Genomic DNA, 55,991 nt, shown 5'->3' with positions numbered 1-55,991 from the left:
GTCGACGATCTCGTCGCTGACCGGCTCGCCGGTCTGCATCGCCCGGCGCAGGTCAGCGCGGGCCTGCTCGACGGCGGGCCAACGGGGCCGGTCGCCGCTTCCGGGGAGCTCGATGGTGGCCGTGGCGAAGCCCTCCGCCGCGGAGTAACGGGCCCGGGCCGCCAGTCGGGGGTACATCTCGCGCAGCCCGAGGGGAGGGTGGCCGAGCAGGATCAGCGGCGCCGGTGCGGATGTGGATGCGGGTGTCCACAGGATGCCGGGGATCTCGCCGAGGGTGAATTCGCGTTCGAGGACGCCGTCGTCGAGGCGTTGTTCGGAAGTGAATTGCATGGTCGTGCCTTTCGGGAGTGCACTGGAACGGCGCTCCCGGACGACCTGCCTATCGCCCGACCGTGACCCCGGAGGGGAGCACCCATGTCGATACTGCGTTCACGGGTACCACCTCCTCGATCTCTCGCACGGCCTCCGAAAACGTAGCAGTGGTCGCCCTCGTCCGCCAAACGGGTTTTTGCCGAGTCTCTACGACGGCAGGGTGCACTACCGCTGTCGTCTCTCATGAACATCGAACACGACGCACCACCGACGCCCCCCCAAACTCGCGTACAGGTGCTGTCGGTTCTCGGATCAGACACAAATTCCGTGAGGACGATCAACGGGGTTCGACTTCGTCACCAGACGTGAGCGACGGCGTTCAACCGGCCCAGCACGCGGAGTTCGAGTACGACTCATGGCTTTCAAGGTCGACTCCGGGCAGTACACCCGCTACCTCGCACGTGAGTTCACAGCCCAGCAGGCCAGCACCGGGCCGGTGCTGCCCGAGGGCTTGGATGGCGCTCTGGTCCTCCAGGCCGTTGAACTGCTCGTGTCCACCCAGTTCGGGTCGGCGTCGATGCCCCACCGCAAGCTGCGCATCGGCTTCGCCCTCACGGAGAAGCTGCTGGACTTTCTCCACCAGCTGGACATCGTCGGCCCCTCCGACGGCTCCAAGGCACGCGAGACCAAGAAGAGATGAACCGGCCCACCAACCGAATCCAGGAGCTCCAGCAGCACCAGCCACTAGGCTTCTTCGCCCGCTGGGGCTTGCGCGCCGCCGCCCTCAGCCCGCTCGGGGGCGCATGGGAGGTCGGCCCGTGGCGGGCACAACTCGGCTGCGGGCACTGTCACGTTGGCTGCCCGGGTGGGATGATCTTTGTGTTGATCATGCTGGGAGGGAATCGCTGGTGTCGTCTGTACCGCCGTCGTACAGGGGTCACCGGTACCCGGTCGAGGTGATCTCCCACTGCGTGTGGCTGTACTTCCGCTTCCCTCTGTCCTACCGCGAGGTCGAGGAGCTGATGCTCCAGCGCGGCGTGATCGTCTCCTACGAAACGGTCCGCCGCTGGTGCGCCAAGTTCGGCCAGGCCTACGCGAACGGACTGCGCCGCCGCCGGCCCCGGCCCGGAGACAAGTGGCACCTGGACGAGGTATTCATCAAAGTCAACGGGGTGCAGAAGTACCTGTGGCGGGCCGTCGACCAGGACGGCAACGTGCTCGACATCCTCGTCCAGAACCGGCGGGACAAGGCCGCCGCCCGACGCTTCTTCCGCAGGCTGATGAAGAAGACCCGGTCGGTGCCGAGGGTGATCGTCACCGACAAGCTCCGCTCCTACGGCGCGGCCCACCGCGAAGTCATGCGCTCGGTGGAACACCGCTCCCACAAGGGACTGAACAACCGGGCCGAGAACTCCCACCAGCCGATGAGGCAACGCGAACGCGCGATGAAGGGCTTCCGCACCGTCGGCGCGGCCCAGCGGTTCCTGTCCACATTCAGCGGCATCTCACCCCACTTCCGACCCCACCGCCACCTGATGACCGCATCCCAACACCGAGCCGAAATGACCATCCGCCTCGCCATCTGGGACCAGATCACCGGCGCTGCCAGCCAGCCCACCACGGCCTGAACACAGGCCCGGACCACTGGCCCACCACGCCCCGACGCACCATCAGACAGTCACGCACCCAACAACGTGACAACGCCTTCACGCTCTTTGGAGCGTGCGGGGAAATCCGAAGCGGGCGAGTAGCCCTAGGTTGCTGAAGCGGGTGAGTGCGCTGATCTGGTTGCCTCGCAGGGTGAGTACAACCAGGCCGTTAGCCCGCCAGAGGGGTGCGGCGGGGTCTGGGAGGTAAAGGACGAGGGCGGGTTGGCCGTTGGCGCGGGTGGGCACCAGTTTGAGGTCGTGGCCCAGGTGGGCTTGCAGGAGGAATCCGCCGACGGCCTGGGGTCCGCGGAGTTCGAGAGGTTCGGGTGGCATGGTGAGCCTGACGTCGCTGGTGATAAGTGCTACAAGTTCGTCCAGGTCGAGGCGCTCGAACGCGGTGACGAACCGGTCGACGATGGCGGCCTCGGTGGGGGAATGCGGCAACGGCACCTCGTCCGGGTCAGGGGTGGGCGGGAGGTTGCCCCGGGCTCGGATGAGCGCGCTGTTGACGGCTGTCGGGGTGGTGCCGAGAATGCCGGCGGTCTCGGTGGCTGAAAAACTGAGCACGTCCCGAAGCACCAGGACGGTTCGTTGCTGGGGTGGCAGGTGCTGCAGGCCCGCCACGAACGACAGAGCGATCGACTCACGTGTCGCGTATCGCGCTTCGGGGCCCGGGGCCAGGCCGCTCAGGTCGTCCGGGTAGGGCTGCAGCCACCACGGCTCGTCGGACCGCAGCGGCCCGCTCCAGCGCGTGTCCTGATCAAGCGGGTCGGCCGGTTGCGGGCGGCGGGATTCGCCGCGCAGGTAGTTCAGGCAGCGGGTCGTGGCGATCCGGTACAGCCACGCCCGAAGTGATCGGCCGTCGAACCGGCCGATAGAGCGCCATGCGGCCAACAGAGCCTCCTGAAGCACGTCCTCGGCGTCCTGGACCGATCCGAGAATCCGGTAGCAGTGCGCCTGCAACTCACGGTGATAGGGCTCGATGAGCTCGCGGAATGCCTCGCCGTCGCCGGCCTGGGCACGGGCGAGGGTTACCTCGGTCATGGCGGAATCGTCCTTTCACCTGTCCAAAGGCCATCTGACTACCCACCTGGGCTGGCGGATTACGCCTCCTGACAGTGCAACACCGCCTGCGGCGAGAATTCATCGGCGAATCGCCACGACGGCCGGTGTTTCAACGTACGGACCTGATCAGCAACGAACGGAGGCAGACGTGACCGCGGTAGACCCCAGCAACGACATCGGCGGCGGCCTGGGCGCCGCATTCGGCCAGGTGCGCCGGTGGCGGGCGTTCTCGCTGCTCGCCGTGGCGTACTTCATGACGGCGGTCGACATGTTGATCGTCAACGTCGCGTTGCCGACGATCGGCCGTAACCTGCACTTCGCGCAGGCGGACCTGCAGTGGGTGGTGACTGCGTACGCGCTCACCTTCGGCGGGTTCCTGCTGCTCGGCGGCCGAGCCGCTGACCTGCTCGGGCGCAGGCGCGTGTTTACAGCCGGGCTGGCTCTGTTCACCGCGGCCTCGCTGGCCTGCGCGCTGGCCGCCAGCGGCACGTTTCTGATCAGCATGCGCGGCGTTCAGGGCTTGGGAGCCGCCATGGTGCTGCCCGCCGCGCTGTCGATCGTGATGAACATGTTTCCCGAGGGCGCCGAGCGTAACAAGGCACTCGGCCTGTGGGGCGCCATCGGCGCCAGCGGCGCGACCGTCGGCGTGCTGGCTGGCGGCGCGCTCACCCGGTACGCGGGCTGGCCGTACATCTTCTACCTGAACGTGATCGTCGGCGGGGCCGCGCTGCTCCTGACCCGGCGAGTGGTGCCGGAAAGCAGGCTGCAAGGAGCACGCCGCCGCTACGACCCGCTGGGCGCCATCACCGTGACAGGTGCCCTGGTGATCGTGGTCTACGCGGTCTCACAGGCACCAACCGTCGGGTGGACAGCCACCCGGACCCTGGCCCTGCTCACGTCGTCGGCGGTCCTACTGGCCGCTTTCGTGGCCATCGAGGCCAGGGCACAAGCGCCGCTGCTGCCGCTGCGGCTGTTCCGGCTGAAGACCCTCGCCGGGGCCAACGCCGTCGGGCTCCTGCTCGGCGCCAGCTTCTACGGGTACATCTTCATCGGCACCCTCTACATGCAGCAAGTACTCGGATACTCCGCGATGAACACCGGCCTCGCCTGGCTCACCGTCGGCCTAACCGGAGTAGTCCTCGCAGGGCCGGCGCAGGTGCTCGTCACCCGCACCTCCATCAGCCTGGTGATGGCAGCCGGACTGACCCTGACCGGCGCCGGGATCCTATGGGCGACCCAAGCCCCCGCCCACGGCAGCTTCTGGGCGAACCTGGCCGGGCCCTTCTTCCTCACCGGCACCGTCACCTGGATCTTCATCCCGGTATCCATCGGAGCCCTGATCGGCGTCACCGAACGGGACGCAGGAGTCGCCTCCGGCCTCATCGACTCATCCCAACAACTCGGCGGCGCGATCGGGATCGCCATCGCCTCCACCGTGGCAGCCACACGAACCCACGAGCTCCACGCCCAAGGCCGCGCCATCACCAACGCACTCACCGGCGGATTCCACACCGCCCTGTGGGTCTGCGGACTCATCACCCTGTCCGCCATCCCCATCGCCTTCCTCCTCATCCGGCGCACCGACATCGCCCAGACCACAACCACCCGGCAGCGCCAAGTCCCGCAACCCGCCCGCGTTGACTAACCGTTGATCGGCGCCAGGCCAGCGCCGACCGGCAGCCCTGGCCTGGCACGTTCGTCGGTTTGCCGGCGGCCCAGCAGATCACCATCGCAGCGGTGACTTCACCGCTTAACCACTCAAAGAAGGAGAACTACTGTGCGCAAACTCATCGAGTCGACGCTCGTCACGCTGGACGGCGTCATCGAAGCCCCTCAGCGCTGGGCCAGTTTCGACGCCGAGGCTTCGGCGTTGTCGCTTGAACAGTTGGACAACTATGAGGCATTCGTCATGGGCCGGATGACCTACGAGACCTTCTACGCGAACTGGGGTCATGTCACCGGCAACCCCTACATCGACCGCATCAACGCCATGCCCAAGTACGTCGCGTCTCGATCGCTGACCGAGACGAAATGGAACGCCACCCTGCTGGGTCCCGACCCGTCCAGCGCGATCGCGGAACTGAAGAGGCAGCCAGGGAAGGACCTCATCAAGTACGGCACCACTCGTTTCGATGCCACACTCATCCAAGACCACCTGATCGACGAGTTCCGCTTCTGGTTCATGCCCGTCGTGGCCGGCTCAGGGCAACGGCTCTTCGAACACGTGGACGCCACGAGGCTGGATCTCAGGCTTACCGACGAGAAGCGACTGCGGAACGGGTCGGTCATCCTCACCTATGTGCCGCGCTGACCTCACGCGGCAGCCCGGATCAGACGGCATATCGCCCTTTGAGCACTGTGTATTGTGAAGATGCAGGTCATGGGTCTGGCGTGTGCTGTCTTCGGCGTACTTGTGCTGGTCGTGAGCGGCAGTCTGGCGCGTAGATCGTCTGGCAGGGTGGGTTTGCGGTTTCCCGCCCGCCGTCGCGGGTTGCGTCCCTACGCTCCGCCGTATGACGGACCCCGAGGTGCTGGAGCGGATCACCACGCGACGCGCGGAGCTGGACGGACTCGAAGAACAGCTGATCAAGCAGCTGTCTGAGGTACGGGCGGAGCAGGACGAGCTCGCTGTGGCCGTGCGGGTGTGGCAGCGGATGAGCGAACAGCTCGCCGACGAGCGCACGGAGGCCGGGTCGCCGGTCGTGCAGGTCGCGGGCCGGGCGGTGCGGCTGGTCCCGGACCGTGCGCCGGGGGCTTTCAACTGTTGCATGGTCCATCAGTAAATCTCAGCTTTTCTCATCTGTTATCTTGATCGCGTGAAGCTTTCCGAATGGGCGGCGCGCAACGGTGTGCACTACCAGACCGCGTGGACGTGGGCGAAAGAGGGCCGCATGCCGGTCCCGGTGCGCCAGACGCCGTCTGGTACGTGGTTGGTCGACGAGCCCGCCCCGGAGACGTCCGGCCGTGTCGTGGCGTACTGCCGGGTTTCGTCGGCGGACCAGAAGCCGGATCTTGACCGGCAGGTGGCCCGCGTGGTCCAGGGGGCTACCGGGCTCGGCCTGCCGGTTGCGGAGGTCGTGACCGAGGTCGGCTCGGGGCTGAACGGGCGTCGGCGCAAGTTGCACCGCCTGCTGTCCGACCCGCGGGCCGCGGTGATCGTGGTCGAGCACCGGGACCGGCTAGCCCGGTTCGGCGTCGAGCATCTCGAAGCCGTCCTGTCCGCCTCCGGGCGGCGCCTGGTTGTCCTCGACCCCACCGAGACCGCCGATGACCTGGTGCGCGACATCACCGAGGTGCTGACCTCGATGTGTGCCCGCCTGTACGGGCGGCGGGCGGCGAAGAACCGGGCCGCCCGCGCGGTGGCCGTGGCGACCGGCGAGGCTGCCGAGTGAAGAAATTCCAGCCACAGCCCGGGTTCCAGGTTCAGGCGTTCCGGTTCGCCCTGGACCCGAACACGACTCAGGAGCACGCGCTGCGCTCGCACTGCGGCGCGGCGCGTGCCGCATACAACTGGGCTGTCGGTTGGGTGACCGCGTCGTGGTGGCAGCGCCGCGCGGAGGAGTCCTACGGCATCGCCGAGGCCGGGCTGACGCAGTGGCGGCCGTGGTCGCTGCCCGCACTGAGGAAGGCGTTCAACGAGACCAAGCACGCCGACCCCAGGTTCGCCGCCTGGTGGGAGGAGAACTCCAAAGAGGCGTACAACACCGGCCTCGCCAACGCTGCGGCGGCGTTCGACAACTACACCAAGTCCAAGCAGGGCAAGCGGCACGGCAAGCGGATGGGTACGCCCCGCTTCAAGTCGAAGCGGAAGGCCCGTCTTTCCTGCCGGTTCACGACCGGCGCGATCCGCGTGGACACGGGCGGCCGGCACGTGACGCTGCCGAGGCTGGGCACGATCCGTACCCACGAGCCCACGGTGAAGCTCCTCGCGCGCGTTGAGGCCGGGACGGCCCGGATCCTGTCCGCGACCGTGCGGCACGAGCGCGGACGCTGGTACGTCGCCTTCCAGGCCGAGGTCAAGCGCGACCTCGAACGTGTGGCGCGGCCGGACGTGGCGGTCGGCATCGACCTCGGCGTGAAGACCCTCGCGGTCATGGCCGACTCGACGGGTGAGATCCGCACCGTCGCGAACCCCGGACACTACGACCGGGCACGCAAGCAGCTGCGCCGCGCCTCTCGCATCGTCTCCCGCCGCCAGGGCCCCGACCGGCGCACCGGACAGAAGCCGTCGAAGCGGTGGGAGAAGGCCAACGCCGCCCGCAACCGCGTGCACCACCGGGTGGCGAACCTCCGCGCGGACGCCCTGCACAAGCTCACCACGAGCGTTGCGGCCGAGTACGGCACGGTCGTGATCGAGGACCTGAACGTCGCCGGGATGCTCCGCAACCGGCGCCTCGCGCGCAGGATCGCCGACGCCGGATTCGCAGAGATCCGACGCCAGCTCACCTACAAGACCCGCCAGCGCCACACCACCCACCTCGTGGCCGCGGACCGCTGGTACCCCTCCTCGAAGACCTGTTCCGGGTGCGGCGCGGTGAAAGCCAAGCTGCCGCTGCACGTCCGGACCTACGAATGCGACACCTGCGGCCTGGTCATCGACCGGGACGACAACGCCGCACTCAACCTCGCCGCTCTCGCGGCAGCCTGCCTGACTGGTACCGGAGTGGCTGGAGACCAGGACACCACCGAGGTGGTGTCGAAGCCTCGTGGAGCCGACCAGAAGACCCGCGCCACCCGCACCCGCCGCAAGGCGAGCGCGGGGCGGGCAGGTGGCGCAACCCTGCCGCACCAGCGGCAGGAGGAAGCGAGAGACCGTACTCACGCCGAAGCCCTCACGCTTTGGTGACGAGACGGACCTTCCGGGCCGAAATGCCCGGAATGCTGAGAGCCGCTGAGGCTCTTAGCAACGGTGAACGAGTCCGCGCTGCCGGTGGACTACCAGCGCATCCTGGCCGCGGTGCGGCGGGCCGCCGGTCCGATAGCGACCCGGGCCATCGGCGAGATGTTGGGCCTGGACACCCAGGTGCGGGGCAAGCTGGAACCGCTGCGCGGGAAGTTGACCAAGCTGGCCGATCGCGGCTGGCTGCACAAGCGGCCGGACGGGAAGTTCACCGTGCGCCCGTAGCCGCCGGGCGCGACGGGACGAGCGCGTAACCAGTGGGCCCCGGACGGCAGTTGAGTTTGGTGTGAAGAAAAACAACCATCCCGTCGAAGGCCCTAACGGCCTTGTCTACACCGCTCGCCTGCCCCTGTCGAGGGCCACCTTGAACTACCTCGCCGACCTGATACGCGGCCACCGCAAGAAGATCCGCTCACCGTGGCGAGCGCTGCCCGCCGGGAAGATCGCCGGAATCGTGCTGGCGGTATTGCGCTGTGACCAGCGACCCGGTGATCTGGCCGGCGGCAACGGGGTCCACCGCACCACCGTGGGCCGCTGGGTGCGCGAGGTTGTCGGCCTGCTGGCCGCCCGCGCCCCGCGCCTGGACCGCACACTGAAGAAGGTCGCCCGAACGGGCGGCGGAGTCGTGCTGCTGGACGGCTCCTGATACGCACCCGACGCCGCACCGGGCAGGAGAACCGGAAGAACTACTCGGGCAAGAGCAAATGCCACGGCCTGCTCGTGATCGCCCTCACCGACGATCGTGGCCGACTGCTCTGGGTCTCCGCCGCCCGGCCCGGACGCACCTCGGAGATCACCGCCTGCCGGCACGACAAACTCACCGCCCACCTCCGCGAGGCCGGCCTCGGCGCCATCGCCGACCTGGGCTTCGTCGGCCTCGACGACACAGGCGATCCCGACGCCGACCCGACAGTGATCACCGGCTACAAGGCCGCCCGCAACCGGCCTCTCACTCCCGGTCAGAAGCTGAGGACACGGTGCTGGCCGCCGTACGTGCCCCCGTCGAGCACGGCTTCGCGCACCTCAAGAACTGGCGCGTGCTGGGCAAGGTCCGCACCGACCGACCCGAAATGGGCGACCACTCTGGTCAGGGCCCTGCTGGTCCCGACGAACCGCGAAGTCGCCCGGTGACCGACGATCTTGTCGATGGACTACCGCTTCGGACCTGCCCGAGTGCCCCTCCTGCCCCTCACATCACACCCGTGACCTGCACCTTCACGATGCACACCGCTCACTGGGCGTAACGCCCGCCCAGGCGCCGCCTCCCGCCCCCACCGTCAAGGATGCGGCGAAGGGCCCGTGCAAGGCGCAGCAGGCGTTCCAACGCGGTCTGACGGCCCTCGCGCAGTGGGTAGAACGAGAAGGCGCGGACCGGCCGGTGCCACGCGGCCACAGCGAGCAGATCGCGGTCGACGGCGAGGCAGAGCCGGTGGCCGTGAAGCTGGGCGTATGGGTCTCGAACACCAAAACGAGGCGAAACAAACTCACCCACGAACAACGGGACGCACTCGCCGCCCTCGGAGTTGAGTGGGCATGAGGCCGTTCGGTCGTCGAGCGAGGTGGGTTTAGGGGCGTAGCGCTGCCGAGACTCGGGCCAGTCGGGCGGCCCTCCGTCTGCAGGCGTATGCCTGCGGGGGGACGTCCCGCAATGGGGTCGCTGGCTACGATCACCGCATGGAGCGAGACCTGCCGCCTGCGCCGTGGCTGAGGCGGTTACCGTCGGGTGTCTGGAGGGTACTGACTTGGTGCGCCGCCGGGCTCCTTGCGCTGTTGCTGTTCGCCTCGACGACGTATCGGATGGCATCGCCCTTCGGGCTCCAGCGCCCCGTCTTCGCGCCGGCACTCGGGCTGCGGGCGGCCCTGGCCGTGGTTCTGGCGCTGGCTGTCGGCTGGGCCGGGCGGCGGCCGGAGCAGGTGTTCGGCGTGCTGCTGGCCGAGTCGGTCGCGGTGGTGCTGCTCGGGGAGCGGGCGTGGCCGCTCTTCCTTGCGATGGGCGTCTTGGTCGGTTATCTCGCGGCCGTCCGTCCCCGCCGGATCTCCGTCCTCGCCGGCGTCACTGAACTTGCGGTCTGGTGGGGCGAAGCGATGGCGGTGAATCACGACTTGGTGGAGTTCAGCGACTTCGCCAGCAGCCTTCTGGGTGCCGCGGCGAGCATCGCGATTCCGTGGGCGATCGGTAACTCGATACGCCAGCAGCGCTGTTACAGCCAGGCCCTGCGCGCGTACGCCGCCGGCCAGGCGGTCACGGCCGAACGGCTTCGAATCGCCCGGGAGTTGCACGACGCGGTGGCCCACAGCATCGGCGTCATCGCTATCCAGGCCGGTGCGGCGAGCCTGGTGCTGGACGTGGAGCCGGCCGGGGCCCGCCGGGCACTGGACGCTATCGAGGCCACCAGCCGCGAGACGCTGGCGGGCCTGCGGCGGATGCTCGTCTCCCTTCGCCAGGCCGAGGCCGGCGAGGATCCACCGGCCACCGCGCCGCTCGCGGGCCTAGAGGCCGTCGACCGGCTGGCCGACACGATGGCGCAGGCCGGCGTCGAGGTGGACGTGCGATGGCGGGGGCGGCCGCGTCCACTGCCGTCCGAGGTCGACCTGGCCGCCTTCCGGATCGTCCAGGAGTCGGTCACGAACGTGGTGCGCCACGCGGGCGCCCACCGCTGCGAGGTGCACATCACGTATCAGGAGGAGGAGTTGGACATCGAGGTGCTCGACGACGGCCGCGGTCCCGTCCTCGGTCACCGTACCGGCACAACCGGCTACGGGATCTCCGGGATGCGCGAGCGGGTCGCCCTGCTGAACGGCCGGTTCAGCGCCGGGTCCCGGCCCGAGGGCGGCTTCCGGGTCGCCGCGAGGCTGCCCGCATGACGCCCTCCGACACCACCGGCCCGGCGATCCGCATCCTGCTGGCCGACGACCAGGAGCTGGTGCGCACCGGGCTGGGCATGGTCATCACCCACTCCCCGGACCTGGAGCTCGCGGGCGAGGCGGCCACCGGCGCCGAGGCTGTCCGGCTGGCCAAGGAGATTCGCCCGGACGTCGTGGTGATGGACATCCGGATGCCCGGCATGGACGGCATCGAAGCGACCCGGCTGCTCACCGCGGGCGCTGCCGACCCGGTGGCGCGCGTGCTGATCCTCACCACCTTCGACGACGACGACAACGTCTATGCCGCCCTGCGGGCCGGCGCGAGCGGCTTCCTGGTCAAGGACATGGCGCTGGTGGACATCCTCGCGGCGATCCGCGTGGTCGCCGCCGGCGACGCCCTGATCGCACCCGGCGTCACCCGCCGCCTGATCGCCGACCTCAGCGCGCGGCCCGGACCGGCCGCGCCGAAGCGCCGGCTTGCGGGCATCACCGAGCGCGAGCGCGAGGTCCTGACCCTGGTCGGCCGCGGCCTGTCCAACACCGAGATTGCCGAGCAGCTCTTCATCGGCCCCGCCACCGCCAAGACCCACGTCGCCCGGCTGCTGACCAAGCTCGACGCCCGCGACCGCGTCCAACTTGTCATCGCCGCCTACGACGCGGGGCTGGTGTCCCCGTCCGGCTGAGCCCACGCGAACGGGAGCGCCGGGACGGGGAACACCCCGAGGGGAACACCGGGCACGACGCTACGGGAGCTGTACGGCGACCTCCGGCTCGTTCGGGGAAGGCCCGTCCAGCAGCGGCTTGGGCACGCCCTTCAGCTGCAGGTCGAAGAAGTCCCCAAGGTACGTCCGGGTGATCGCCAGCCCGCGCACCGGTTCGATCGCTCCCGGCCGGCTGGGCAGGCCCGCCGCCTGGGCGAGCAGCGGCAGGTCGCTGAAGGTGCCGTGTTCGGCGCCGGCGACGGTGAGCCGGCGCTTCCAGCCGTCCAGGTTCTTCCAGGCGTCGTCCCAGCTGGAATCCATGCCCGGAGCCTCATCGGACCGGGCGCCGAACAGGAGGAAGGGCCGCCCGTCCAGTCCCGTGGCCGGGATGGGCGCGTAGAAGGTGCCGTCCATGTTCGCCCCGGCCCGCACCCGGCGGTCGGCGGCCATGGTCGAGGCGGTGGCGTCACCCCCGATGGAGTGCCCGGCCATGCCGATCCGCCTGCGGTCGATCAGGTGAGCGTAGTGCCAGGCCGGATGAGGGGACGTCACCTGGTCGATCACGAAGGAGGCGTCCTTCGCCCGGCTCTCGGCGATGGCCGCAGGCCCGCCCGCCGGCGGATGGTCGCAGATGACGCAGGCGAGCGTCCGCCCGTCCGGGAACGTGATGCCGGGAGACTCGTAGGTGTGGTCGATCAGCGCGACGACGTACCCGCGGCCGGCCAGGTCCTCGGCGACACTGCTGAACAACGCCCGCGGGAAGCCGAGGCCGGGTGAGAGCAGCACCAGCGGGAACCGGCCGTGCGCCGGGCGCGCGTCCACCCGCGCCCAGGTACGGACCGCGCTCAGCGCCTCGGGCGGAAGGCTGGAGCCCGGGGCCTTCTCCTGCAGGAACAGCCGAGCCTCCTCAGTGGTCATGTAGGGAGCGGGTACCCCGCTCCCGAGCCGGGCCGGGTAGTACATCGACACCATCAGCTGCCGCGGTCCCGCCGTCGGCACCCAGGGGTCCTGGCGGCTGTCGTCGACGAGGTGCAGCCTGTCGCGGCCAACTGCGTACGGGCCGGTCGGACGGGGCAGTGCTGCCGCGAACCCGCTGGGTGCCGGTTGGGCGGAGGACAAGGCGTCGGACGGCGTGGTGGCGAAGGCCGGTGCCGCGGCGGCGATCGGCAGCGGCAGGACGAGTGCGAGCACGGCGGTCAGCGCCGCGCGGCGGATACTGGTCATGCGCCAGAAACTAGACCGCGGGCACACCTCCTGACGTCAGCTCAGGAGTGGACAGGCGCCTCCGCTTCCGGGTGGATCCGCCGTCCCCCCGTAGGCGGACCAGAACGCGGTGAGCCTGATTGCGAAACCATTGAACGCTGCCGGTGAACCGGGATCTCGGGGGCGAGCACGCGCCAGGCGTTCATGCTGTAGCGCCACATACCAACGATCACTGAACACGAACCCTGCGCAACGCAGATGACAAGCCGTGATCAGACAACCCGCCAACTGACAAACCTGCAGATCAGCACGCAGCCCCAGGGCTCATCTACACAGCCCGCCGAGCCCACTGAAGGATCGGCACCGCCCGGCCAAAGCCGTACACCAAACAGATCAGCCCAAGCCAGACCACCAACCACTGATCACAAAAACCGCTCCGAGACCCCGAACTCGATGCTCTGGGGATGCGGTGGTCGTGATGGATGAAGGCATCAAGTCCCGACGCGGGTTGTCCTCGCCGGCGGCGTTGCCTTATTTCGCTGGCCCGCCACGGCGCAGCTGCTCGTCCAGCCACGCGAACCCCGCACGGCCGGCCGAAATGATGCAAGATCGGTCCGACGCGATCTCGGCGCTGGAGAATTGCATGCACGGTGTGAAGCGGCCGGGACTGGAAACGGAGGCCGTGTGTGAGCAGTGCGGGACTGGGCTGAGTGGGACGCAGCTGATGAGCCGTTCCTCGCCGAACAGCTCTCCTTTGGCATCCCGCTCCTCGATCACGCCGTCGGTGTAGCACAGCACCCGGTCGCCGCGCTGGAGCTGGTGCTCGCTGACCGCAGGGGGCTCACCGCCCAGGCCGATCGGAAGCGTGGTCGGGCCCTCCAGCGGCCCTGCGACCTAATGGCTACGGATCAGCAGCGGTGCGGGGTGGACGGCGTCGACCCATTGCAGGTGGCCGGTGGTGACGTCCAGGTCCATCATCTGCGCGGTGACGAAGTGATCGGGACCGAACTGCTCGGCGACGGCCCGGTCCATGAACGCGTACATTTCGGCCAGGCCGATGTCGGCGCGTCGGGCGTGCCGGTAGGCGCCGATCGCGACGGTTGCCATCGTGGCGGCGTCCAGACCGTGCCCCATGGCATCGATCACCACCGCATGCGAGATGTCGTCGTTGAGGGCGTAGTCGAAGCTGTCACCGGCGATCTTGTAGGCGGGCTCGACGGCCGGCAACCGCAAGCGGGTAGATGCCCTGTACTGCTCACCGAGGTGCCGCACCCGGGCCTACCGCCAGAGGCGATCGCCTTCAGAAGGCGTCACACCGTGACGCCATCATGTGACGCTATGTGGCTCAGAAACCGGCACCGACCGTGCTATACGGGCGGTGGCAGCGTTGGTGGCGGGCCGGGACCTTGAAGACGTCACGAACCTCTGCTCCTCAGCGGCGCGCAGGCACACGGCGAGTTCTCGGATGCGCTCGCGCATGGACAGGCAGGATCCGGCGAGGGAGGAGGGGGCCGAAGTGAGGTCGAAATCCGCAGCCAAGAGTTCGGCTGCGAAGTCCGTCATGTCGGGAGGCAGGGTCAGGTGAAAGGACATGCTGGGACCGTAGGAACGGGCACTGACAGGGCGTACTGCATCTGGAGCAACCTGGATCACCCGCGGGGTGTCCCCTCACCCGATCGGGCCCCTAAACGAATGACGCGGGGAAGTTGCGAGGGCGCTCCGGCAGCACGTGCCGGGCCTCCAGACCGGTGTGTCGACGCCAGTGGACATAATTCGGGCTGTGGACTTGAGACCGGAGCTGTTGCCCCCGCCTGTGAGCCCGAAGCGGCTGGAGGAGCTGGGCCTTGAGATCGATCGGATCGCGCATCTGATAGCCGTGTGTCCTGAGGACTCCGCCGAGGCGGTCCAGGCCTTCAATGAGGCGACCGGACACGATTACGAGGTCCTCGACTTCGCCGAGTACTGGGGGAGCCGAGACGTGGAGGAGTTCGCCATGGAGGCGGCCCGGCCGGCTCGCCCTCGGGGCGCGGACATCACCAGGGCAGAGCTCGTCGAGATCGTCCGCAGGGTTCTTGCGGCTGACCCGGAGTACGCCCACTACCTGCGGCTGCTCGAAGCGAACGTGGCTCATCCTGGAGTCGGTGGCCTGATCTTTCATCCATCGGACGACCTCCAGGGCGCGTCGGCGGAGGAGATCGTCGACGAGGCTTTGAGATACCAGCCGATCGCACTTTGAGCCGCGATGCCGAGCTGTCCGCCTACGCGCCCCCGGCGGCAGCCGACGCTGAAGAGCCGTTCGGAGTGTCCAGATTGAACACCGCATGACAGTGCGGCCCGCTGGATAGGCGGCCCCGCACAGAAGTCTCGACTTTCGACGTTTTCGTTGATCGTCGTTGGGGTCGCTCAGAGTGACTAGATCCTCTCCAACGGAACTGCGGGCCTCGCGACGCACGGCGCGGCCGTCCACTGCGGTACCGAATCATCCAGGCAGGCCCGAGGGCACCCCGGGGCCAGGGCCCCTGGCAGCCCTCGTACGCTTCTCCGATCACTCACAGCGGAGGAGACGACGGAAGCGATGATCGCCAGCTTTGTGGGGCTCGTGGTGATCCCCATGGTCATAGCCGGGCTGGCCCGGTGGGCGGCGGCTAGGAGGCGGCGCGGTCTTGCGGCGGGCCGGGCCGTGCACTTCCGCTGCCGACTCGACGGCCACAAGGGCCGACTGCTGGTCGACGCACGCCTCGACGGGCCAGTCTTTCTGGACCGTTCCGGGAACGTCACCGCCCTGCCACGCGGTGGCGAGGCCCTGGACGCGACAGTCTCCACCAACGGCCGGCCCCCTTTCGAGAAGGTCAACCTGCGCTACCGGACACCCGAAGGCCAGGTGCTGCGGCTGCGCTTGGCCACGCACGATGCGCGGACCCTCGGCGCCTGGCTGGGCGAACAGACCCGCCCGGTTTCCGCGCCCGCCCGACGGCTGCTTCTGCCGGCCGCACCGCCATGGGCGGTACTCGCCCTCGCGGCGTCCCTGTTCGTGGGCCTGGCCACCGCGGACGTCGCGCTGCTCGGGAAGCACACCGCCGCCGAGGTCGTCCGTGTGGACCGGGACGACGACAGCTGCACCGTCGGCTGGGACGGCGGCGCACAGCGGGCGACCGTGGACTGCGACACGACAGACGTCCGCTCCGGCGACCGAATCCCGATCATCGCCCTACCCTGGCCCTTCCTGGGTGAGGGCGTGGACACGCGGATCACGCTGAGCGTGGTCGCCGTGCTCGGAGGCGGCCTCGGCCTGCTCGGCCTCGGCGGTGCACTGGTGGTCAACCCGCTGGCCTGCGCCCGGCGCGTCCGGCTGGCGCGCCGGGCCCGGCCGGCGATCCCCCCTCGGGCGGCCGCGGGCGGCGAGGCGGGCGAGGACAGGTGGCCCGCCCTCGATGACAACCTGAGCTACGCGAGCCTCGCCGCCGCGGCCCGGCACGGCGATCGCCATCGCCCGGGCCCCCGGGTGACCCCGCCGCGCCGCGGCTTCGGCCGCACGTCCATATCGCCGCGCATCTGGGTGCTGACCACCGTCCTCGGCACCAACGCCTGGTACTCCCTGGGGTTCTCCTCCGCCGCCATCCTCGAGGACCACTTCCACCTGGGGCACTGGCGCTTCCTCGTGTTCGGCACGGTCGGCATCGCGTCCCTCGCCCGGATCGGCTGGGTCGCGACCGACCGCTCCGCCCTGTGCGGTCCGGTACTGCGTGCCGCGCGTTCGGACGCCGGGAAGGGCACATGGCAGCCCATGCGCTACGTCCGTCTGTGCCGGGATCCCGGCGAGATGGCGCTGGTCCTGTTCCGACCGGAGGGCGGCGAGGTGACAGCGCCGCTGTTCCTCCAGCCGATCTCGCGATCCCGCGGCAGTGAGCGCCGCACCGTCGGCGGTCCCGCTCCGGTCGGCGAGGCCCTGGTGCTCAACACCGGCGTGGGGCCGCTGATGTGCGAGATCGACGGCGTCCGCTACCTCCCCAGAGGCCGTGCCACCGAAGCCGCGACCGACCCCGCACGAACCCGCGACGAACTGCGCAGCTTCGCCGAGAGCCACCTCCGGCGGATCGGACGGAGCTAGTTCAGACGGGTGATGTGGCGTCATCCGGCCGCGCAGGCTGGAGACAGCAGAGAAGCATCGGCGGGTCTCCTCCGGCGCCGCCAAGGGTCCCAAGCCGGTCGGGCGCGGGACCTGCTTCGTCGTGATCGGCATCGTGGTCCAACTCCCCTTCCCCGCACGGCCGGTGTGCCTGCCGGTGATGGCCCGGCTGTGGCGCCCGAAGCAGGAGCAGTCCAAGGTCGACCTCGCCGCGTCCATGCTCCGCCTCCTCGCCGCCTGCCACCACGGCCGGCGCAGCAGCGTCTTGATCGCCCTGTGGTGGCGGCGGAGCCGAAGGTTTGCACCGCGCGATAGGGGCCCGCCTTGGCAGCGTGACCAACGGCGAGCGGGACGGCTACCAGGAGCGCGCCGCCTGCCAGCACGCGGACGGCGGGTGGCACGGCAATCTTACGCGGCCGCCGAGGCTCGATGCCCACCTTGTCGCCGACGGTTGGCATCTCGATCTGGCGGATGGCCGGGTCGTTGTTACCAGCGTTGTAGGTCCTTGCGTAGCTTTTCGTACCAGGCTCGTCGGCGCTGTGCGGTGTCCGACGGTCTCTCGCCGAGCGCGACGACTTGGTCGGTGATGTCGTAGGTGAGGCGATACAGCAGAACCTCGGTGGCGGTCTCCAGCCACTTCTGTGTGGACCTGGCTGGCGGTGCCGATCCCAGAACGGTGACGAACCAGGCCGGCAGCAGGGCCCGCTCGCGGACCGCGTCAGCAAGACGGCTACGCAGGCCCAGCGTGAGCCGCTGCTCGGCCTTCGCCCCCGCGGCGATCACCGACTGCTTCTCGGCCCGTGTCGTGGCATCAGCTGCCAGAGCGCTTTCGGCTTCCTCAGCAAGCCTCGACTCCCGGTCGAGGCCCTGGCATAGCCCCCGCTCCCCCGCTATCGTCTGCCCGAGCTGGGTTGCGGCCTCGGCGCGGGAACGGGAGCCGTACCGCGTGGCGAGCAGCGTGCCTACCGCGTCAACGACGGTGGTGCGGTGTGCTCGGAGCTCTCCGGCGGTGTCGCGGCGATGGCGCAGCCGGATCTGGTAAGTGGTGCGGTCGTGGTCGCTGAGGAGAAGGCTGCGGGCCTGCCGGCCGCGTTCCCTGCTGCGGGCGAGTGCGCGCTGGTCCTTGCTGAAGGTGTCCAGATCCGCGAGCTGGGCGCCGCCGGACGCCAGGAGCTGGCCCTCCAGGAGCCGCACTTGCTCCACGAGGCGGCTGATGGTCCGCTCGGTGTCGCCGACGCGATCGCTGAGTTCTCCGTCGAGTTCCTCGAGCTTGCCTTCGCAGCTCCTGACGTCACTGCGGATACTGCCCAGCTCGTGGTCCAGGTCCTCGGTGTAACCGAACTTGCGGCTCAGGCTCTCGTGTTCACTCTGTAGGTCATCGAGCCGACTGTCGAGGTCCCGGATCCGCCGGTCAACGTCCTCCATCACTTTGCCCCTTGCTGGCTGCTGCCTTCTGAGGCCGCACCGACGGCGACCCATCCGACCAGGACAGCGACGATCCACCAGGCGGAGACCACCTCGAGAGCGACCAGCACCACCAGCGAGCACAGCACGTGCAAGCCGATCGCGATCGCGCGTTGCTCCTTGTACCGCTCCGCGGTCACCGTGACCGACCAACCCATCAGCGTGGCAAGGAGATGGGGTATGAGCAGCACAAGCCACCAAGCGGTGTGCCCGAGGGCCAGCACCGCGGCGATCAGTGCGACCGCCACCACCGTCTGACCGCGCCAGGACCACTTCACGACCCGATCGGCACGATCCCGCTTCGGTTGCGCCAGCCGGGCCGGCAGCGTCCGCTCGAACTCCAGCAGACGCTCCGCACAAGCCACCAACTGGTCGTACTGCTCATCAAATACCGCGTCATCCGGGCCGCACTGCTTGATCCGCGTGTGCCGATCCCCCAGATCCCTAATCATGGCCTGATGCTGCTCGGCGCACGGTTGCGTCCAGGGAAGTGGTGTACGGGTTCGACCTGATCCGGGGGTTTGCTCCGGCATCGGGATGGTGCCCGCATAGATGAACGGCCACCGGCTGATCTTCGAAGTGTCGAAGCCTCGAAGGAGATCAGCACGATGACCGCACCTGACAGTGTGCCCCTGCATGCCCTCGCGGAGGACAACCTCGCTTCGGCGAGTCCCGATCTGCTGCGCGCGATGGTCAAGACGTTCGCCGACGCGCTCATGTCCGCGGAGGCCGACGCCCTCTGCAATGCCGAATACGGGCAGGTCAGCGACGAACGCGTCAACCACCGCAACGGCTACCGCCCACGCGAATGGGACACGAGGGCCGGCACCGTCGAACTCGCCATCCCCAAGCTCAGGTCCGGGAGTAACTTTCCGCACTGGCTCCTCGAACGGCGCCGGCGGGCCGAGCAGGCCCTGATTTCGGTGGTGGCCACCGCCTACCTGCTCGGTGTCAGCACGCGCCGGGTCGAGAAGCTCGCCGAGTCCCTCGGCGTCACTCAGTTGTCGAAGTCCCAGGTCAGCGCGATGGCCAAGCACCTGGACGAGCAGGTTGCCGCGTTCCGCAACCGGCCGCTGGACGCAGGCCCGTATGCGTTCGTCTGGGTGGATGCGCTGACCCAGAAGGTCCGCGAGGGCGGCCGGATCATCAACGTCCACGCACTGATCGCTGTCGGCGTCAACGCGGACGGGCACCGCGAGATCCTCGGCATCGACGTCGCCACCGCCGAGGACGGCGCCGGATGGCTCGCTTTCCTGCGCTCCCTGACCGCCCGTGGCCTGTCCGGCGTCCAGCTGGTCACCTCCGACGCTCACACCGGCCTCGTGAACGCGATCGGCGCGGTCCTGCCAGGCGCTTCGTGGCAGCGATGCCGCACCCATTACGCCCGAAATCTGCTGAGCCAGGTGCCGAAGTCTGCGCAGCCGTGGGTGGCTACGCTGCTGCGGACGGTCTTCGAACAGCCTGATGCCGACGCCGTCCAGGCCCAGATGCGACACGTGCTGGACGCGCTGGAGGCCAAGTTCCCCAAGGCCGCAGCCCTCTTGGATGCCGCTCAGCACGACCTGCTGGCGTTCACCGCGTTCCCGCGCGAGATCTGGCGGCAGATCTGGTCGAACAACCCGCAGGAGCGGCTGAACAAGGAGATCCGGCGTCGCACCGACGTGGTCGGCATCTTCCCCGACCGCACCGCTCTGATCCGCCTGGTCGGCGCGGTGCTGGCCGAGCAGAACGACGAGTGGATCGAAGCCCGCCGCTACATGGGCCTCGACCTACTTGCCAAGGCCCTCCTCCACCCGATCGAGTCAGAAACCGACGACGCCGTCCTCCCGACCGAACTCACCGCATAGCCTCAAAGAAGAGATCACCGAGTGGCCGTCAATACACCACTCCAGCGGACGTGACCGATGCGTGCCCTGAGCAGCACGGCCGTACATCCCTGTCACGCCCGCCTGTTCCGGGCAGGGCAACGTCATGCCTGGCCGTGTGCCATCAGGGCCGCATGCGGCAACACCAATACGCCGCCCGGACCGGTGAAATCGGCGCACAGCGACTCGAAGTGGTCTTTGATCTCGGCGATGACCATCGGATTCTGACTTGTCACGATCTGCCCGATCGTCGCCACTCCGGCGGCTGGTCCACTCCACCACTCCTCCAGAGTTGTCCGATGGTCCCAGACCAAGGTGTCGCAGACGACATCCAACAGGCCCGCGTCGCCCAGCAACGCGGCCATGCCCTGTTCAGTGCGCGGAAAGTCCTCTTCTGGAGCAAGAGCCGGCAGGTGAGCCGGACGACTGGCGCCAGCTGCCTGGACAGCCCTGCCCAGCAGGGCCTGTCCGGCGGCCGCGGGTACCGCCCAGATGGTGGCGGCTATCCGTCCGCCGGGACGCGTCACGCGGCGCAGTTCCCTCAGGGCTGCCCGGGGCCGTCCGACGTGGTTGAGAACGAAGTTGCCGACCACAGCATCGAACTCGTGGTCAGCGAAAGGCAGGCGGGGCAGAGCAGCAAGCCGCACGTCAGCTTCTGGGGCTGCCTGCGCGGCACAGGCGACCATGCCCGGTTCGGCATCCACCGCCGCCACTCTCGCACCCCGCTCACACGCAGCAGCGGCGATACTGCCCGTGCCTGTCCCCACATCGAGGACTCGTGCACCCTCCCGAACCTCGGCAGCATCTAGAAGCCGAGGCACTGGATACAAGCAGAGTTTGGCGAAACTCGCAGCATAGGCATCGGCCTGCCCCGCCCATGTCCGCCGCTCGGACTCATCAAACGCCGTCTGCACTACCCGTCCCCTCCCTTGAGTAACCACCACCGCGACAACAACACGGCAGGTCCTGACGCTAACCCATACCTGATCAACGGCGGCCAGGATCAGGTACAGGCTTCCGGCATCGATCATCGGACGTCCGAAACCCGGCTGTGCTCCGTCAGAGGTCGTAGTCATCACGGAAATGCGGTCACAACCCTTCAGTTGGCGAGTCTGAGCGTCGGAACCGGCCAGCCACCACTCCAGAGATGACTACACGGGCTGAGTGCGCGTACTCATGCGCACCTGCGACCGGCCCGGCAAGGTGTGGCCATGACGGACGCACTCCCCGAACCTCCACCTCGGCGCAGATGGCCCTGGTCAAGCAGGACATCTTTCGCCCCGGACGTTGCCGCTGGGCTTGCGTTGTTCATAGTCGAGGCTGCTGTATTTGGGTGGAAGAATTTCGGCTATGGCATGCAGATATGGGCTGCGCAGGGGGCACAAGCGGAGATCGACGCATCGCGACTCGCGAGTATCGCCTGGACGGAACACGTGCTCTTCGCCACGCTCCTCCTTGCCGGGCTTGCAACGCTGGCCCGCGCACCGTGGACAGTGCTATCGCAGCTCCTCGCTGCCGGAACGCTGGCTGTGCTGCTCGTGCTCTCGCAGCACGACTACGACCGCACCCACCCGGGTCCTGCGCCTACCCCGAGCGTCGGGTACTCGCCCTGCTATAGCGGCAGCGGGACCTGTCATTGAGTCGCACAGCCCCGCCAACTCGGATGCTCGCTCGCCAACTGAAGCACCACACGTGCACACCGCGCAGGCCGGTGGTCTTCCGTATGGGACGTCAAACTCGTAGTGGGGCAGGGCTATGACGTCCAATTCCTCTCGCTGCTCGTGGTTGAGGGGCCACCGCGACCGCCCCGGCCCGGCTGGGGCCTGGGCGGCACAGAGTGCGCTCAACGCGCGGTTCAGCGGGCTGTTTCGATGGCATCCCGTAAGCTTGATCTTTAACCTCGCCGGTCACCCGACCTGCTGATCTTGGTTTGTTCCCGGGACAGCAGGGCGGCCGTTCTTCACGCTTCGAGGTGTCGAGCAACGTCGCGTGAAGGAACGGCCGCTGGTGAAGAGTCTCGCCGCTGAACAGTCCGCTGACGCCGCGTTGGGCGTCCTGTCCCACTTTCGTGTCGAGTTCTACGACTGCCTCTACACCCGGGCGGATGCGCTCTTCGAGCTCACCGACGCGGTGCTGTGCTCGGACGGGCCAGTGACGTCGCTGGTCGAGCTGACGCTCACGGCCGAGCACCGGCGCGGGCACGGAGCGATGTACGACGCGGTCAACCATGGCTGGCTGGAGCCGCGCCGTCTGCGCAGGCTGCTGACCTCCACGCCGCTGCCGCGTGCCGCCGACGGGCGGATCGTACTCGCGGTGGACGTGAGCAACTGGCTGCGACCCGACGCCCCCACCAGCCCGGAGCTGCTGTTCTGCCACGTCTACGGACGGGGCCGCAGCGCGGATCAGTTCATCCCCGGCTGGCCTTACTCCTTCGTCGCCGCGCTGGAGACGGGACGCACGTCCTGGACGGCCGTGCTGGACGCGATCCGGCTGGGGCCGTCCGACGACACCACCGCGGTGACCGCCACCCAACTGCGCGAGGTGGTCACCCGGCTGGTGCACGCCGGGCAGTGGCGGCCGGGCGACGCGGACATCCTCGTCGTCATGGACACCGGCTACGACGTCACCCGCCTCGCCTACGTCCTGGCCGACCTGCCCGTCGAGCTGGTCGGCCGGCTCCGCTCGGACCGCGTCATGCTCCGGGACGTCGGCCCACGCCGCTCCACCCCGCGCGGCGGACAGCCCCGCAAGCACGGCGGCGTCCTCACCTTCTCCAAGCCGGAGTCCTGGCACACCCCCGACCAGGCCACGACGTGCGACACCACCCGCTACGGCACAGCCGAAGCCCTCGCCTGGGACCGCATGCACCCCCGATTGCAGGCCCGTGGCCCCTGGCTCGACCACTGCGGCGAACTCCCTTTGATCCACGGCACGTTGATCCGGCTGAAAGTTGCGCACCTGCCCGGTGACCGCGACCCGAAGCCGGTATGGCTGTGGTCCTCGCGCACCGGGATGACCGGCGAAGACGTCGACCTGCGCTGGCAGGCGTTCCTCCGCAGATTCGATCTTGAACATACCTTCCGGCTGTTCAAACAGACCCTGGGCTGGACCGTCCCCAAGGTCCGCGATCCGCACACGGCCGACCTGTGGACGTGGCTGATCATCGCCGCCCACACCCAACTCCGCCTTGCCCGGCCACTCGCCGAGGATCTTCGTCGGCCCTGGGAGCGGCCGGCGCAACCTCATCGGCTCACCCCTGCCCGAGTCCGCCGGGGGTTCCGCCACCTCCGCGTGAAGACCGCCCGTCCCGCCGACGTGCCCAGACCCTCCAAGCCCGGACCCGGACGCCCACCCGGCTCGAAGAACCGCAGGCCAGCCCCACGTCACGAGCCTGGAAAGACCGTGAAACGAATCGAAACCCTCACCGAACACGTCCGCCTGAAACAGCAGCGAGGTTAATGATCAAGGTAAGAAGCTGTTGTCTTTTCGATCTTGAGGGGTGCGCGTCGAACGGGAGTCCCGATCGGGTGGTCGTGGGGCGCTGGGCGCATACGGACAGGGCCTCCTGAACAGCTCGTTGGTGTCGAATCACCGAGCAGCAGCAGGAGGCCCTGGTGCAGCAGTCTTGCGTGCCGATGGCCGGGGAGTCCAGCGTGGTCACCTGGGAGTGTGACTGCCTGGCTCACCGGTTCGGAAACGCCGCCGACAACGGGACGCGGCAGCCTCGCTATCCGACGGACATGACGGACGGGGAGTGGGCCGTGGTCCGCCCGCTGCTGCCGGTGCCGGGCTGGATGCGCGGCCGGGGCGGCCGGCCGGAGGGGTACTGCCACCGGGCCATGCTCGATGCGATCCGGTATCTCGTGGACAACGGGATCAAGTGGCGGGCGATGCCCGTCGACTTCCCGCCGTGGGACCGCATCTACGCATTCTTCCGCCGCTGGCGCGACAACTGCCTGGTCAAGGAGTTCCACGACCGGTTGCGCGTGAGGGTCCGCGAGGAGCTGGGGCGGGACGCGCAGCCGACGGCCGCAGTGATCGACTCGCAGTCCGTCAAAGCGGACGCCGTGGTCGGTGCGGACAGCCGGGGCTTCGACGGCGGCAAGCTGATCAACGGCCGCAAGCGGCATGTCGTGGTCGACACGCTCGGCCTGCTGCTGGGCGTGATGGTCACCGCCGCGGACACCGGCGACCGCATCGCCGCCCAGGTGCTGCTCGGGCAGGTCGCCGATGTGCATCACCGGCTGGAACTGGTCTGGGCCGACGGCGGTTACACCGGCAGCCTCGTCGAGTACTGCCTGGCCAGGCTCGCGCTGGTCCTGGCGATCGTGAAACGCAGCGACGACATGCGCGGCTTCGTAGTACTGCCCAAGCGGTGGATCGTCGAGCGCCTCTTCGCCCACCTGATGCGAAGCCGCCGTCTGGTGCGTGACTTCGAGCGGCGCACCGCCAGCGCCGAGGCGATGGTCTACTGGTCGATGACCCTGCTCATGACACGCCGCCTTGCCCGGCCACACCCTGGGCAAGGGTGAACCGGCTCGGTTGCCGCTCGGCCAGCCAGCCCCTCGCGACCAGGCGTTTCGCCTTCGACCGCAGGGCCTCCACTCGTGCCGGCACCACGTCCATGCCGAACGCTTGGGCCATCTCCTGGCAGGTCAGCGGCCCTTGATGGAGCCGGTCCCGGTCCGCGAGCGCCGTGAGGATGCACTGGTAGTCCACCGACAGCACCGACCGGGCCAGCCCCTCACGCCACACCGGCACCTGCGACTTCGGCTTCGCCGCATCCCGGGGTTCCGGCGGCGCGTCCGCATCCCGCGGATCCTCAGTGGCCGCCGTGCCGGCGGTGTTGCCGCCGTCCGGAGCCAGCACCGTGTCGACCCGCCTGCGGGCAATCGCCCACTCCTGCCATTCCTGCTCGGCCGCGGCCAGTTCGGCCTGGATGCGGTCGGCCTCCTCCCGCAGCCCGTCGACTCGACGGCGAGCGGCGAGTTCGTGCTGTTCCAGCAGTCCGACGACTGACGGCATTCCTGACCTCCCGGGGAGCGACGACCCGACAGGCCACGACTCCCACGGAATCACCACTGCTATCCCCGACCAGCGGAAACGCACCGATCACGCCCGAAAAGACAACAGCTTCTAACCGGCTCAAGCCCGTGCAAGCGCCGGTATCAGGCGTAGCGCGTTGTCCCGGTTGATGCCGCGGAGCTGGTGGTCGGCGATGGCCGGGTCGCTGTCCAGGGCCGGTGCCGCGATGTCGGAGACGATGTGGGCGGGGGTGGGCGGCCAGTCGGTGCCGTAGAGGATCCGGGCGGGGTCGACCGTGGCCATGAGGGTGGGGGTCGAGGACGGGGATATGGGGCCCGCCGTGTCGTAGTAGAAGCGGTGCAGGTAGTCGCGTATCCGGGACGGTTCGATCTCAGGGGTGAGGTGGTTGCTGAAGAGCTCCAGGCGGGTGGCCATGTAGGGGAGGAAGCCGCCGCCGTGCGGGAGGACGAAGGTGAGGTTGGGGTAGCGGTCCAGGGTGCCGTCGAGGATGAGGTTGATCGCCGCGCGAGTCGTGTCCATGAGGAAGTCGCACATGAACGGCGGCAGGCCCGGGACACCCGCCCCGGCGGCGTTGCCACCGGGTACGTCCATCGGGTGCGTGCTGATGACCTCGGAGCGGTCGTTCAGCTCGGCGAGGAGGCGGTCGTGGGAGGGGTCGCCGAGATAGACACCGCCCGCGCTGGTGCGCGTGCTCACTCCGACGGCGCCGAGGTCGTCGAGGCCGTACTTCAGCGACCAGCTCGACAGGTCGAGGTCGTCGAGGAAGACCGGAGTGAAGAAGGCGAAGCGGGTGGGGTGGCTCGCGGCGACTTCCGCCGCCGCCTGCAGCGCGACCCGTGCGCTATCCTCGCGCTTGCTGCGCTCCTGGATGCGGCCGAGCATGGCCACGGTCATGACGGTGGTGCGGATCCCCGTGCGGTCCATGAGGGCGAGCGCGGAGTCGAGGTCCCAGCGAGTCCACCAGGGCAGCCGGTCGCGCCGGACCAGGCCCTGCGCCTCGGCCCAGTCGAGCCAGGCGGGCGCGGTGAAGTGGTGGTGGACGTCCACGCGGGAGGTTCGGGCGTCGTCGTCGGCCGGGGCAGACGCCGAGAGGTGAGCTGATATCATCGTGGGCTCTTTCTTCGTTCAGAAGCGGAGTGGAGGCACTCAGACGCGCCCATCGAATGCCGTCGCCAGCGGCTGCTCCGCCGCGGCTTCAGCCGCGGCGTTCGGTGGCGTCTCGCGGCGAAGCACCGTCATCAGCGTGTCCGTGAGGGCCCGTTCCGGGTCCGGTACGAGCTCGGGCGACCGCCATGCCACGAAACCGTCGGGGCGGACCAGGACGGCACCGGACTCCGCCGTGCCGTGCAGCGCCACCCAGTCGGTGCCGTCCTCGGGGACCAGGTCGTGGTCCGGGCCGACGACGTGGCTTTCCACCGGGATGCCCAGGCGTGCGGTGACACCGCGGGCCGCGGTGCGCCAGGCCTCGCCTCCGGGGCCGGTGAGGACGACGAAGGACCGTTCGTAGAGGTCCAGGGTGGAGATCCGCCGGCCCTCCCGGGTGGTCACCCACATGTGGGGGGCCCGACTTCCGGGGGCGCCGTCCACCTGGAACGCGTCGGGCACGATCGCGGCGTCCGGGTCGGCGCCGACGACGGCGCCCGACGGGTAGCGGTAGCACAGGGCCACCGTCAACGCGTCGGCCGGACCGTCCTTGCGCTTCTTCTCCGGGGTGTAGCCCGGGTGCTGTTCCTCGGTCGCCTGGAACAGGGCGCGGGCGGTCGTCGCGAGCGCCACCGGCCGGCGTTCCGTCCCGTAGGTGTCGAGCAGCCCGGGTCCGGCCCAGCCGCGCAGAGCGGCCGCGATCTTCCAGGCGAGGTTGTGGGCGTCCTGGATACCGGTGTTGGAGCCGAAAGCCCCGGTGGGGGGCATCTCGTGCGCCGAGTCACCGGCCAGGAAGACCCGGCCCTCGCCATAGCTGTCGGCCACACGGTCCGCCGCGTGCCAGGGGGCCTTGCCGGTGACCTCGATGTCGAGGTCGGGGACGCCCGCCGCGGCGCGGATGTGGGCGATGATGCGCGCGTCGGTGAAGTCGTCCAGCGTCTCGCCCCGGTCCGGGGCCCAGGGGGCGTGGAAGACCCAGCGCTCACGGTTGTCCACCGGCAGCAGGGCACCCTCTCCGTCGGGATCGGTGAGGTAGCAGACGACGAAGCGCCTGTCGCCGACGACGTCCTGCAGCTTCTTGCTGCGGAAGGTGATGCTCACGTTGTGGAACAGCGCGCCCGGTCCCGACTGGGTGATGCCCAGCCGCTCGCGCACCGGGCTGCGGGGCCCGTCGGCGGCGACGAGATACCGGGCGTGCACGATGCGGCTCTCGCCGCTGTCACGGTCCCGTACCTCCGCGTGCACCCCGTCGGCGTCCTGTGTGAAGGAGACCAGCTCGGTGCCGAAGCGGATGTCGCCGCCGAGGGAGCGGGCGTAGCGCAGGAGGACGGGTTCGAGGTCGTTCTGACTGCACAGACACCAGCCGGACGAGGTGATCCGCGACAGGGACGGACCCGTGTCGATGGCCTTGACGATCCACCGGCCGTCGCCGGCGGAGAGCGTGCTCACCTGGAGGACGCCGTCGTTCCCGGCCAGGGCGCCCGCCGCGGCGCGGATGTCCTGCTCGACGCCCGCGGTCCGGAACAGCTCCATGGTGCGCAGGTTGTTCCCACGGCCGCGGGGGTGGGTGGACGTCGCGTGGTGACGCTCCACGAGCAGGTGCTCGACGCCGAGGCGACCGAGAAAGACCGACGTGGACAGGCCCACCAGGGAGCCGCCTACCACCAGAACCGGTACGGATTCCACGGCTCGTCTGCTCATCGGGTGATCCCCTATCGTCTGTCGTCATCGTCGGTCGTCCGAAGCCGAACGTCCCAGCACGGGAAACGGCGACTCGGGGGCCTTTCCATTCGGCATCAACTCTTCGCGCGCTTCCCGGGCCCGGCATCTCCTGTTGCTCCGATCGCGACGCCGCGTCCCGACGTCGCCCCGGATGGGCTAAGGACGTTTGCTGGCGGCTGCCCGCCGGGAACCGTCGAGGCCATGACGCAAACACCCCTGCACGCCGAAGCCGGATCCGCGGACCCCGTGGCCGCCGCGTCCCGATGCACCCCCGACTTCCGCGCCAATCCGCACCCCGTGTACGCGGAGTTGAGAAAGACCGCCCCGGTGTGCCCGCTTCAGCCGCCGCACGGCGTGGAGACCTATCTGATCACCCGTTACGACGACGCGCGCGCCGCGCTGGCCGACCCCCGGCTGAGCAAGGACATGTACGGCGCCCTCGACGCGTACCACCGCATCTTCGGCGACTCCTCCATCGCGCTCGACGACAACATGCTGTTCTCCGACCCGCCCAAGCACACCCGGCTCCGGAGGATCGTGCAGAGCGCCTTCACCCCGCGTCGCGTGGAGTTGCTGCGTCCGCGTATCCAGCAGGTCACCGAGGAACTGCTGGAGCGCTGTCCGACCGACGCGCCCATGGACCTGCTCCGGAACTTCGCGTTCCCGCTGCCGCTCCAGGTCATCTGCGAACTCCTCGGTGTGCCGGAGGACGAGCGCGAGCGCGCCCACCAGTGGGCGGGGACCGTGGCGAAGACCGGGTTCGGCCCGGACGCCAAGAAGGCTCTGGAGGAGGCGGAGGGGAAGCTGCGCGACCTCTTGGTCCACCTCGTGGCGCACAAGCGCAGCACGCCCGGCGACGACCTGATGAGCGCGCTCATCGCGGCCCAGGACCAGGACGGCGCTCTGACGGACCATGAGCTGGTCTCCACGGCGTGGGTGCTGTTCTTCGCGGGTCACAAGACCAGCGCGTACCTCATCGGCAACGCCGTGTACCACCTGCTCTCGAAGCCGGACCAGCACAGCGCGGCCCTCGCGAACCCCGAGAGCCTGAAGCAGGCCGTCGAGGAACTGCTGCGGTACGAGGGGTCGGTGGAGAGCGGCACCTTCCGTCACGCCACCGAGGACATCCCGATGCGGGGTGTGGTGATCCCCAAGGGCTCCCTCGTGCAGATCGCCATCACCTCCGCGAACCGCGACCCGCAGGCGTACGCCGAACCCGACCGGCTCGACGTCACGCGCACCGGAGGCCAGCCCCACCTGGCCTTCGGCCACGGCCCCCACTACTGCATCGGGGCGCCGCTGGCCCGCCTGGAGATGCACATCGCGCTCACCACGCTGTTCCGCCGGTATCCCGAGATCACGCTGGCCCTGCCACCGCACGAGGTGCGCTGGCTGACCGTGCCCTTCCCGGCGTTCCGCGGACTCGCCGAGCTGCCCGTGGTGCTCGATCCGGAGCGGATCGCCGACTGAACGCATCGCCGACTAGCCGGATTCATACGGTCGGGGTCCCAGTGCCGCCGGGCGTTTTGATGAGCTGATCGGTCCACTGCGGCAGAAGCTGGAGGTGGTGGTGCCGTGGCTGAATGAGAGGCAGCGGCGACTGCTGTACGCCGCTGAGGCCCGACAGTTGGGACATGGCGGCATCGCGGCGGTGGCCGCCGCAGCCGTGGTATCCAAGGGCTGCGTCCAGCGAGGCATGGTGGAGCTGGAGGAGGACGAGGAACCGCCGCCCCGGGTGAGGCGTCCCGGCGGCGGGCGCAGACGCGCCACTGAGAAGGATCGATCGGGTAGGGAGGCCGGTTCACCCGGCCCCCACAAAAACAGAATAGTTTTCGGCGACACACCACGCCAAGACGATCGCGCACCCGGCCGGCTGTCCGGCGGGTGACGTGTGCTGCGATCCGATCGCCCACGGCGTACGGGCTGTCCGTGCCGCGACCGCCCAGCCCCTGCAGGCTGTCCTGCCCCGCACGCTGAGCCTCCCCAGGCCGGACGCGCCCGCTCGCTTCCCCGGCCTCCCGCCCGCCCGTGGCGCTCCCGATATCCACGTCCTCCAGGTGCAACGGATCTAGCGGTGGTTTGTTAGACCGGGCAGTAGAGATCAAGAGGTCTGCCGGTGCCGACGGTGTTGATCAGTTCTTGGAGTGCTGCGGGCGGGGGCTTCGTCGACCATGCCCGCCAGTAGCGTTGCAGCGTGGCCCAGGGCGTCAGCCAGCCACGGACGGCCCGAAGTGCCTGGGGCCAGCAGGCCGGTTGGGGCTGCTGGGGTCCGGGTTCTCCCCCTCTCTAATGGGTCTGACAGTAAGTCAGGTCCGTCTGGGTGGCGGGCTGGACTGGGCGGGGGCGGGGGGGGGGGGGGGGCGAACCAGGTGTTCCAGCAGAAGCTGAAAGCGCAGTTCACGAGGGTCTGGTGGCGCCGGATCACAGTGTCGGAGCGGACCTGGAAGTCGGCCCAGCCGAGTTCGTCCTTGACTTGTTTGTAGCTCTGTTCGACCCAGTGACGCAGCCCGTAGATCCGTACGATTTCGGCGAGGGCGGCGGGCGGGTAGGGCGATTCGGTGACGCGTGGGGAGCCGGGGCGGGGCAGGTCGGTGGCCAGGTACCAGGTCGCCTTCGCCGGCAGGTTGGCCGGGTCGGCGGTGGCCACCACCAGGCGGACGTTCCCGTCCGGGCCCCACCAGCCCAGCCGGGCCTCGGCGGCCCACCACGTGGCGATGTGCCCGTCGCGGAACGTGCGCTCGATGCGCGACCAGTCCCCGGGATGTTCGGGGTCCCGCCAGGCCAGGAGGCGGGCGGCGTCGACGGGAGTGTGGACGTCGGGGCCGTAGGCCCAGGTGCCGTGCCGGGGTTTCAGGGTCATCACGAACGGCAGGCCGGCGCGGAAGCTGTCCTGGTCGCCGTAGGCGCAGTCGGCGGCCACCGCGCGGAAGACCAGCCCGGCCGCCTTGGCCTGGGCGGCCAGGTCGGCCGCGATCTGCAGTCTGGTGCGGAAGCCCGGGTGGGTCGTTTCTTGCCGCGGGGGAAGTGATGGGCCGGGGTATAGGGGCAGGAGTGCACCGGGTAGTAGACGCGCTCGTCCGCCCAGTACGTGGTCACGGTGACCACACCGCGGTCGATCTTCCCGACCGAGCCGAGATACTGCTTGCCCACGTGTGCGGTCGCCGTCCCGTCCTTGCGGTCACCGGAGTCGTCGATGACCAGCACCCCGCCTGAATGCGGGGCGGTGGCCGGGTCGGCGAGCAGCTGTTCCAGGCGGCGGGCGTTGACTGTTTCCTGGTCCCATGTCGACTCGGACAGGAAGAACTGCAGCCGCTGCACCGCTGCGTGCTGGGCACCGGCCACCGGTTCGGCGCCGGCCAGGCAGGTCAGCGTCTTGTTGCGATCGCGGGGAACTACATGAATCTCGCCCGAAAGCTGGCAGCTGGAGCCATCGCGGCCGGCCTCACCACCGCCGGCGTCCTCGCTGCGACCCCGGCCAGCGCCACGGTCGTGAACTCCCCTGCCCAACGGCCTCGCCCTCGCCCCCTCCGGGCGCACCCTGTACGTCGCCGACAGCCACAAGAGCACGGTCTGGGTCATCCCCACGGCCGGCGGACCGGCGACCGCCTGGCTGACCGACCCCGCCCTCGCCCCCACGCCGGAGGTGCCACTCGGCGCGAACGGGCTGCGCTTCCACAACGGAGCCGTCTGGGTCTCCAACCTCAGCAAGGGCACCCTGCTGCGCATCCCGGTCACGGCCAAGGGCACGCCCGGCCTGGCGAAGGTCGTGACCGACAAGCTCCCGGGCGCCGACGACTTCAGCTTCCTGAGCCGCCGCTCCGACGTGGTCTTCGCCACGGAGAACGGCCCGAACCAGATAGCCGTCGTCTCCCCGAAGGGAGCCGTCAAAACAGTACTGACCGCCGCGGACGGCCTCACCTCACCGACCGCCACCGCAGTGCGCGGCAACCGCCTCTACATCACCGACGCCGGCCTGAACAAGCCGCACGCGGCCAAGCTGCAGACCGGGCACATCGACCTCAGTGCCCTGCGGGCCGACAGGACGCGCTGATCCGTGAACCGCAGACCGTAGGAACCACCATGCCCAGACCACCCGATCCGAGCGTCGAAGCAGACGTCGTCGCGGCCTTCCGCGCCCAAGTACGCGCGATGACTGACGGCGACACCGACACCCTCGACGACCTGCTCGCCGAGGACTTCACCCTCACGCACATCACCGGGTACGTGCAGCCGAAGGCCGATTGGCTGGCCCAGATGCGTACCGGACAGTTCGACTACCACGGCGTCGAGGAGAAGAGCGTCACCGTCGACATAAACGGCGACGAGGCCCGCCTCGTCGGCCGCTTCATCACCGATGCAACCGTCTACGGAACCCGCGCGAACTGGCGTCTGCAACTGACCATGGGCTACGTCCTCCAGAACGACACCTGGACCGCACACGGTTCCGTCGCCACGACCTGGTGAGGCACCCCAAGCCGGGTCCGCCCGATCAACTTGCTGGTAATCGGCGTTGAGCCGTGAGAACTACGAAGAGGGGTTTTCGCAGGTCAACACACATTCCCCTTGTGAAACCCCAGGTCAGTGCCCTCCCGCTCCTCATCGCTGCACAGCGTGTTGCACCGACCGTGCAGAGTGCCGACTGTCGACAGCCTCTCGGACGGCCCGGTCGGAACGCATCCAGCACACATGAGGCCGGGAACCCCCGTGAACACGTGAGAACTACGGAGGGGTATTTCCCCAGGCCAGACACCACGCGGGCGGCGTTTCCGCAGGTCACAGCCCCACCCCGAGAAAACTCACCGGTCGGTGATCGCCGCCCCGGCCCTGGCCTGGATAACAGCAGCCATCGCAGAGCGGCGGACTCCACCGGGGATTGTCCCGAAGCTCGTCCATCCGGAGGGCCGAACCGCCCAACGCCCATCTCTGGTGAGGAGATTTGGCCAATTTGCGATCAGGGTGCGCGCTAACAAGTCAGGCCATGGCCCCCGCTGTCACTCGAACCAGCGATAGCACCACACCTGTTGCACTGATTATTCTTCGATTAACCGGCGCTGAGCTGCACAAGTGCGAGATTCGGTCCGCTGCAACAGCTCGAACCCCCAGAGAATCGACGTCCTCCTTGTCGGCCTGCACCATCGGGTATCCGCCCGGCGTGGGCTGCACCGGCAGCCGCTCCAGCAGACTCGCGTCGGACAGGATGACGCCACAGGGATAGAGCGGCCGGCCCGGCAGGCGGTCGCCCCGGCGACGGAATGACAAGGCGGACCGCCCTGACCTGCCACGGTGGAAGGGGCCGTTACCACCTCCCTCGTCGCCGTCCTCGAAGTAGCCCTCCATGGTGGCGGAGTTGTCGGCCCATCCGCCCTGCTTGGCGATCTCCTTGCGGTCGTTCCCGGCGCGCTTGGAACCGGACCAGCAAACTCGACCGGTTCAAGCCCTACCTCGAACAGCGCATGGCCGAGGGCTGCACGAACGTGTCCAGGCTCCACCGCGAGCTGGAAGAACGTGGAGCACACTGCAGCTACAGCACCCTGCGCGACTACATCCGGCCGCTACGACCCGGGCGTTCGGCCGCAGGGAACACGCCGCCGATCGCCCGGCCGCCCTCGCCCCGCACCGCCACCGGCTGGATAACGCGCCACCCCGACCACCTGCGCGAGGATGACCAGCAGCAGCTCAAGACCCTGCTGGCCCGCTCACCCGAACTCACAGCCGCCGCCGGCCACGTCCGCACCTTCGCGACCATCATGACCAACCGCGAAGGCGACCGGCTACCGCACTGGATCGCCGACGTCTGCGCGGACGACCAGTGCGGCCTGGCCGGCTTCGCCGCCGGACTGCTCCCCGACCTCGACGCCGTCGTCTACGGCATGAGTACCGACTGGTCGTCCGGACCGGTCGAGGGCCGCGTCAACGACCTGAAAGCGCTCAAGCGCAGCATGTTCGGCAGAGCGAAACCACCGCTACTGCGCAAACGACTCCTCCTGATCGCCGCCAGCCGCCGACCCCAGACCGTCACGGCCCGCTGATCGACTTCACGGAATCCATGCCCAACCCCAAACGACCAGCCGCCGCCGACAGACCGAAACCAGTCGCGGTGGCACCGGCCCCTGCGGGATGCTTGGGTCGTGCGCCTGAATATCGATGGGGTTACCCCGCTTCCCAGGATGCTTTTGCTCAGCGAGTTCCTGCTCCACGCCGACTTCCAGGTTGAGCTGGACGGACCGGTGTTCATCGCGGCGGGCGACCGGGTCTCCTACGAGGACGGCGGTGTCGTGGTGACTCGCTCGACCGGTAAGCAATACAAGCACCCGATCCGCGACAGCTACTAGGATCTGCCGCTGATGGCGACGGTCTCGATGCGCATCGCCATCTTGCAACCACCGGCGTGGTCGTGGGAGACACCGAGCGATTCGCTAGCTCGGGCCCTGGCAGTGCCGCGCATCAAGTTCAGCGATCTCATACGCGCTCACCTCCGCCAGCGCACCGACCTGGGGATCCGATCCGCCGAGATCATGAACACCGGCAGGCCGCTCCCGGACGAGATCATCAATGCGATCGTCCGGGAGCACCTGTGCCAGGCGGCCCCCACAGCTTTCCTCCTCGACCGGCACCCGCTCAACGCTGCCCAGGCGCTTGCTCTGGACGAGTTGCTCCACGAACTCGACACGCCCCTGGACAGCGTGTTGCGCCTGCACCTTCCCGAGCAGGAGGTGGAGGGCCGCGTCCGCCACCAGTCCGCCCGTCGCCTCTGCCGTAACGACTCAGCCCACGTCTACGAGCCTGCGGTGGACACCCTCGACGTCGATAGCGCGTGCAACGTCTGCGGCGGTGAGCTCTATCAGCGTGAGGACGACAAAGAGAAGAGGATCCGCAGTCGGTTCAACAGTTACGAAGCGATGGTGGAACCCATCATCCGGCACTACGCAAGGCAAGGGCTCCTCGTCACGGTCGACGCTGTCGGCACTCCCGACGAGATAGCCAGTCTCGCGCTCACCGCGCTGCGACAGCATCAGGTATCCACCTGATATGACAGGGCGTCACCCAGTGCACGGAAGCACGATCGACTTCACGAAATCCGTGCCTGAACCGCGTTCGGCCGTCGTCGAGAGAGAGCACAGCTCCCGCCGCGACCGATGTTCCCGGCAGCAGAACGGCTGCAACCGGCCCCGTGAGGCGGCTACCGTAGGGGCGGATGAGCAGACCGGAAGGGCGGCAGCGCGGGGATGACGTCGACGGGGGACTTCGAGACCTTGGTGCAGCGGTACCGGCCGGAACTGCTGGCGCACTGCTACCGGATGCTCGGCTCGGTCCACGACGCCGAGGAACTCGTGCAGGAGACGTGTCTGCGGGCTTGGCGCGCGCGGGACCGTTACGACCCATCGCGTGCTTCCCTGCGGACCTGGCTGTACCGGATCGCCACGAATGCGTGTCTGACCGCGCTCGACGGGCTCGGCCGCCGCCCCCTGCCCTCGGGTCTGGTCACCGAGAGCGAACCGCTGCGCCCGCTCGTCCACGGCGGGGAGGCAACCTGGTTGCAGCCACTCCCGGATAGCCTGCTCGGCCTGGGCGCCCCGGCCACCGCGGCGATCGACAGGGGCAGCCTGCGGCTGGCCTTCGTCGCAGCACTGCAATTGCTGTCACCGAGAGAGCGCGCCGTCCTGATCCTGCGCGACGTGCTCGACTACCCGGCGGCGGAGGCAGCGGACATCCTGGAGACCTCGGCCGCGGCCGTGAACAGCTCGCTGCAGCGGGCTCGCGCCCGGATCCGGGCCGCGGGAGTGCTGCAGGAGCAGGTCGCAGAGCCTTCCGACGCAGAGCAACGGTCGTGGGTGGACCGGTACATGGCGGCCTTCGTCCGGGCGGACATCCAAGGGCTGCTGCAGGTGGTGACCGAGGACGTCCTCATGGAGATGCCGCCCATGGTCAACTGGTTCACCGGCCGGGAGAACTACGCGAGCTTCATGGGCTGGGTGTTCGCCAAGGCCGGCAAGGCCTGGCGGTTGCTGCCGGTGCGGGCCAACGGGCAGGCCGGCTTCGCCGCCTATCGGCGCGGGGACGCCGACATGTTCGAGCTGCACACCCTGCAGGTGTTCACGGTCACGGCTGGCGGCATCAGCCGTATCTCGGTCTTCCAGGACGCCGACGTGTTCGCCGCCTTCGGCTTGGCGCAGAAGGTCGACGGCTGATCCGCCCGCACCTGTCGGGCGGGTCCGCCCGACAGGTGCGGGCGGACCCGGGCAGGACTGACTTTCGATCAGCTAGCGGACTTGACCGGGCTGTTGTGGTAGGCGGCGATCAGCCAGGCATCGTCGCGCTTCTCCAACACCCAGGTCGCGTACACGATCCGGTCGGCGGGAACCTCGGACGCGCCGGGGAAGAGGATGCCGGCCTCGCTCACGACGATCGCGCCGTCGCGGCCCAGGAACCGGATCCCCAGCTGCCGGTTGGTCGTCGTGGTGCCCTTCAGGAAGGAGGCGAACCCCGCCGCCATGCCCTGCCGAACCTCCTCGCGGGAGGCGCGGTAGGAGCCCGGCATGATCGCGGTGGCCTCCTGTGTGTAGTCGGCGACGAAGGCGTCGGCGTCGCCGGCGTCCCATGCCTTGTAGAGGCTCTCAAGGACGGCAGTGATCGCGGCCGTGTCGTTCGCGCGGTTGTCGGACATCGTTCTCTCCAGTCATTGCACTTGGTCGGGACCGAAGGGGCCCGTGAGTACATACCGGCGTCCCTTTCGGAACTCATCGCGCGAACCTCAAGATCTTCTCTTCGGAGCGCAGTCCCCTCCGCACCGTCGGCCTGCCGCTGCTTGAAAGCCGACCGGAGGGCGTGGACGATGCGGACGGGCTGTGTTCCGGGCTGCTCCTCTCTACCGTGGTGGTGGAGGAGAGTGGCGGATGGGCTCGCTGTTTGAGGAGTTGGAAGCGCACGAGGTGGCTGCCCGGGTGCGGGTGGAGGAGTTGGAGGCCGAGGTCGCCGTGCTGGCCGGGAAGTTGGAGCTGGCCCGGGAGAGCCTGGAGCGGTTGCGGATCGCGCGGGAGACGGTCGCCGATGTGCTCGCGGAGATGACCCCGGAGAAGTCGGCGGCGGCCGTCGATGCTGGACAGCCGGCTGCGGGTGAGCGGCTCGCGTCGGCGTATGCGGGGGCCGAGCGGCAGGTCATCGGGGTGCTGACGGTGCCGAACTGGCAGCCCGGGATGGCTTCGGAGGTCCTGCCGCGGGCGTATCGGGACATCCTGGAGGTGGTGGCAGACACGCCAGGGCCGGTCCGCGCCAAGCAGATCGTGCCGAGGATCGGCCTGCCGTCCGAGACCGGGAAGATCGAGGGCACGCGGTCGAAGTTGAAGCAGCTGGTGGAGCAGGGCTGGCTGGACGAGGACATTCCGGGGATGCTCACCCCGGCCCGTCGCCGGATGGCTGCTTCGCCCAACTCCCGTTAATAGAAGGGCTCTTCCGGTCCTACATTCGAAGGTGCGACCCATGTCGAAGCAGGACGGGAAGAGCCCCGGAGATGAAACCGTACGACACTCATGCCACCACTGACCCCTTTGCGCGCTCGGTCAGCGCCTTCGAGACCCTGAGGTGCACCTTGTCGGGCCGCGAGGCGAGCGCGTGGACCCACGCCAAGCTGGAAGAACGCCTCGACGTGGCCGGGAGGGAGCTATTGCGACAGCTGCTGCAGGACCATCTGGACCTGCGCGCGAGTCTGGAGGAGGAAGAGGTCCGTGGCAGCGGCGGGCCGCCCGTGACCGGGCCGGAGGGGCAGGTGCGGCCCTGGCGGGAGACAGGACACTCGCGTTGGCTGGCCAGCGTGTTCGGACTGGTCCGGGTCACGCGGGTTGCCCACCGGGGCCGGGGCCTGGGCAATGTCCATCCCGCCGACGTCGCGCTGTCGCTGCCAGCTGGCCGGCATTCGATGGGCCTGCGTCGGCTCGCGGTCACCGAGGCTGTCCGCGGCTCGTTCGACCAGGCGCACGATGCGGTCGAGCGCCGCTGCAGGAAAGTGCTCGGCAAGCGCAGGCTGGAAGAGCTCGTGGTCGCCGCCGCGGTCGACGTCGACGACTTCTACCGGACCAGGATTCCGGTTCCGTGCAGCCGCGAGATGCCGTTGGTGGTCCAAGTGGACGGCAAGGGCGTGGTCATGCGGCCCGAGGCTCTGCGCGAGGCCACCCGCCGGGCCGCCACGACGGCCGCGACCGGTCATCGCGGCCGGCTCGCGCCGGGCGAGAAGCCGAACCGCAAGCGGATGGCGACCGTGGCCTGCGTCTTCGATACCCGCCCGGCTCCCCGGCGTCCGCACGATGTGATCCACCCGCCCGGCGGGCGCAGCGGCGAACGTCCCGCTCGCCCGGGGCCGAAGGCGGAGAACAAGTGGTGCACCGCCTCCCTGATCCGTCCGCCCGAGCAGGTCATCGCCGATGCCTTCGACCAGGCCGAGGCGCGCGACCCGAGGCATCTGCGGCCGTGGGTCGTCCTGGTCGACGGTGCCCGTCACCAGCTCGACCTGATCACCGCCGAGACCGATCGACGCGGCGTCACGGTGCACGTGCTGCTGGACTTCGTGCACGTCGCCGAGTACGTCTGGGCCGCGGCCCACGCTTTCCACAAACCGGGCACCACCGAGGCCGAAGCCTGGGCAGCCGACCATCTGACCGCGATCCTCGCAGGCCACGCCGCCCGCACCGCCCACGCCATGACCGCACAAGCCACCCGGGAGCGACTGTCAACCGCCCGGCGCTACGCCGTCGATGCCTGCCACCTCGACCAGCTCCGCTACGACACGGCACTTGCGAGCGGGTGGCCGATAGCCACCGGCGCGGTCGAGGGCGCCTGCCGCCACTTGATCGCCGACCCCCTCGACAACACCGGCGCCCGCTGGGGCCTGCCCGGAGCCGAAGCCGTCCTGCAACTGCGTGCCATCGTCTCCAACGGAGACCTCGACCCCTACTGGCGCTTCCATACCGCCCGCGAGCACAAGCGCCTCTACCCCAACCAGCAGAACTACGCCCTCACCGCTTGATCGCGACCGTCACTCGAAACGAACCGCACCCTTCACCGTTTCAGGGAGCGGGCAGGACGGGACACCGTCCGTTCAGCGGCGCGGCGTCGGCGGCTGCAGACCGAACGCCGCGGTGTTCAGCCAGCGCCGCATGGCCTGTGCGATCGGCCGCTCGACGAACCGGTGCACGAGGTACGCCAGGACGATCAACGCGCTCAACGTGACCCCGACCAGGGCCCAGGGGGCGACCCGGTCGCCGTAGTAGTGCGCGATGGTCATGCCGATGGTGTCGTGCAGCAGATACAGCGGGAAGGTCATAGTGCCGGCGACGGTCAGGCCGCGCCAGCGGATCCAGCGGGTCCAGCCGAGTGCGATGACGGCGATCAGCAGGAAGAACACCGTGGTCACCACGATCAGCCAGCCGCGCCAAGGAGCCCAGGTGGCCCAGTTGTTGCGGCCGCCGCCGGGTGCCAGCAGGAAGTGCAGCGCCAGCAGCCACGACATGGCGACGATGCCCCACAGCAGCGGTGTCGGCCGGTACCGGTGCATGAGGTAGAAGGCCATGCCCGCGATGAAGTACGGGGCGGACGTCGGGTTGACCATCAGTGAGAGCAACGGGATCTGGGCGCCCGGCGCCAGCACCGCGGCGACCGTCCACAACCCGCAGAAAATCACGACCCGTTGGTAGCTGAGGCCCTTCCACACCACGACCGCGAAGGTGAGGTAGAAACAGAGCTCCGGCCAGAGCGTCCAGTAGACCGAGTCCAGGTTGTCCACGCCGAGCGGGGTCTGCAACATCGTGAAGTTCGCGAAGAGCAGCCGCGGGTTGGGGTGCCCGAACGGACTGTTGGTCAGGTAGATGACGCACGCCGACACCACGATCGCGATCCAGTACATCGGGTACAGACGGGTGACGCGCGAGATGAAGAAGTCGCGCGGGGTGCGCCCCCACGCGCTCATGCAGATGACGAACCCGCTGATCAGGAAGAACAGGTCGACGCCGAGCCGGCCGTAGGCGAAGTACCCATGCGCCTCGGGGAACGTGCTCCGATACGGGCGGCCCCAGATCGTGATCATCGACCAGGGGGTCTGGCCGACGAAGTGGAACAGCACCACCGCCAGCGCCGCCAGGAACCGCAGGCCGTCCAGCGCGGCGAGCCGGTCCCTGCGGACGGCCGGCCTGGCCACGATCACCCGCCCCGCAGGCGCCGCCCGCGGAAGCGGCACATTGGGTGCGACCGCCCCCTCGTTCTCACGCCTCGTGGCCACGTCGACCCGTCCCCTGTGCTCCGCCTGGGTCATGCATCCCCGTTCCAGTGTTGTTCTTTGCTGTCAGGGCCCTATGAACCCCGATGGCATGACCAACGGGCAGACGAAATGGTTGTCGAGCACACGATCTCCTGTTGGGACGCGTGACGGCCCGTCCGGTCGACCTCATCAAGACCGAAGCAGAACAGCGCGCGCGGACATCCACATCATCGTCGACCTGATCCACGTGCTCGAATATCTGTGGCGAGCGGCCTGGTGCCTGCACGACACCGGCGACGCCTCCGCCGAAGCATGGGTCGCCCGCCACGCCCGCACCCTCCTGGCCGGTGGCGTCCAGCAGACCGCCGCCGCGCTCAAAGCGGCCGCCCGAGCCGCAAGACTGCGCGGCACCAAGCGCAAGGGCATCGACGACGCCGTGAACTACCTGACCAGCAAGGCCGAACACCTGCGCTACGACACCGCTCTGGGACGCAGCTAGCCGATCGCCACCGGCATCACCGAGAGAGCATGCCGCCACCTGGCCAAAGACCGCCTGGACATCACCGGCGCCCGTTGGGCCTTGCGCGAGTACGGGTTGAACCTGCGGTTCTCGGTCGGATACGCGGTCACCGAGCCAGTCCGTCGTGCAATCCGCTCACTGCCCGGAGCTCTCTGGCATCCCGCCTTGGACCAGAACGGGACTATGCGAGACGGCGCCGAGGTCGCCGAACTGACCGGCATGGTCGACCTCGCCGGTTACCCGGTCGGCACCCGCATCACCGTGCGGCGCGAACGACCGCACCCCGACGCCCAACTGTCCCTGTTCGACCACGACGAGGGCCTGCGGCACCAGGTATTCCTTACCGATACCCCGTACTCCGGCGGCGGCTCCGCACAGTTCCTTGAGGTCCGCCACCGCGGACACGCCACCGTCGAGGACCACATCCGGTGCGGCAAGAACACTGGCTTCGGCCGCTTCCCCTCCCGCCATTTCGACGTCAACGCCACCTGGCTTGAACTCAGCCTCACGGCGATCGATCTCCTCGCCTGGGCCCGCGTCCTCCTGCTGGATGGCGAACTCGCCGCCGCCGAACCCAAGAAACTTCGCTACCGGCTGCTACACGTTGCCGCCCGCCTCACCCGCGGTGGACGCCGCCTCCGCCTGCGGATCTCGGCGACCTGGCCCTGGAGACACGAACTGGCCACGGCCTTCCACCGCCTCGCCGCACTGCCCCGACCGGTTGACTGACCGAGGCCCCCCGCCCACCCACGATCCGAAGGACCCGGAGAACCCGACCATTGCGCCGGGCCTCCACGATGCCCAAACAATAGAATCGCCTCGACCACCCAACAGTTGATGATCAACGCAGCCGCCTCAGCCCAACCGAAACGGCGAGGTTAGGCGTATAGCTCTCGCCGCAACAGGCGCCGTCGGCGAAGACTCCAGATCAAGCACACGATCCCGGGTGTCAGTAGTTGAGGTACAAGAAATCCCGGTGAGATTGATCTTGCTGGGGTTCCGCTACTCCGCAGGGGGTTCGGGCTTGCTGGGCCCGGGGCAGCGTTCCCTTCTTCGGACTCCGCCGGGTCGGACCAGAGGCCGAAGGGACCGTGTTATCCGTCCGGCTGCGCCGAGGACGTTGGAGCCCTTCCAGCGGTGCGGCAGCATGGGGATCAGTGGGAGTATCCGTTCCGGGCCTGCGCGAGCAACTGGGCCACCACGTCGTCGGTTGCTGCGCGCACCGAACTCGGCCCGGTCGGCGAACGGCACCCCGAGCAACTCGCAGATCACCAGTGAAGACACCAGTAACGCGAACGCGGAAACCAGATCGACGGGCGGACCGGCGGCCTATGTCACCGACGCGCGTCGCCCGGCGTAAGCAGACTGCTGACTTCGGCTCGTTAACTCCCTCTCCCCTCCGGCGATCTCGCTCACTCGGTCGACTCCTGGCCGATGAGCAGGTCGAGCAGGCTGGCGGGGGCGTTGTCGCCGAAGATGAGCTGGTGATTCGTGTCGGATTCGGCGGCGAACTGGGCACTGCGGGGGAAAAGGGCCTGCTCGTACTCCGCAAGGGCGGCTTCGATGTCGTCGGGATGTGCGGCGATGGCTTTGCCGAGTTCGGCGCCGTCGAACATGGCGAGGTTGGCGCCCTCCCCGGCGAACGGTGACATGAGGTGGGCGGCGTCGCCCAGCAGCGTCACTCCGGGGACGCGGTCCCAGCGGTGGCCGATCGGCAGGGCATTGATCGGGCGCGGGGCGAGGGCGGTTTCCCCGTCGGTGATGAGTGCGGTGAGTTCAGGCGCCCATCCGGTGAATTCTGCCGCGACCTGGGCCGCCGCCGTTTCGGGGCTGGCGAGGGTGGCGGTGATCCAGTCCTGCGGCTTGTTGAGCGCGACGTAGGTGTGAAGAACGGCGTCGGCCTCTCGGTGGCCAAGGATCCCCTTGCCGGCTGTGACGGCGAACAGGGAACCGTCGCCGGCGGCCTTGGCCGCTGCGGGGTGGCGTTGGTCGGCGTCGTACAGGTAGGTCTCGATGAACGACGTGCCGACGTACTCGGGCTTCGCGTCGGAGAGCAGCGGCCGGATCCTCGACCAGGCGCCGTCCGCGCCGACGAGGAGGCGGGCCGTCACGGTTGGCCCGTCGGCGAAGGTCAGCTCATGCCTGCCGTCTCCGAGGGGGCGGACACTGGTGACCTTGTGTCCCCATTGGATCATCTCGTCGGGCAGCGAGTTGATCAGAAGCTGACGCAGGTCTCCGCGGAGCACCTCAGGGCGACCGCCCGTGCCGTCGTCGGGCTGGTCGAGCAGTACCGCGCCGTGCTGGTCGAGCACGCGCAGGGCCTCGCCGCCTTCGTGGATGATCGCGCGGAACTCGTCGGTGAGGCCGGCCGCTTCGAGGGCGAGCTGCCCGTTGTACTCGTGGATGTCGAGCTGACCGCCCTGCGTGCGGGCGTCCGCCGATATCTCGGCTTCGTAGATGGTCGCGGAGATGCCGTGCAGGTGCAGGACCCGTGCGAGGGTCAGGCCGCCGAGCCCGGCGCCGACGATCGTGACGGGAGTGGTCATGGTGGTTTCCCTTTCGCTTGGACACCGCTCTACTGCGATACAGTGTTCGCAGTACTGGCGCCACGATAGCATTACTGCGAACAGTGAGCGCAGTAATGAGGAGGAACACCAATGGACGACGCTCACACGGTGATCTGGAACCGGCCGGAGCGGGCCGCGAAAGGCCCCGCGCCGTCACGCACGCGGGCGGAGATCACCAGCGCTGCTATCGCGATCGCCGACGCCGAGGGCATCGAGGCGCTGTCCATGCGGCGCGTCGCCAAGGAGCTGGGAACGGGCACAGCCTCGCTCTACCGCTATCTGGCATCCAAAGACGACCTGCTCGACCTCATGCTCGACGCCGTAGCGGCCGAAGACGGCGGCCCGCCTGCCCCCACCGGCGACTGGCGCAGCGATCTGCGAGGCCTGGCCCATCGTTCCCGGGCCGCCTTCCACCGGCATCCCTGGATGACCTCCCTCGCAGCAGGGCGCCCATCGCTCGGCCCGAACTCCCTCGATGCCATCGAACACGCACTCGCCGCCCTCGATCCCCTCGGCTTCGACATCGACGTCATGATCACCGTCGTCGACACGCTGCAGGCCTTCGTCCGGGGCTACGCCATCGGCGAGCTCGCCCAACAGGAAGCCGTCCGACGCTCCGGAATCGGCATCCAGCAATGGATGGACGCCCATGCGCCCTACCTCGACAAAGTCGTCAAGAGCGGGCGCCATCCACTCCTCGGCCAGGTCATTCGTGATGCCGAGCTTCCCCACGCGGCCGACAGCGCCGAGCGCGGGTTCGAACTGGGACTCGAACGACTCCTCGACGGCTGGGAGGCCAACCTCCCGGTCCGGCCCTGACGATCCGGCACCGTCAACTGAGGGTTCGTCGGGGGAACTCCACACCCCGACGCCGGCCTCCGCGCGCCGAACCCCCGACGCAACGCGATTCCCCGAAACGACCCGCCAGGGCTTGCACGGATCGGCGGACGCCGATGGTGAGCCGCAGGCGTCGGTCTGGCCGCTTCACGGCCAGTACCCGCACGGACAAGCCGCCGCTGACGTTCAAGCAGATCGCTGTGGTGGTCGCGTGGACCGTGGACGTATGGGTGAAGCGGCCGGATGGCGCCGGCTACGACGCTCCGCTCATGGCCAGTGCGGTTCGCGCCAGCCCGCGCAGCCAGGCGTGGGCGTGGTCGGTGTCGTAGCGCTGATGCCACGACAGGTATATGGGTGCCGACGGCAGTTCGAGCGGGAGGGGGAGCACGACCAGGCCGAGGTCGGCGACTGCTGACCGCGTGGTGGCTTCGGGGACGCTGATCAGGAGATCGGAGCCGCGCGCGAACTCCAGCGCGGCCGCTTCCGTGGGCGCGGTCGCCACCACGCGGCGGGTGAGGCCGAGCCGCGCGAGGGCGTCGTCGAGGGTATTGCTGAGGTTTCCACGTCGCGAGACGGTGACGTGCTCAGCGGCGGCGTACCGCTTTGCGGTGACGGTCCTGACGCGGGTGAGGGGGTGCCCCTGCCTCACGACGATGACGAGGCGGGTCTCGCCCACGTTCTCGGCACGGATGTCCGGTGCGCTCGGGCGGTTGGCGTTCGCCTCCAGGTCGACCTCGCCGCGCCGCAACTCGGGGGTGTCGATGCTCGATTCCGCGACGAAGCGCAATCGCACGCCCGGCGCCTGTCCGCGCACGGCCGCGAGCAGTGCGGGGCCGCTCAAGGCGACCAGGGAATCGTGCCAGCGGAGTGTGAAAGTGCGCTCCAACGTTGCCAGATCGAGTTCTCGGCTCGGTGCCAGCACCCCCTGGACCTGGTGCAGCAGCTCATGCACCTGTTCCCGGACGGCGATCGCATACGGCGTCGGGGTCATCGTGCGGCCGGTGCGCACCAGGATCTGATCCCCGGTCGTGCGCCGAATCCGGCCCAGACTCCGGCTCATCGCGGGGGCGGTGACATGCAGGCGCGCCGCCGCCCCCGCCACACTGCCCTCCTCCAGCAGCGCGTCGAGCGCGGCGAGCAGGTTCAAATCCAATTGCATGCGAGTAATCCTAGCCGTGCCTGACATGCATTTGAAGTTAATTGCGAGGCTGCATACCGTTGAGGCGAAAGCGCAAGAAGTAACGCGCAGTTCGGCCCTCGACCGGCCTCAGCACCCCTCCTCAGACGGGAATACCACCATGTCCGAAACGCTTCAGACCACTGATGTCGCGGCCTCCGACGCCGACCTGCTCGCCCAGACCGCGATCGCCGTGCGTGAGGCGGGTTACGCGCTGCGCGAGCGCTTCGGCGAGGTGGTCCGCTACCAGACCCGCGAAGAGCTGATGCGCGCGCTCGCCGCCAACGACGACACGGCCCTCGATATCCTGCGCCCCCGCCTCACGCGCCTGCGCCCGGACGCTGGCTGGGTGGAGGACGAACTGGACGGCGGGGCGCTGCCGCCCGGCGAATGGTGGGTCGTGGATCCGGCCGAAGGCAACGTCAACCACCTGCACGCCCTGCCGGAGTGGGCGGTGACCGCCACCCTCGTGCGTGAGAACCAGCCGGTGCTCAGCGCGGTCCACCTGCCGTTGACCGGCGAGACCTACACCGCGCTCACCGGCGCGGGCGCCCACCTCGACGGCCGGCCACTGCGCGTCTCCCGGACCGCGGACCTCGGCCTGAGCATCGTGGCCACCAGCCAGGCCCGACCGGACGAGGACGAAAAGGTCGTGCGGCGCGTCGGCTCCTCGATCACCGCGATGCTCTTCGACGCGCTCGTCGTCCGCGCCGCCGTGCCCGCGACCCTGCACCTGCTGAACGTGGCCGCCGGCCGGATCGACGCCTTCTGGCAGTTCGCCGGCGCCCGCGCGGACCTGCTTCCCGGAGCGCTGCTCGTCACCGAGGCCAGCGGACGGATCTCCGACGCCGAGGGCCGCCCCTGGACCCCACAGAGCCAGAGCTTCCTGGCTGCCGCGCCCGGCGTCCACGCCGCGGCCGTATCCACGCTCTCGCGCTGACCGCGCACCACAACCCGCACGCACGGAAGGACCAGATCATCATGACCACGATCGCAGTTCTCGGAAACGGCCGCGTCGGCGGCAACCTGGCCGCAGCCCTCGCCCGGGCAGGACACGAAGTGACCGTGGCGGACCGCACGCCGGGCGCCGCCGCCGAGGCCGCCCGGACTGCCCGGATCATCATCAACGCCACCCCGGGTGCCGGCTCGCTGGACCGGCTCGCCGCTCTGCGCGAAGAACTCCGGGACAAGATCCTCGTCGACGTCTCCAACGCCACCACCGACGGACCGGACGGACTGCCCGCCGATCTGATCTACCCCGGCTCGAGCCTCGCCGAACAGCTCCAGGAAGCGCTCCCCGAAACGCGCGTCGTCAAGACACTCAACACCATGCTCTTCCCGGTGATGACCTCGCCGGCCACGCTCCCCCAGCCGCCGACCGCGTTCCTCTCCGGCGAGGACCCGCAGGCCAAGCAGACCGTCCGCGAACTGCTCACCGACCTCGGCTGGCAAAAGGAATGGATCACCGACCTCGGCGGGATCCAGACCGCCCGCGCCACAGAGGCCGCGATCCTGTTCGTACCGCACGTCATCCGGTCCACCGGATTCACACCCTTCGCGATCTCCATCGCCCGCTGACTGTCGAGCTGCGCCGGCTGGAGGTAGCCGGAGCCGGCGCGTGTCATGGATGGGTTCCCGGTGGGACACGATCGTGGCATGTACTGTCCGACTTGGTGGCGGAGTTGACATTGAAGCGCTCCGGGCCTGATGGAGGCTCGATTCCTTGAGGGGATCGAGTCATGGCACGTCCGTCCCCCTACCCTCCTGAGCTTCGTGAGCGTGCGGTGCGCATGGTTGCGGAGATCCGCCCGAACTACTCAACCGAGTGAGCCGCGATGAAGGCGGTCGCAGCCCAGCTGGGGATCGGCACGGCCGAGACCGTGCGGACCTGGGTCCGCACGGCCGAGGTGAATGCCGGTCAGCGGCCCGGACGCACGTCCGAAGAAGCCACAGCCGACGCCCGAATATCCCACAGACTCACAAACCGCCCGCTGAGTGAGCTACTTGGCCACGGCGCGCTTCAGTTGGCCACTCTGGCGCTCAGCTTGCTGCCACTGGCTGCGCTCCGTCTGGAACAGCTCATGAGGTCCAGATCGGGTCATCTGGAGCGGGCCGCCCGGAGAAACGCTGAAGTGAGCCTCCGGCGGGCGAGAGTCGGCGGCGCGCGGTGACGATGAAGCTGTTTTGTGCCAACTCCACGCGTGAACGCAGAATGAACCAGTTCTCCTCGGGGGTCAGGCCGCGTTTGACCTTGGTGTGAAGACGCCATATCTGCTCGTCAAGGACGTGAGCGGCTTCCGCGATGTCCTTGTCAGCGACAAGGTTCACCATGTTCAGCGCCTCATTCCATGGCCGCCAGTCAATGGTGGTCCGGTGGACGACGCCTTGAGGGAGGGAGCTGGGGCGAGCCAGCTCTGCCTCGCTGAGGCTCACAAGCAACCCTGATGATTCGCGAAGTACGCATGCGCACGCTGACGCCAACTGCTCCCGGCCCCAATGTCTGTCCTGCGTCCTCCTGCTGACCGCACTTCCCGCAAAGACTCCGATCAGCGTAGTCGCGACGGCCCCGGCGGGGGCGGCAAGCAAGGTCCACAGCGCAGACATGGAACCTAGTTTGAAGCCATCCGGACCTGTTGGTGGCTCGATTCACGGGAGATTCGCCGCTGTGGCAGTCCTTGTCCGGACGGCGCGAGGATAATGATCACGCAGTGCTGATGGCCCAGTTCGGGTGTGTGGCCAACTGCAACGCCGGAATGGCCAGATAGCGCGCTCAGTCACAGCTGACCAGCCGTCGTGGTCGGGGCTGGACGCGGCACGGCCGGACCGTGGTCGGGGCCATGGTCCGGGTTCTAGTGGTCGGGGCGACCATGCCGCGAAATCCGGGTTATCCACAGGCCGATACGTGATCTGCGGTTCCTCCGTACGCTGCTGCCCGAGTCGATCACACGGGGGGTGTGCGCAATGCGGTACGGCGTGGTGGTGGAGGAGCTCGCGGTGGAGGTCATGGCGCAGCTGCCGGACGACCGAGCTCGGCAGGGAGTGATGGCGCTCGTGGAGGTCGCGCGGATAAATCCGCGGACCTGGCCCGATGTGCGCGACCCGGGATCCGTGGAGGAGATCCGGGAAGCGTTCGGGCGGCGTGTTGGATCCAATAGATGCCGCACGCTGGAGCAATGGAGGTCCGTGACATCGAGTGGGCGGGCTGACACCTGGTCCTCTGCTGACGCAAGAGGCCCAGGCCAATGAAACACCAGTGATCTCCCGCAACTGGGCGGCGGTCAGGGAGGGTTGGGCAACGGCGTCAGCGGCTTCCGTGTCGTTGTCAGCCTGTCAGGACGACGGGCTGCTTCAGGGGCCATCCTGCGGCGACGGTCGCGACCGGGTCGGCGAGGCCGATGGGATGGACCGTCTGCTGGGTGTTGCGCAGTTCGGCCAGGGTCCACCAGAGGTACGCGCGGATGTTGTCGGGCTGCGCCGCACGGGCCGGGTCGACGTCGGCTGCGGAGACACGGGCGAGGAAGTACAACTCCACCTGCCGGACTTCGCGCCCGCCGACCATATGGTCCTTCGTGCGCTCCGCGAGCTGGGGCCCGAGCTCGATCGCCTTCTCGTCGATGCCGAGCTCTTCACCCAGCTCACGGAGGGTTGCCGTGGCGTGGTCTTCCCCCCGCTGCAGGGAGCCGCCGGGCGTCGCCCAGAAACCCTGGTTCTCGTCGTAACACAGCAGCAGGACGCGGTCGTCGGCGTCCATGACGATGGCACGGGCGGCTTCCCTCAGCGGCGGCGTGGAGGTCGTCACGCCTTCCAGCGTGGCACTCTCCAGAGGGGGCAGGACCCTTCGACCAGGTATGGGCCGATGCAGCCGCGTCCAGGTCGCAGGCCTGGAAGGTGGCGAGGGCGTGGGCCGGGGCTTCGACGATGGGTTCGCGGTCGTTGAAGGACGTGTTCAGGACGACGGGTACTCCGGTGAGCTGGTGGAAGTGTTCGATCAGGGCTCCGTACGCGGGGGGGGCGGTGGCCTGGTCGACGGTCTGCACACGGGCGGTGTCGTCGACGTGCACGGCTCCGGCGCTCTTGTCGGCGTGGTCGGATCGTACGGGCGGGGCACGGCGCGGGTGCGCCACCCGTACCGGGCTACTTCCCGGGGCGTCCGAGCTGGCGGACCTTCCAGCCCGCCAGACGCCAGGGCTCGGGGTCGAGGGCGGTGCGGCAGTCGACCAGCAAGGGGCTGGCGGGCCGCTCGACGAGGGCGTGGGGGTCGGCCTGCTGGTACTCGGGCCACTCGGTGGCCAGGACCACGACGTCGGCGCCGTCGATGGAGGCGGACAGGTCGTCGGTGTAGTCGAGTTCGGGGTTGCGGTTCACCGCGGTCGCGATGGCCTGCGGATCGTGGACGATCACGGTGGCGCCGGCCTCCTGGAGGGCGCGGGCCAGGGCGAGGGCCGGGGATTCACGGACGTCGTTGGTACCCGGCTTGAACGCGGCACCCCACACGGTCACCTTGGCCCCCTTGAGGGGACGGTCGCCCAGGGTGCGGGTGATCAGGTCCAGGGCGCCGGCGGTGCGGGATTCGTTGATCTTCTCGGCGGAGCGCAGGAGGTCGGCGGCTTCGTCGGCGCCGAGCTGCCGGGCGCTCGCGGTGAAGGCGCGGATGTCCTTGGGGAGGCAGCCGCCGCCGTAGCCGATGCCGGGCCGCATGCCGCCGCTGCCGATGCGGGGGTCGATGCCGAGGATGTCCACGATCTGGTCTACGTCGCCGCCCGCGGCCTCGCACATGTCGGCGAGGGCGTTGGCGTAGGAGATCTTCAGGCCGAGGAAGGTGTTCGCGGCGCCCTTTGCGAGTTCGGCGGTCTGCGGGTCGGTGACGAAGAGGGGCACGCCCGCGTCCAGGATCGGGGCGTAGACGGCGCGGATCGCCTTCTCGCCCTCGGTGGTGGTGACACCGGCGATGAGACGGTCCGGGCGGAGGGTGTCCTGCACGGCGTGACCCTCGCGGAGGAACTCCGGGTTCCACACGACGTCGACCCGGTTGCCGGCGGGGGCCAGGCGCTGGGCGAGGACGGTGACCTGGGCGGTGGTGCCGACGGTGACCGTGGACTTTCCGACAACCGTGCAGGGGCGGTCGAGGTGGGGGGCGAGTTGACGGATGGCGCCGTAGACCTGCCCGGTGTCGTAGGAGCGGCCGTCGGCGTCGATGGGGGTTCCGACGCCGATGAAGTGGAGGTCGGCGAACTCGGCGGCCTCGGAGATGCTGGTGGTGAAGCGCAGGCGCCCGCTCGTGGTGTGGCGGGCGAGGAGTTCGGGGAGACCGGTCTCGTAGATGGGGCATTCACCGGCGTTGAGCCGGTCGACCTTGGCCTGGTCGACGTCCACGCCGACGACCTCGTGGCCGAGTTCGGCCATGGCCGCCGCGTGCGGGATGCCGAGGTGACCACAGCCGATGACTGAAATACGCATCCGTGACTCTCACTCCTGGGAGGGGCCCGCGTGTGGGGCCGGGGACAAGCTCTGAGGCTACTGCCGTTCTCCCGTCCCACAGTTCAGCCGTTGTCCGTGCCCTTGTTCAGCAGCCGCTCCACGTCGCCGATCGCGTCGGCGGCCGTTGCGCGTACGACAATGTCACCGGTCTGCGGTGCCTCCAGCGGGTACTCGAACCAGCTCCCGTCCGGGCGTCGGAACCCTTCCGGGTCGACGTGGAACACCTTGAGCCCGGCCGCACGCGCCCGCTTGGCCACGTGCCGGCGGTCGGCGTGCAGCCCGACCACGAGCAGGGCCTTCGCATCGAGGTGCAAGGTGACCGGCGGGATCCGCTGGTCGTAGCGGTTCGGCCCGGGCTGGCTGTGGCGGGGACTCCGGGGCACCTGAGACCGGGCCTGCCGACGTCGGGCCCGCCGGCGGAACAGGCCGCGGAGCCCGCCGGGTTCCTGCCCGTCGACCTATGTACGGGCCTGGTCCGGCTGGGTCCGTGTCGCCTTCGTCCGTGTACTCGCGGATGATCGTCGGATGGCGGCTGGCCACCCACATGCGCACCGAACTCCAGCTGGATGCCCTGGAGATGGTGCTGTGGCGGCGCGGTATCAAGAAGGGCTCCGGCCTGATTCATCACAGCGACAGGGGCAGTCAACCCGGGGTGCGGGGCCTCGCTGCCCCGATACACGCGGACGCGGAGCCGGCCGGCCCGTCCACGGCCGGCCGGCTCCGCGTCCGGTCACTCCTCGGCGGCGGCGAGGGCGGCCAGTTCGCGGTCGACCGCCAGCTGGTGCGCCTCGGCGTCCTCACGCGCCTTCTTCGGGCTCCAGCGACCTGCCATCACGAAGACGAAGGGCAGGAAGAGCACCTGGCCGCCGACGCAGATCCACCACCAGTTGCGCCACTCGCCGGGCCCGTCCTTCGACGCTTTCTGGACCTCGGGGCCGTACTCCTGCAGCAACTTCAGCTGCGGCGCTGCCTTCTGCACGACACCCAGGTTCTCCGCACCGACCTCCTTGACGGCGCGGGCGCCCAGCGCGGGCGGCACCGTGGTCGGGGTGTACTTGTTCAGCTCGGCGAAGAGCTGAGGGTGCGCGTTGACGATGGCCAGCGCGGGCGCGGCCTGCACCGAGGCGGCCTTTACCTCGGCGCCGTGCTCCACGAGCGGGGTCACGGAAGTCACCAGCACCGGTATGAAGGCCGCGGAGACGGCGACCACGATGCGCACCGTCCAGCCCCACACCGCCAGGCCCGCCGCGGTTGCCGCCGGGTTGTGCTTCTCCACGGTCTCGGTGAAGCTCGCCATCCAGGGCGCGTAGGCGATACCGCTGAAGACGCCGATGCCGATGAACAGCCAGGCAAAGGTGTAGTAGTCGGTCGTCAGGTGGGTGGCGCGGGTGGCGAAGATCGTGGTCACCACGACGGAGCCGACCGCGCCGACGATCATGAAGGGCTTGCGCACCTTCAGCCGGTCCGAGAGCAGGCCGACCAGGACCAGGGCGATGGCGTTCGCCCCCCAGTACCAGTTGGCCAGCGCGTTGGTGCGCTGCTCGCTGTAGCCGAAGGTGGTCGCGAAGTAGACGACGAAGTTGCCGACCGCCGCGTAGTACAGCAGCAGGAACACGGCGATGGCGAAAGCCGAGCCCAGAACGTCCAGGCGCATCATCTGCCGCCACTCGCCGCGGCGCACCGCCTCGGTGTCCAGCCCCTTGGCGCGCGCCTCGACCAGCGCCCGGTCCCGCAGCGACACCATGATCTGATCACGCAGCGCCGGGGACAGCTCGCGCAGCGCGAAGATCGCGACGACGAAGACGACGAACCCGGCGATCGCCGAATAACGCAGCTCGTCCTGCCAGGTGGCGCTGTCGAGGGTGTTGCTGGTGACGGTGGTGACCACCAGAGAGCCGATGACCGGGCCCATCGTCCAGTACCCCATCGCGGTGGCCCGGCCGAGCTGCGGGGAGAAGTCCCTGATCAGCGCAGGGGTGGCGACCAGCACGATGCCCTCGATGAAGCTGACGAGCGCGAAGAGCACCAGATAGGTGGTCTTGTTCGCCGCGTTCGGCAGCCCGAAGAAGACCAGAAGCGCGGCGATCAGCAGCCCGTAGACCACCAGATTCGCCCGGCCCCAGCGATCCGCAAGACCGGCCACGAGCGAGGCGAAGGCCCCGATCGCGTTGCCGATCACCGAGACCCAGACGAAGTAGCGGTACGTCATGTCGAAGTGCGTGATGATCGACGTCGCCACCGCGTACTGGATATACAGCATGTAGTACAGGACGACGGTGGTGATGACCACGATCGCGAGATACGCCATACGGCGACCGGTGAGCGGATAGTCCGCCAGGTCGCGGCGGTACAGCCAGGCCAGCGGGCCGCGGGCGTCCACGGCGGGCCCATCGGGCGTGGGTCTGTCGGCGTCGAACGCCGTCGGAGTGGCGGACATACGGCTCCTTCTGGGGATACGGAAACCGGGTTGTGTCGGGGCGACGGGGGCGCGCTGCGCCCGGCTCCGAGAGCGTGGCCAGAGGCTAGTACCGACTAGTCGGTACGCCTAGGGGTCTGCGCAAGGTTATTCACCCCGTTCATCACCCGGCCGCCGACGGACCCCAGCGAAGCCGTCCAGAGCGACGAGCAGATCCGCAGCCGCACCATGACCCTGCTCATCGCCGGCCACGACACCACCACCGGCGCTCTGACCTGGGCCCTGCGCCAGGTCGAACTCCCGCTGGTCTTCGCCGACGACGGTGTGGAACGTCACGTAATTCCCCACCCGTGACGCCGACTTGCCCGCCCTATCGTTCGACCGTGCGGATCACGGCTCGGGGGTCCATTCCACGGGAGGGAGCATGCGGCTGTAGTGGGCTCCTCTGGTGCCGTAGCGGGCGAGGTGGAGGGTCTCACCGTCGATCTGGATCTCTGCCGGCGGAGGGTTGGGAACGGAGATCCGCGGGTGGGCGTAGGGGTGGCCTTCGACGAAGAGGGGCTCCCGGTGGCGGTTCCGGCCGTCCGCCCACCTCTGGGCCCGCTCGCGGGTCCAGAGATTCTGCAGGGTCCGCGGGGCGGCCGGGTCGTGCTCGTAACCGTTGAGGCTGCGCACCAGAGCTTCGCTGTAGACACCCTTGACCCGGAAGTTCTCCAGGTCATCCGCGCGTACGATCATGTTGACGTACCGGCGGCCGTTGCCTCGGTGCCGACCCACCGCAGGCCAGCGACCGTGGCCGGGGTCCCAGCGGACAGGCGGGAGCCACAGCAGGGCACCTGTGCGGAAGTGCTTCGTGCCGTGCTGGATGTCGAGGCCGCTCTCGCCGTGCGCGGTTTCTCGCGCCACGTTGGCCACCAGGCACCAGCCCAGCAGCCCGTCCGGCGTCTCGTCTTCGGTGGGGCCCGTGTCTGTCACGCCGAGAATCTTGAGGCACGACACGGGGCGCGAGCCAGCGCTTATCAGCTGAGCCGACCGGAACGAACCCTCTCCAGATCACCAGCCGCAGGAGACAGCGGCCTCGTTCGAACGTGCGGGCCCATCGGTCAGCCAGACGACCGACCGGACTCAGCCCGCCGCACCGCGCGGGGGAAGATGGGGTGTAATGACGGAACGCGAAGTCTGGAGCTTCCATGGCGAAGCGGGTTCACCAACCCCGTGAGGACGCGGAGTTCGATTTCATCCTCAGGATGAGCGGAGTCCCGGTCCTCGCATACTTCACTGGGACATGGCCCAAGGCAATCGAGCCCTGCCGGGCGATGGACCTCGTCGTGGGTGACATCGCAGACGAGTACACGGGCCGCCTGACGGTCGTCCGCACCGACATGACGCGCTGTCCGTCCGCGACCAAGCGATACGGGATCACCGGAGCCCCGTCCTACGTCCTGGTGAAGGAGGGAGAGATGGTGGCGCACGGCACGGGGCCCATGGCCATCGCCGAGGTACGGGAGCTCCTGGACGGCCACCTCTGAGCGATCGCCGCAGCACTGCGGCCGCCCCGTCTGTTCGGCGAGTAGGCCCTCGTGGTCCGGACGGTGACCGCCGCCCGGAGCACGTCAGTGCAGCCGCTTACCCCTCCTCGGTGGAGTCCGGATCGCGTAGGGGCCGCAGCCCGTATGTCCGCGCACGGCGAGCCGCTCCCCTGGGCCATCGACCTGGGCTCCCTACTCAGACGGAACACGCCGCACATAAGTACGCGCCCCGATGCCCGTGGCGGCCGGCACTGATGAAGTGGCTCTCATGACGACGCAGAACGCCGCGCCTCAGCGCCGAGCAGACCACCCGACCTGGTGGAGGATCCCCCTGGTGGCATCCGCGCTCGGCCTGCCGGTCCTCGCCCTGGAATACAGCGCGATCCGGGCGCAGGCGGGCATGGGCCAATACGGAGCAGTTCTCTACTGGGCCCTCGCACTGTACGCCGTGGCCTGGGCCCCGCCCCACCGCCGCTCGTTCAGAACGCTCCGCATCCTGGCGAGTGGAGCGGCCCTGATGATCACACTTCTGCCCGTGACGCTCCTGCTGCTACTGGGCGCGATGCTGCCCGGCTGACGCGTACGCCACGAATTCCGTCCAGGCGGTCGAGGAGTTTTTCAAATGGACGAGCCCCTGGAGGGCCAGCGCGAAGCGGCGGTACATCCGGCCAGTCAGCGTGACCATCCTGCCCTGTTGCAGGCAGAAGACATCCTCGACAGACATCAAGTATGGCTTCTCCACCGCATTCACCACTGACTGACCTATAGATCCACCCACGGGTCCCCCGTGGCCCTACGTGACTGCACACGCAGCGACTCCCACAGGCTGAGGCTGACAACGCGTACGACCCGTACAGCCGAGGGGCTCGGGCGCAGTCCAGACGCCGACCTTCCGGACACGCTCTAGAGGGGGAAGTCGTAGGCGATGAAGGCGAGGCAGACGACCGTTCCGTCCTCCTCCAGTGCCTCGTAGCCGTCTCGTTCTTCCTCATTGACCGGGAAGAACAGGGCGTTGCCACCGCGGTCCGGATCGGTGACGATCTCGGCGTAGTTGACCCGGCGGCCCTGGCCGTCGCCGGCCGCGATGATCCGTTTGACCTCGCGGAGATCGGCCTCGGCATCGCGGCCGTCGACGTGCAGCGGATCGAACGGATCGCCGCAC

At 68.8% G+C, this 55,991-nt stretch carries 55 protein-coding genes and 8 pseudogenes (2 of these 63 only partly in view); 39 read left to right on the top strand and 24 right to left on the bottom strand.

Annotated elements, in window-relative coordinates:
* On the bottom strand, positions 1-330 hold the 5' end (the start) of the coding sequence (locus tag FNV62_RS52160) for an alpha/beta hydrolase (RefSeq protein WP_143604857.1). The gene continues 405 nt to the left of window position 1, outside the view; the window shows 330 of its 735 coding nt (coding positions 1-330); it begins with the start codon at positions 328-330; its stop codon lies off the left edge, out of view.
* Positions 331-727: 397 nt separating this feature from the next.
* Between FNV62_RS52160 and FNV62_RS58305 the strand changes: the two genes are divergently transcribed.
* The gene (locus FNV62_RS58305; protein ID WP_143630375.1) at positions 728-1,012 is read left to right on the top strand and encodes a DNA translocase FtsK; all 285 of its coding nucleotides are present in this window, start codon (positions 728-730) and stop codon (positions 1,010-1,012) included.
* 205 nt (positions 1,013-1,217) lie between these two features.
* A complete protein-coding gene (locus FNV62_RS52150) occupies positions 1,218-1,940 on the top strand; it encodes an IS6 family transposase (protein ID WP_376331838.1) in 723 nt (240 codons plus the stop codon).
* Between the two features lie 78 nt (positions 1,941-2,018).
* Here FNV62_RS52150 and FNV62_RS52145 read toward each other — a convergent pair whose 3' ends face one another.
* Positions 2,019-3,005, bottom strand: coding sequence for an RNA polymerase subunit sigma-70 (locus tag FNV62_RS52145; protein WP_143604854.1), 987 nt, complete (start codon positions 3,003-3,005; stop codon positions 2,019-2,021).
* On the opposite strand from FNV62_RS52145, the gene FNV62_RS52140 reads away from it, so the two are divergent.
* The 11 genes and pseudogenes from FNV62_RS52140 (at position 3,004) to FNV62_RS52095 (ending at position 11,474) form a co-directional block, all read left to right on the top strand.
* Entirely contained in the window at positions 3,004-4,671 is a 1,668-nt protein-coding gene (locus tag FNV62_RS52140) for an MFS transporter (RefSeq protein ID WP_164657679.1), read from the top strand. The two genes, FNV62_RS52145 and FNV62_RS52140, sit on opposite strands and share 2 nt — an antisense overlap.
* A gap of 132 nt (positions 4,672-4,803) precedes the next feature.
* Entirely contained in the window at positions 4,804-5,337 is a 534-nt protein-coding gene (locus FNV62_RS52135) for a dihydrofolate reductase family protein (protein WP_143604852.1), read from the top strand.
* A 202-nt stretch (positions 5,338-5,539) separates the two neighbouring features.
* A complete protein-coding gene (locus FNV62_RS52130) occupies positions 5,540-5,809 on the top strand; it encodes a hypothetical protein (protein WP_144316278.1) in 270 nt (89 codons plus the stop codon).
* Between the two features lie 33 nt (positions 5,810-5,842).
* Positions 5,843-6,418 (top strand): IS607 family transposase, encoded by a 576-nt coding sequence (locus FNV62_RS52125; RefSeq protein WP_143604947.1) that lies wholly within the window; start codon positions 5,843-5,845, stop codon positions 6,416-6,418.
* Positions 6,415-7,872, top strand: a complete 1,458-nt coding sequence (gene tnpB, locus FNV62_RS52120) for an IS607 family element RNA-guided endonuclease TnpB (RefSeq protein ID WP_143604948.1) — start codon at positions 6,415-6,417, stop codon at positions 7,870-7,872. The genes FNV62_RS52125 and tnpB overlap by 4 nt, the downstream gene beginning before the upstream one ends.
* A gap of 63 nt (positions 7,873-7,935) precedes the next feature.
* Positions 7,936-8,151, top strand: a complete 216-nt coding sequence (locus FNV62_RS52115) for a hypothetical protein (RefSeq protein WP_225900730.1) — start codon at positions 7,936-7,938, stop codon at positions 8,149-8,151.
* Between the two features lie 61 nt (positions 8,152-8,212).
* Positions 8,213-8,572 carry a transposase family protein gene (locus tag FNV62_RS58300; RefSeq protein ID WP_225900729.1) on the top strand — a complete coding sequence of 120 codons (360 nt, stop codon included), beginning with the start codon at positions 8,213-8,215 and terminating at the stop codon, positions 8,570-8,572.
* A 74-nt stretch (positions 8,573-8,646) separates the two neighbouring features.
* Entirely contained in the window at positions 8,647-9,057 is a 411-nt protein-coding gene (locus FNV62_RS58295; RefSeq protein ID WP_240361432.1) for a transposase family protein, read from the top strand.
* A gap of 103 nt (positions 9,058-9,160) precedes the next feature.
* Positions 9,161-9,463: pseudogene (locus tag FNV62_RS52105) on the top strand (helicase associated domain-containing protein); the annotation flags it as partial.
* A gap of 260 nt (positions 9,464-9,723) precedes the next feature.
* Positions 9,724-10,791, top strand: coding sequence for a sensor histidine kinase (locus tag FNV62_RS52100; RefSeq protein ID WP_225900728.1), 1,068 nt, complete (start codon positions 9,724-9,726; stop codon positions 10,789-10,791).
* On the top strand, positions 10,788-11,474 hold the full coding sequence (locus FNV62_RS52095) for a response regulator (RefSeq protein WP_143604850.1): 687 nt from the start codon (positions 10,788-10,790) through the stop codon (positions 11,472-11,474). The genes FNV62_RS52100 and FNV62_RS52095 overlap by 4 nt, the downstream gene beginning before the upstream one ends.
* Before the next feature lie 60 nt (positions 11,475-11,534).
* On the opposite strand, the gene FNV62_RS52090 is transcribed toward FNV62_RS52095, so the two are convergent.
* Together FNV62_RS52090 and FNV62_RS52085 are read right to left on the bottom strand one after the other, a co-directional pair.
* A complete protein-coding gene (locus FNV62_RS52090; RefSeq protein WP_143604849.1) occupies positions 11,535-12,716 on the bottom strand; it encodes an alpha/beta hydrolase family protein in 1,182 nt (393 codons plus the stop codon).
* Between the two features lie 693 nt (positions 12,717-13,409).
* Positions 13,410-13,913 (bottom strand): annotated as a pseudogene (locus FNV62_RS52085) (PP2C family protein-serine/threonine phosphatase); the annotation flags it as partial.
* A 562-nt stretch (positions 13,914-14,475) separates the two neighbouring features.
* Here FNV62_RS52085 and FNV62_RS52080 point away from each other — a divergent pair.
* Both FNV62_RS52080 and FNV62_RS52075 read left to right on the top strand, forming a co-directional pair.
* Positions 14,476-14,931 carry a hypothetical protein gene (locus tag FNV62_RS52080; RefSeq protein ID WP_143630371.1) on the top strand — a complete coding sequence of 152 codons (456 nt, stop codon included), beginning with the start codon at positions 14,476-14,478 and terminating at the stop codon, positions 14,929-14,931.
* Between the two features lie 339 nt (positions 14,932-15,270).
* Positions 15,271-16,803 carry a hypothetical protein gene (locus FNV62_RS52075; RefSeq protein WP_143630369.1) on the top strand — a complete coding sequence of 511 codons (1,533 nt, stop codon included), beginning with the start codon at positions 15,271-15,273 and terminating at the stop codon, positions 16,801-16,803.
* A 504-nt stretch (positions 16,804-17,307) separates the two neighbouring features.
* On the opposite strand, the gene FNV62_RS56620 is transcribed toward FNV62_RS52075, so the two are convergent.
* Entirely contained in the window at positions 17,308-18,246 is a 939-nt protein-coding gene (locus FNV62_RS56620) for a hypothetical protein (protein WP_225900727.1), read from the bottom strand.
* Complete coding sequence (locus FNV62_RS52065; protein WP_143630366.1) at positions 18,246-18,737, bottom strand: hypothetical protein; 492 nt, start codon at positions 18,735-18,737, stop codon at positions 18,246-18,248. The genes FNV62_RS56620 and FNV62_RS52065 overlap by 1 nt, the downstream gene beginning before the upstream one ends.
* 156 nt (positions 18,738-18,893) lie before the next feature.
* On the opposite strand from FNV62_RS52065, the gene FNV62_RS52060 reads away from it, so the two are divergent.
* Entirely contained in the window at positions 18,894-20,132 is a 1,239-nt protein-coding gene (locus tag FNV62_RS52060) for an IS256 family transposase (RefSeq protein ID WP_143630364.1), read from the top strand.
* A 122-nt stretch (positions 20,133-20,254) separates the two neighbouring features.
* On the opposite strand, the gene FNV62_RS52055 is transcribed toward FNV62_RS52060, so the two are convergent.
* Entirely contained in the window at positions 20,255-21,064 is an 810-nt protein-coding gene (locus FNV62_RS52055) for a class I SAM-dependent methyltransferase (RefSeq protein WP_225900945.1), read from the bottom strand.
* Positions 21,065-21,361: 297 nt separating this feature from the next.
* Here FNV62_RS52055 and FNV62_RS56615 point away from each other — a divergent pair, with 297 nt between their 5' ends.
* The 3 genes from FNV62_RS56615 (at position 21,362) to FNV62_RS52045 (ending at position 24,682) form a co-directional block, all read left to right on the top strand.
* Positions 21,362-21,790, top strand: coding sequence for a DUF6234 family protein (locus tag FNV62_RS56615; protein WP_143604844.1), 429 nt, complete (start codon positions 21,362-21,364; stop codon positions 21,788-21,790).
* A gap of 367 nt (positions 21,791-22,157) precedes the next feature.
* Entirely contained in the window at positions 22,158-23,609 is a 1,452-nt protein-coding gene (locus FNV62_RS52050; RefSeq protein ID WP_143604719.1) for an NF041680 family putative transposase, read from the top strand.
* 155 nt (positions 23,610-23,764) lie between these two features.
* On the top strand, positions 23,765-24,682 hold the full coding sequence (locus tag FNV62_RS52045; protein WP_225900726.1) for an IS5 family transposase: 918 nt from the start codon (positions 23,765-23,767) through the stop codon (positions 24,680-24,682).
* On the opposite strand, the gene FNV62_RS52040 is transcribed toward FNV62_RS52045, so the two are convergent.
* The 3 genes from FNV62_RS52040 to FNV62_RS52030 all read right to left on the bottom strand — a co-directional run bounded on the left by FNV62_RS52040 (position 24,639) and on the right by FNV62_RS52030 (position 28,040).
* Positions 24,639-25,175: a hypothetical protein gene (locus FNV62_RS52040; RefSeq protein WP_143604843.1), complete on the bottom strand. Its 537-nt coding sequence runs from the start codon at positions 25,173-25,175 to the stop codon at positions 24,639-24,641. The two genes, FNV62_RS52045 and FNV62_RS52040, sit on opposite strands and share 44 nt — an antisense overlap.
* Positions 25,176-25,295: 120 nt before the next feature.
* A complete protein-coding gene (locus FNV62_RS52035) occupies positions 25,296-26,303 on the bottom strand; it encodes an amidohydrolase family protein (protein WP_143604842.1) in 1,008 nt (335 codons plus the stop codon).
* A gap of 39 nt (positions 26,304-26,342) precedes the next feature.
* A complete protein-coding gene (locus FNV62_RS52030) occupies positions 26,343-28,040 on the bottom strand; it encodes an FAD-dependent oxidoreductase (protein ID WP_143604841.1) in 1,698 nt (565 codons plus the stop codon).
* A gap of 222 nt (positions 28,041-28,262) precedes the next feature.
* Here FNV62_RS52030 and FNV62_RS52025 point away from each other — a divergent pair, with 222 nt between their 5' ends.
* Positions 28,263-29,531: a cytochrome P450 family protein gene (locus tag FNV62_RS52025; protein ID WP_143604840.1), complete on the top strand. Its 1,269-nt coding sequence runs from the start codon at positions 28,263-28,265 to the stop codon at positions 29,529-29,531.
* Between the two features lie 64 nt (positions 29,532-29,595).
* Positions 29,596-29,829, top strand: a pseudogene (locus tag FNV62_RS56610) (ISAzo13 family transposase); the annotation flags it as partial.
* Positions 29,830-30,162: 333 nt separating this feature from the next.
* Here the strand turns inward: FNV62_RS56610 and FNV62_RS52020 are convergent.
* A pseudogene (locus FNV62_RS52020) lies at positions 30,163-31,568 on the bottom strand (transposase).
* Between the two features lie 136 nt (positions 31,569-31,704).
* Here FNV62_RS52020 and FNV62_RS52015 point away from each other — a divergent pair.
* From FNV62_RS52015 to FNV62_RS51990, 6 genes are all read left to right on the top strand, one after another.
* Positions 31,705-32,112, top strand: coding sequence for a hypothetical protein (locus tag FNV62_RS52015; RefSeq protein ID WP_181360979.1), 408 nt, complete (start codon positions 31,705-31,707; stop codon positions 32,110-32,112).
* Between the two features lie 29 nt (positions 32,113-32,141).
* Positions 32,142-32,525, top strand: coding sequence for a nuclear transport factor 2 family protein (locus FNV62_RS52010; protein ID WP_143604839.1), 384 nt, complete (start codon positions 32,142-32,144; stop codon positions 32,523-32,525).
* Between the two features lie 1,010 nt (positions 32,526-33,535).
* Positions 33,536-34,090 carry a transposase gene (locus tag FNV62_RS52005; RefSeq protein ID WP_164331909.1) on the top strand — a complete coding sequence of 185 codons (555 nt, stop codon included), beginning with the start codon at positions 33,536-33,538 and terminating at the stop codon, positions 34,088-34,090.
* A gap of 138 nt (positions 34,091-34,228) precedes the next feature.
* Positions 34,229-34,393: a hypothetical protein gene (locus FNV62_RS52000; RefSeq protein ID WP_164331908.1), complete on the top strand. Its 165-nt coding sequence runs from the start codon at positions 34,229-34,231 to the stop codon at positions 34,391-34,393.
* A gap of 12 nt (positions 34,394-34,405) precedes the next feature.
* Positions 34,406-35,089, top strand: a complete 684-nt coding sequence (locus FNV62_RS51995; protein ID WP_143604836.1) for an adenylate kinase family protein — start codon at positions 34,406-34,408, stop codon at positions 35,087-35,089.
* A 198-nt stretch (positions 35,090-35,287) separates the two neighbouring features.
* Positions 35,288-36,250 (top strand): RNA polymerase subunit sigma-70, encoded by a 963-nt coding sequence (locus FNV62_RS51990; protein WP_143630362.1) that lies wholly within the window; start codon positions 35,288-35,290, stop codon positions 36,248-36,250.
* Positions 36,251-36,318: 68 nt separating this feature from the next.
* On the opposite strand, the gene FNV62_RS51985 is transcribed toward FNV62_RS51990, so the two are convergent.
* A complete protein-coding gene (locus FNV62_RS51985) occupies positions 36,319-36,726 on the bottom strand; it encodes an SgcJ/EcaC family oxidoreductase (RefSeq protein ID WP_144316276.1) in 408 nt (135 codons plus the stop codon).
* A 229-nt stretch (positions 36,727-36,955) separates the two neighbouring features.
* On the opposite strand from FNV62_RS51985, the gene FNV62_RS51980 reads away from it, so the two are divergent.
* Together FNV62_RS51980 and FNV62_RS51975 are read left to right on the top strand one after the other, a co-directional pair.
* A complete protein-coding gene (locus tag FNV62_RS51980; RefSeq protein ID WP_143630360.1) occupies positions 36,956-37,498 on the top strand; it encodes a hypothetical protein in 543 nt (180 codons plus the stop codon).
* Between the two features lie 71 nt (positions 37,499-37,569).
* Entirely contained in the window at positions 37,570-39,078 is a 1,509-nt protein-coding gene (locus FNV62_RS51975) for an ISKra4 family transposase (RefSeq protein ID WP_143630358.1), read from the top strand.
* 72 nt (positions 39,079-39,150) lie between these two features.
* Here the strand turns inward: FNV62_RS51975 and FNV62_RS51970 are convergent, their stop codons facing one another.
* Positions 39,151-40,326 (bottom strand): acyltransferase family protein, encoded by a 1,176-nt coding sequence (locus tag FNV62_RS51970; RefSeq protein WP_225900725.1) that lies wholly within the window; start codon positions 40,324-40,326, stop codon positions 39,151-39,153.
* Positions 40,327-40,552: 226 nt separating this feature from the next.
* On the opposite strand from FNV62_RS51970, the gene FNV62_RS51965 reads away from it, so the two are divergent.
* Together FNV62_RS51965 and FNV62_RS51960 are read left to right on the top strand one after the other, a co-directional pair.
* A complete protein-coding gene (locus FNV62_RS51965; protein ID WP_143630354.1) occupies positions 40,553-40,804 on the top strand; it encodes a hypothetical protein in 252 nt (83 codons plus the stop codon).
* Positions 40,799-41,554 (top strand): annotated as a pseudogene (locus tag FNV62_RS51960) (transposase); the annotation flags it as partial. The gene FNV62_RS51965 and the pseudogene FNV62_RS51960, both read left to right, overlap by 6 nt.
* A gap of 683 nt (positions 41,555-42,237) precedes the next feature.
* Here the strand turns inward: FNV62_RS51960 and FNV62_RS51955 are convergent.
* Complete coding sequence (locus FNV62_RS51955; protein WP_143630352.1) at positions 42,238-43,371, bottom strand: FAD-dependent oxidoreductase; 1,134 nt, start codon at positions 43,369-43,371, stop codon at positions 42,238-42,240.
* A 111-nt stretch (positions 43,372-43,482) separates the two neighbouring features.
* On the opposite strand from FNV62_RS51955, the gene FNV62_RS51950 reads away from it, so the two are divergent.
* On the top strand, positions 43,483-44,211 hold the full coding sequence (locus FNV62_RS51950) for a TetR/AcrR family transcriptional regulator (RefSeq protein WP_143630350.1): 729 nt from the start codon (positions 43,483-43,485) through the stop codon (positions 44,209-44,211).
* A gap of 271 nt (positions 44,212-44,482) precedes the next feature.
* Here the strand turns inward: FNV62_RS51950 and FNV62_RS51945 are convergent, their stop codons facing one another.
* Entirely contained in the window at positions 44,483-45,388 is a 906-nt protein-coding gene (locus tag FNV62_RS51945; RefSeq protein WP_143630348.1) for a LysR family transcriptional regulator, read from the bottom strand.
* A gap of 139 nt (positions 45,389-45,527) precedes the next feature.
* On the opposite strand from FNV62_RS51945, the gene FNV62_RS51940 reads away from it, so the two are divergent.
* From FNV62_RS51940 to FNV62_RS51930, 3 genes and pseudogenes are all read left to right on the top strand, one after another.
* Entirely contained in the window at positions 45,528-46,346 is an 819-nt protein-coding gene (locus FNV62_RS51940) for a 3'(2'),5'-bisphosphate nucleotidase CysQ (protein ID WP_144316275.1), read from the top strand.
* A 41-nt stretch (positions 46,347-46,387) separates the two neighbouring features.
* On the top strand, positions 46,388-46,984 hold the full coding sequence (locus tag FNV62_RS51935) for an NADPH-dependent F420 reductase (protein WP_143630345.1): 597 nt from the start codon (positions 46,388-46,390) through the stop codon (positions 46,982-46,984).
* A 161-nt stretch (positions 46,985-47,145) separates the two neighbouring features.
* A pseudogene (locus tag FNV62_RS51930) lies at positions 47,146-47,373 on the top strand (IS3 family transposase); the annotation flags it as partial.
* Between the two features lie 112 nt (positions 47,374-47,485).
* Here FNV62_RS51930 and FNV62_RS51925 read toward each other — a convergent pair.
* The 5 genes and pseudogenes from FNV62_RS51925 to FNV62_RS51905 all read right to left on the bottom strand — a co-directional run bounded on the left by FNV62_RS51925 (position 47,486) and on the right by FNV62_RS51905 (position 51,267).
* Positions 47,486-47,737: a hypothetical protein gene (locus tag FNV62_RS51925; RefSeq protein ID WP_164331420.1), complete on the bottom strand. Its 252-nt coding sequence runs from the start codon at positions 47,735-47,737 to the stop codon at positions 47,486-47,488.
* A 991-nt stretch (positions 47,738-48,728) separates the two neighbouring features.
* Entirely contained in the window at positions 48,729-49,205 is a 477-nt protein-coding gene (locus FNV62_RS51920; RefSeq protein WP_225900724.1) for an NUDIX hydrolase, read from the bottom strand.
* A gap of 70 nt (positions 49,206-49,275) precedes the next feature.
* Positions 49,276-49,530: pseudogene (locus FNV62_RS58290) on the bottom strand (carbamoyltransferase C-terminal domain-containing protein); the annotation flags it as partial.
* Between the two features lie 10 nt (positions 49,531-49,540).
* The gene (locus FNV62_RS51910; RefSeq protein WP_143630341.1) at positions 49,541-50,863 is read right to left on the bottom strand and encodes a UDP-glucose dehydrogenase family protein; all 1,323 of its coding nucleotides are present in this window, start codon (positions 50,861-50,863) and stop codon (positions 49,541-49,543) included.
* Between the two features lie 83 nt (positions 50,864-50,946).
* On the bottom strand, positions 50,947-51,267 hold the full coding sequence (locus FNV62_RS51905) for a hypothetical protein (protein ID WP_143630339.1): 321 nt from the start codon (positions 51,265-51,267) through the stop codon (positions 50,947-50,949).
* A gap of 73 nt (positions 51,268-51,340) precedes the next feature.
* Here FNV62_RS51905 and FNV62_RS56605 point away from each other — a divergent pair.
* A pseudogene (locus FNV62_RS56605) lies at positions 51,341-51,530 on the top strand (DDE-type integrase/transposase/recombinase); the annotation flags it as partial.
* 84 nt (positions 51,531-51,614) lie between these two features.
* On the opposite strand, the gene FNV62_RS51900 reads toward FNV62_RS56605, so the two are convergent.
* Positions 51,615-53,321: an MFS transporter gene (locus tag FNV62_RS51900; protein ID WP_143630336.1), complete on the bottom strand. Its 1,707-nt coding sequence runs from the start codon at positions 53,319-53,321 to the stop codon at positions 51,615-51,617.
* A gap of 207 nt (positions 53,322-53,528) precedes the next feature.
* Between FNV62_RS51900 and FNV62_RS56600 the strand changes: the two genes are divergently transcribed.
* Positions 53,529-53,654, top strand: a complete 126-nt coding sequence (locus tag FNV62_RS56600; protein WP_221939464.1) for a cytochrome P450 — start codon at positions 53,529-53,531, stop codon at positions 53,652-53,654.
* A gap of 36 nt (positions 53,655-53,690) precedes the next feature.
* Here the strand turns inward: FNV62_RS56600 and FNV62_RS51890 are convergent, their stop codons facing one another.
* On the bottom strand, positions 53,691-54,275 hold the full coding sequence (locus FNV62_RS51890; protein WP_143610855.1) for a hypothetical protein: 585 nt from the start codon (positions 54,273-54,275) through the stop codon (positions 53,691-53,693).
* 215 nt (positions 54,276-54,490) lie between these two features.
* Here FNV62_RS51890 and FNV62_RS51885 point away from each other — a divergent pair, with 215 nt between their 5' ends.
* Both FNV62_RS51885 and FNV62_RS51880 read left to right on the top strand, forming a co-directional pair.
* Positions 54,491-54,829 carry a thioredoxin family protein gene (locus FNV62_RS51885; RefSeq protein ID WP_143630334.1) on the top strand — a complete coding sequence of 113 codons (339 nt, stop codon included), beginning with the start codon at positions 54,491-54,493 and terminating at the stop codon, positions 54,827-54,829.
* A 268-nt stretch (positions 54,830-55,097) separates the two neighbouring features.
* Entirely contained in the window at positions 55,098-55,406 is a 309-nt protein-coding gene (locus tag FNV62_RS51880; RefSeq protein ID WP_143610854.1) for a hypothetical protein, read from the top strand.
* On the opposite strand, the gene FNV62_RS51875 is transcribed toward FNV62_RS51880, so the two are convergent.
* Positions 55,380-55,553 (bottom strand): hypothetical protein, encoded by a 174-nt coding sequence (locus FNV62_RS51875; RefSeq protein WP_164331907.1) that lies wholly within the window; start codon positions 55,551-55,553, stop codon positions 55,380-55,382. The two genes, FNV62_RS51880 and FNV62_RS51875, sit on opposite strands and share 27 nt — an antisense overlap.
* Positions 55,554-55,732: 179 nt before the next feature.
* A protein-coding gene (locus FNV62_RS51870) for a hypothetical protein (RefSeq protein WP_143630332.1) crosses the window boundary here: on the bottom strand, positions 55,733-55,991 show its final stretch. The gene runs 398 nt beyond the window's last position; the window shows 259 of its 657 coding nt (coding positions 399-657); its start codon lies beyond the right edge, outside the window; its stop codon occupies positions 55,733-55,735.

Source organism: Streptomyces sp. RLB3-17, from assembly GCF_007113425.2.
Classification (GTDB): Bacteria; Actinomycetota; Actinomycetes; order Streptomycetales; family Streptomycetaceae; genus Streptomyces; species Streptomyces mirabilis_D.
The sequence above is the reverse complement of the archived record's forward strand: the minus strand, read 5'-3'. Positions and strand labels throughout refer to the sequence as shown.

Coding starts and splice junctions, on each gene's coding strand:
- FNV62_RS58305 (WP_143630375.1), top strand. CDS start 728: ATGGCTTTCAAGGTCGACTCCGGGCAGTACACCCGCTACCTCGCACGT.
- FNV62_RS52140 (WP_164657679.1), top strand. CDS start 3,004: ATGGCGGAATCGTCCTTTCACCTGTCCAAAGGCCATCTGACTACCCAC.
- FNV62_RS52145 (WP_143604854.1), bottom strand. CDS start 3,005: ATGACCGAGGTAACCCTCGCCCGTGCCCAGGCCGGCGACGGCGAGGCA.
- FNV62_RS52130 (WP_144316278.1), top strand. CDS start 5,540: ATGACGGACCCCGAGGTGCTGGAGCGGATCACCACGCGACGCGCGGAG.
- FNV62_RS52100 (WP_225900728.1), top strand. CDS start 9,724: ATGGCATCGCCCTTCGGGCTCCAGCGCCCCGTCTTCGCGCCGGCACTC.
- FNV62_RS52095 (WP_143604850.1), top strand. CDS start 10,788: ATGACGCCCTCCGACACCACCGGCCCGGCGATCCGCATCCTGCTGGCC.
- FNV62_RS52090 (WP_143604849.1), bottom strand. CDS start 12,716: ATGACCAGTATCCGCCGCGCGGCGCTGACCGCCGTGCTCGCACTCGTC.
- FNV62_RS52075 (WP_143630369.1), top strand. CDS start 15,271: ATGATCGCCAGCTTTGTGGGGCTCGTGGTGATCCCCATGGTCATAGCC.
- FNV62_RS56620 (WP_225900727.1), bottom strand. CDS start 18,246: ATGGAGGACGTTGACCGGCGGATCCGGGACCTCGACAGTCGGCTCGAT.
- FNV62_RS52065 (WP_143630366.1), bottom strand. CDS start 18,737: ATGATTAGGGATCTGGGGGATCGGCACACGCGGATCAAGCAGTGCGGC.
- FNV62_RS52060 (WP_143630364.1), top strand. CDS start 18,894: ATGACCGCACCTGACAGTGTGCCCCTGCATGCCCTCGCGGAGGACAAC.
- FNV62_RS56615 (WP_143604844.1), top strand. CDS start 21,362: ATGACGGACGCACTCCCCGAACCTCCACCTCGGCGCAGATGGCCCTGG.
- FNV62_RS52040 (WP_143604843.1), bottom strand. CDS start 25,175: ATGCCGTCAGTCGTCGGACTGCTGGAACAGCACGAACTCGCCGCTCGC.
- FNV62_RS52035 (WP_143604842.1), bottom strand. CDS start 26,303: ATGATATCAGCTCACCTCTCGGCGTCTGCCCCGGCCGACGACGACGCC.
- FNV62_RS52030 (WP_143604841.1), bottom strand. CDS start 28,040: ATGAGCAGACGAGCCGTGGAATCCGTACCGGTTCTGGTGGTAGGCGGC.
- FNV62_RS52025 (WP_143604840.1), top strand. CDS start 28,263: ATGACGCAAACACCCCTGCACGCCGAAGCCGGATCCGCGGACCCCGTG.
- FNV62_RS52010 (WP_143604839.1), top strand. CDS start 32,142: ATGCCCAGACCACCCGATCCGAGCGTCGAAGCAGACGTCGTCGCGGCC.
- FNV62_RS52000 (WP_164331908.1), top strand. CDS start 34,229: ATGCTTTTGCTCAGCGAGTTCCTGCTCCACGCCGACTTCCAGGTTGAG.
- FNV62_RS51995 (WP_143604836.1), top strand. CDS start 34,406: ATGGCGACGGTCTCGATGCGCATCGCCATCTTGCAACCACCGGCGTGG.
- FNV62_RS51990 (WP_143630362.1), top strand. CDS start 35,288: ATGACGTCGACGGGGGACTTCGAGACCTTGGTGCAGCGGTACCGGCCG.
- FNV62_RS51985 (WP_144316276.1), bottom strand. CDS start 36,726: ATGTCCGACAACCGCGCGAACGACACGGCCGCGATCACTGCCGTCCTT.
- FNV62_RS51980 (WP_143630360.1), top strand. CDS start 36,956: ATGGGCTCGCTGTTTGAGGAGTTGGAAGCGCACGAGGTGGCTGCCCGG.
- FNV62_RS51975 (WP_143630358.1), top strand. CDS start 37,570: ATGAAACCGTACGACACTCATGCCACCACTGACCCCTTTGCGCGCTCG.
- FNV62_RS51955 (WP_143630352.1), bottom strand. CDS start 43,371: ATGACCACTCCCGTCACGATCGTCGGCGCCGGGCTCGGCGGCCTGACC.
- FNV62_RS51950 (WP_143630350.1), top strand. CDS start 43,483: ATGGACGACGCTCACACGGTGATCTGGAACCGGCCGGAGCGGGCCGCG.
- FNV62_RS51945 (WP_143630348.1), bottom strand. CDS start 45,388: ATGCAATTGGATTTGAACCTGCTCGCCGCGCTCGACGCGCTGCTGGAG.
- FNV62_RS51940 (WP_144316275.1), top strand. CDS start 45,528: ATGTCCGAAACGCTTCAGACCACTGATGTCGCGGCCTCCGACGCCGAC.
- FNV62_RS51935 (WP_143630345.1), top strand. CDS start 46,388: ATGACCACGATCGCAGTTCTCGGAAACGGCCGCGTCGGCGGCAACCTG.
- FNV62_RS51925 (WP_164331420.1), bottom strand. CDS start 47,737: ATGGTGAACCTTGTCGCTGACAAGGACATCGCGGAAGCCGCTCACGTC.
- FNV62_RS51910 (WP_143630341.1), bottom strand. CDS start 50,863: ATGCGTATTTCAGTCATCGGCTGTGGTCACCTCGGCATCCCGCACGCG.
- FNV62_RS51900 (WP_143630336.1), bottom strand. CDS start 53,321: ATGTCCGCCACTCCGACGGCGTTCGACGCCGACAGACCCACGCCCGAT.
- FNV62_RS56600 (WP_221939464.1), top strand. CDS start 53,529: ATGACCCTGCTCATCGCCGGCCACGACACCACCACCGGCGCTCTGACC.
- FNV62_RS51885 (WP_143630334.1), top strand. CDS start 54,491: ATGGCGAAGCGGGTTCACCAACCCCGTGAGGACGCGGAGTTCGATTTC.
- FNV62_RS51880 (WP_143610854.1), top strand. CDS start 55,098: ATGACGACGCAGAACGCCGCGCCTCAGCGCCGAGCAGACCACCCGACC.
- FNV62_RS51875 (WP_164331907.1), bottom strand. CDS start 55,553: ATGTCTGTCGAGGATGTCTTCTGCCTGCAACAGGGCAGGATGGTCACG.